The 57,671-nt window shown below is 29.0% G+C and carries 57 protein-coding genes and 1 other RNA gene (1 of these 58 running past the window's edge); 3 read left to right on the top strand and 55 right to left on the bottom strand.

The features are described from left to right. From rnpB to ARA56_RS13250, 7 genes are all read right to left on the bottom strand, one after another. An RNA gene (gene rnpB, locus ARA56_RS13305) (RNase P RNA component class A) lies at positions 1-295 on the bottom strand; it reaches 71 nt to the left of the window's first position. A 46-nt stretch (positions 296-341) separates the two neighbouring features. Beyond that, complete coding sequence (locus ARA56_RS13275) at positions 342-566, bottom strand: hypothetical protein (RefSeq protein WP_055267467.1); 225 nt, start codon at positions 564-566, stop codon at positions 342-344. Positions 567-658: 92 nt separating this feature from the next. Then, positions 659-1,444, bottom strand: a complete 786-nt coding sequence (locus tag ARA56_RS13270; RefSeq protein WP_055267465.1) for a Nif3-like dinuclear metal center hexameric protein — start codon at positions 1,442-1,444, stop codon at positions 659-661. 8 nt (positions 1,445-1,452) lie between these two features. Further along, positions 1,453-2,145 (bottom strand): tRNA (adenine(22)-N(1))-methyltransferase, encoded by a 693-nt coding sequence (locus tag ARA56_RS13265; RefSeq protein WP_055267463.1) that lies wholly within the window; start codon positions 2,143-2,145, stop codon positions 1,453-1,455. Between the two features lie 184 nt (positions 2,146-2,329). After that, positions 2,330-3,394 (bottom strand): RNA polymerase sigma factor RpoD, encoded by a 1,065-nt coding sequence (rpoD, locus tag ARA56_RS13260; RefSeq protein ID WP_423230668.1) that lies wholly within the window; start codon positions 3,392-3,394, stop codon positions 2,330-2,332. Between the two features lie 72 nt (positions 3,395-3,466). Further along, positions 3,467-5,248: a DNA primase gene (dnaG, locus tag ARA56_RS13255; RefSeq protein ID WP_055267460.1), complete on the bottom strand. Its 1,782-nt coding sequence runs from the start codon at positions 5,246-5,248 to the stop codon at positions 3,467-3,469. Positions 5,249-5,464: 216 nt separating this feature from the next. Further along, a complete protein-coding gene (locus ARA56_RS13250; RefSeq protein WP_055267458.1) occupies positions 5,465-6,493 on the bottom strand; it encodes a deoxyguanosinetriphosphate triphosphohydrolase in 1,029 nt (342 codons plus the stop codon). Between the two features lie 158 nt (positions 6,494-6,651). On the opposite strand from ARA56_RS13250, the gene ARA56_RS13245 reads away from it, so the two are divergent. Continuing rightward, a complete protein-coding gene (locus tag ARA56_RS13245) occupies positions 6,652-7,716 on the top strand; it encodes a CotS family spore coat protein (protein ID WP_055267456.1) in 1,065 nt (354 codons plus the stop codon). Positions 7,717-7,753: 37 nt separating this feature from the next. Here ARA56_RS13245 and ppdK read toward each other — a convergent pair whose 3' ends face one another. The 24 genes from ppdK to hemW all read right to left on the bottom strand — a co-directional run bounded on the left by ppdK (position 7,754) and on the right by hemW (position 33,633). Further along, positions 7,754-10,384, bottom strand: a complete 2,631-nt coding sequence (gene ppdK, locus ARA56_RS13240) for a pyruvate, phosphate dikinase (protein WP_055267454.1) — start codon at positions 10,382-10,384, stop codon at positions 7,754-7,756. A gap of 140 nt (positions 10,385-10,524) precedes the next feature. Beyond that, positions 10,525-11,163, bottom strand: coding sequence for a transcriptional regulator CcpN (ccpN, locus tag ARA56_RS13235; protein WP_055267452.1), 639 nt, complete (start codon positions 11,161-11,163; stop codon positions 10,525-10,527). A gap of 180 nt (positions 11,164-11,343) precedes the next feature. Next, positions 11,344-11,976 carry a DUF4342 domain-containing protein gene (locus tag ARA56_RS13230; RefSeq protein WP_055267450.1) on the bottom strand — a complete coding sequence of 211 codons (633 nt, stop codon included), beginning with the start codon at positions 11,974-11,976 and terminating at the stop codon, positions 11,344-11,346. Positions 11,977-11,984: 8 nt separating this feature from the next. Beyond that, positions 11,985-12,734, bottom strand: coding sequence for a DNA repair protein RecO (gene recO / locus ARA56_RS13225; RefSeq protein WP_055267448.1), 750 nt, complete (start codon positions 12,732-12,734; stop codon positions 11,985-11,987). A 6-nt stretch (positions 12,735-12,740) separates the two neighbouring features. Further along, positions 12,741-13,631 carry a GTPase Era gene (era, locus tag ARA56_RS13220; RefSeq protein WP_055267446.1) on the bottom strand — a complete coding sequence of 297 codons (891 nt, stop codon included), beginning with the start codon at positions 13,629-13,631 and terminating at the stop codon, positions 12,741-12,743. Between the two features lie 10 nt (positions 13,632-13,641). Further along, positions 13,642-14,043 (bottom strand): cytidine deaminase, encoded by a 402-nt coding sequence (locus ARA56_RS13215; RefSeq protein WP_055267444.1) that lies wholly within the window; start codon positions 14,041-14,043, stop codon positions 13,642-13,644. Positions 14,044-14,186: 143 nt separating this feature from the next. After that, complete coding sequence (locus ARA56_RS13210; protein WP_055267442.1) at positions 14,187-14,888, bottom strand: diacylglycerol kinase; 702 nt, start codon at positions 14,886-14,888, stop codon at positions 14,187-14,189. Between the two features lie 17 nt (positions 14,889-14,905). Next, positions 14,906-15,406 carry an rRNA maturation RNase YbeY gene (gene ybeY, locus ARA56_RS13205; RefSeq protein WP_055267440.1) on the bottom strand — a complete coding sequence of 167 codons (501 nt, stop codon included), beginning with the start codon at positions 15,404-15,406 and terminating at the stop codon, positions 14,906-14,908. Between the two features lie 68 nt (positions 15,407-15,474). Then, positions 15,475-17,544 (bottom strand): HD family phosphohydrolase, encoded by a 2,070-nt coding sequence (locus tag ARA56_RS13200; protein WP_055267438.1) that lies wholly within the window; start codon positions 17,542-17,544, stop codon positions 15,475-15,477. 27 nt (positions 17,545-17,571) lie between these two features. Further along, positions 17,572-18,711: a sporulation protein YqfD gene (gene yqfD / locus ARA56_RS13195; protein ID WP_055267436.1), complete on the bottom strand. Its 1,140-nt coding sequence runs from the start codon at positions 18,709-18,711 to the stop codon at positions 17,572-17,574. A gap of 5 nt (positions 18,712-18,716) precedes the next feature. After that, positions 18,717-18,995, bottom strand: coding sequence for a sporulation protein YqfC (gene yqfC, locus ARA56_RS13190; protein ID WP_055267434.1), 279 nt, complete (start codon positions 18,993-18,995; stop codon positions 18,717-18,719). A gap of 503 nt (positions 18,996-19,498) precedes the next feature. After that, positions 19,499-19,675 (bottom strand): 30S ribosomal protein S21, encoded by a 177-nt coding sequence (rpsU, locus tag ARA56_RS13185; RefSeq protein ID WP_055267432.1) that lies wholly within the window; start codon positions 19,673-19,675, stop codon positions 19,499-19,501. A 114-nt stretch (positions 19,676-19,789) separates the two neighbouring features. Continuing rightward, positions 19,790-20,134 (bottom strand): histidine triad nucleotide-binding protein, encoded by a 345-nt coding sequence (locus ARA56_RS13180; protein WP_055267430.1) that lies wholly within the window; start codon positions 20,132-20,134, stop codon positions 19,790-19,792. 166 nt (positions 20,135-20,300) lie between these two features. Next, a complete protein-coding gene (gene mtaB, locus ARA56_RS13175; protein ID WP_055267428.1) occupies positions 20,301-21,605 on the bottom strand; it encodes a tRNA (N(6)-L-threonylcarbamoyladenosine(37)-C(2))-methylthiotransferase MtaB in 1,305 nt (434 codons plus the stop codon). Beyond that, positions 21,605-22,369, bottom strand: a complete 765-nt coding sequence (locus tag ARA56_RS13170) for an RsmE family RNA methyltransferase (protein ID WP_055267427.1) — start codon at positions 22,367-22,369, stop codon at positions 21,605-21,607. Before ARA56_RS13170 ends, mtaB begins: the two co-directional genes overlap by 1 nt. A gap of 18 nt (positions 22,370-22,387) precedes the next feature. Beyond that, a complete protein-coding gene (prmA, locus tag ARA56_RS13165) occupies positions 22,388-23,329 on the bottom strand; it encodes a 50S ribosomal protein L11 methyltransferase (protein ID WP_055267425.1) in 942 nt (313 codons plus the stop codon). A gap of 134 nt (positions 23,330-23,463) precedes the next feature. Then, positions 23,464-24,657, bottom strand: coding sequence for an O-antigen ligase family protein (locus ARA56_RS13160; RefSeq protein WP_055267423.1), 1,194 nt, complete (start codon positions 24,655-24,657; stop codon positions 23,464-23,466). Positions 24,658-24,877: 220 nt separating this feature from the next. Beyond that, positions 24,878-25,534: a tRNA (guanosine(46)-N7)-methyltransferase TrmB gene (gene trmB / locus ARA56_RS13155; protein ID WP_055267421.1), complete on the bottom strand. Its 657-nt coding sequence runs from the start codon at positions 25,532-25,534 to the stop codon at positions 24,878-24,880. 135 nt (positions 25,535-25,669) lie between these two features. Then, positions 25,670-27,220: a nitrite/sulfite reductase gene (locus ARA56_RS13150; protein WP_055267419.1), complete on the bottom strand. Its 1,551-nt coding sequence runs from the start codon at positions 27,218-27,220 to the stop codon at positions 25,670-25,672. A 196-nt stretch (positions 27,221-27,416) separates the two neighbouring features. Further along, positions 27,417-28,547, bottom strand: a complete 1,131-nt coding sequence (dnaJ, locus tag ARA56_RS13145; protein ID WP_055267417.1) for a molecular chaperone DnaJ — start codon at positions 28,545-28,547, stop codon at positions 27,417-27,419. A gap of 207 nt (positions 28,548-28,754) precedes the next feature. Continuing rightward, positions 28,755-30,608 carry a molecular chaperone DnaK gene (gene dnaK, locus ARA56_RS13140; RefSeq protein ID WP_055267415.1) on the bottom strand — a complete coding sequence of 618 codons (1,854 nt, stop codon included), beginning with the start codon at positions 30,606-30,608 and terminating at the stop codon, positions 28,755-28,757. Between the two features lie 62 nt (positions 30,609-30,670). Next, entirely contained in the window at positions 30,671-31,264 is a 594-nt protein-coding gene (grpE, locus tag ARA56_RS13135; RefSeq protein ID WP_055267413.1) for a nucleotide exchange factor GrpE, read from the bottom strand. Positions 31,265-31,283: 19 nt separating this feature from the next. Beyond that, entirely contained in the window at positions 31,284-32,315 is a 1,032-nt protein-coding gene (hrcA, locus tag ARA56_RS13130) for a heat-inducible transcriptional repressor HrcA (protein WP_055267411.1), read from the bottom strand. 187 nt (positions 32,316-32,502) lie between these two features. Then, a complete protein-coding gene (hemW, locus tag ARA56_RS13125; protein WP_055267409.1) occupies positions 32,503-33,633 on the bottom strand; it encodes a radical SAM family heme chaperone HemW in 1,131 nt (376 codons plus the stop codon). Between the two features lie 108 nt (positions 33,634-33,741). Here hemW and ARA56_RS13120 point away from each other — a divergent pair, with 108 nt between their 5' ends. Continuing rightward, positions 33,742-34,653: a patatin-like phospholipase family protein gene (locus ARA56_RS13120; RefSeq protein ID WP_055267407.1), complete on the top strand. Its 912-nt coding sequence runs from the start codon at positions 33,742-33,744 to the stop codon at positions 34,651-34,653. A gap of 41 nt (positions 34,654-34,694) precedes the next feature. Here the strand turns inward: ARA56_RS13120 and lepA are convergent, their stop codons facing one another. The 5 genes from lepA to gpr form a co-directional block, all read right to left on the bottom strand. Then, positions 34,695-36,500 (bottom strand): translation elongation factor 4, encoded by a 1,806-nt coding sequence (gene lepA, locus ARA56_RS13115; protein ID WP_055267405.1) that lies wholly within the window; start codon positions 36,498-36,500, stop codon positions 34,695-34,697. A gap of 143 nt (positions 36,501-36,643) precedes the next feature. Beyond that, positions 36,644-37,078 carry a hypothetical protein gene (locus ARA56_RS13110; protein WP_055267403.1) on the bottom strand — a complete coding sequence of 145 codons (435 nt, stop codon included), beginning with the start codon at positions 37,076-37,078 and terminating at the stop codon, positions 36,644-36,646. Positions 37,079-37,146: 68 nt separating this feature from the next. Next, complete coding sequence (locus ARA56_RS13105; protein WP_055267401.1) at positions 37,147-38,268, bottom strand: stage II sporulation protein P; 1,122 nt, start codon at positions 38,266-38,268, stop codon at positions 37,147-37,149. A gap of 213 nt (positions 38,269-38,481) precedes the next feature. After that, entirely contained in the window at positions 38,482-39,450 is a 969-nt protein-coding gene (gene spoIIP / locus ARA56_RS13100) for a stage II sporulation protein P (RefSeq protein ID WP_148315777.1), read from the bottom strand. Positions 39,451-39,652: 202 nt separating this feature from the next. Continuing rightward, a complete protein-coding gene (gene gpr / locus ARA56_RS13095) occupies positions 39,653-40,627 on the bottom strand; it encodes a GPR endopeptidase (RefSeq protein WP_055267397.1) in 975 nt (324 codons plus the stop codon). A gap of 175 nt (positions 40,628-40,802) precedes the next feature. Between gpr and rpsT the strand changes: the two genes are divergently transcribed. Further along, positions 40,803-41,066, top strand: coding sequence for a 30S ribosomal protein S20 (gene rpsT / locus ARA56_RS13090; RefSeq protein ID WP_032117965.1), 264 nt, complete (start codon positions 40,803-40,805; stop codon positions 41,064-41,066). Between the two features lie 31 nt (positions 41,067-41,097). On the opposite strand, the gene holA is transcribed toward rpsT, so the two are convergent. From holA to ARA56_RS13000, 19 genes are all read right to left on the bottom strand, one after another. Next, positions 41,098-42,129 (bottom strand): DNA polymerase III subunit delta, encoded by a 1,032-nt coding sequence (gene holA, locus ARA56_RS13085; RefSeq protein ID WP_055267395.1) that lies wholly within the window; start codon positions 42,127-42,129, stop codon positions 41,098-41,100. Positions 42,130-42,148: 19 nt separating this feature from the next. Then, positions 42,149-43,843 carry a ComEC/Rec2 family competence protein gene (locus ARA56_RS13080; protein ID WP_055267393.1) on the bottom strand — a complete coding sequence of 565 codons (1,695 nt, stop codon included), beginning with the start codon at positions 43,841-43,843 and terminating at the stop codon, positions 42,149-42,151. Between the two features lie 90 nt (positions 43,844-43,933). Further along, positions 43,934-44,254 carry a hypothetical protein gene (locus tag ARA56_RS13075; RefSeq protein WP_055267391.1) on the bottom strand — a complete coding sequence of 107 codons (321 nt, stop codon included), beginning with the start codon at positions 44,252-44,254 and terminating at the stop codon, positions 43,934-43,936. Positions 44,255-44,284: 30 nt separating this feature from the next. Beyond that, positions 44,285-44,677 (bottom strand): YbaN family protein, encoded by a 393-nt coding sequence (locus ARA56_RS13070; protein WP_055267389.1) that lies wholly within the window; start codon positions 44,675-44,677, stop codon positions 44,285-44,287. Positions 44,678-44,690: 13 nt separating this feature from the next. Continuing rightward, the gene (locus ARA56_RS13065) at positions 44,691-44,990 is read right to left on the bottom strand and encodes a nitrous oxide-stimulated promoter family protein (RefSeq protein ID WP_055267387.1); all 300 of its coding nucleotides are present in this window, start codon (positions 44,988-44,990) and stop codon (positions 44,691-44,693) included. 94 nt (positions 44,991-45,084) lie between these two features. After that, positions 45,085-46,755, bottom strand: coding sequence for a thiol reductant ABC exporter subunit CydC (gene cydC / locus ARA56_RS13060; RefSeq protein ID WP_055267385.1), 1,671 nt, complete (start codon positions 46,753-46,755; stop codon positions 45,085-45,087). Position 46,756: 1 nt separating this feature from the next. Beyond that, positions 46,757-48,556, bottom strand: a complete 1,800-nt coding sequence (locus ARA56_RS13055) for an ABC transporter ATP-binding protein/permease (RefSeq protein ID WP_055267383.1) — start codon at positions 48,554-48,556, stop codon at positions 46,757-46,759. Positions 48,557-48,781: 225 nt separating this feature from the next. Continuing rightward, positions 48,782-49,066 (bottom strand): DUF2325 domain-containing protein, encoded by a 285-nt coding sequence (locus ARA56_RS13050; protein WP_055267381.1) that lies wholly within the window; start codon positions 49,064-49,066, stop codon positions 48,782-48,784. Positions 49,067-49,109: 43 nt separating this feature from the next. Further along, positions 49,110-49,748, bottom strand: coding sequence for a DUF3793 family protein (locus tag ARA56_RS13045; protein ID WP_055267379.1), 639 nt, complete (start codon positions 49,746-49,748; stop codon positions 49,110-49,112). Positions 49,749-49,985: 237 nt separating this feature from the next. Then, on the bottom strand, positions 49,986-50,144 hold the full coding sequence (locus ARA56_RS16330) for a DUF1540 domain-containing protein (RefSeq protein ID WP_070205701.1): 159 nt from the start codon (positions 50,142-50,144) through the stop codon (positions 49,986-49,988). A 319-nt stretch (positions 50,145-50,463) separates the two neighbouring features. Beyond that, positions 50,464-50,838, bottom strand: a complete 375-nt coding sequence (locus ARA56_RS13040; RefSeq protein ID WP_055267377.1) for a NifB/NifX family molybdenum-iron cluster-binding protein — start codon at positions 50,836-50,838, stop codon at positions 50,464-50,466. Between the two features lie 4 nt (positions 50,839-50,842). Further along, positions 50,843-51,226: an ArsR/SmtB family transcription factor gene (locus ARA56_RS13035; RefSeq protein ID WP_055267375.1), complete on the bottom strand. Its 384-nt coding sequence runs from the start codon at positions 51,224-51,226 to the stop codon at positions 50,843-50,845. Between the two features lie 118 nt (positions 51,227-51,344). Further along, positions 51,345-51,701 (bottom strand): stage V sporulation protein AE, encoded by a 357-nt coding sequence (gene spoVAE, locus ARA56_RS13030; RefSeq protein ID WP_055267373.1) that lies wholly within the window; start codon positions 51,699-51,701, stop codon positions 51,345-51,347. Positions 51,702-51,745: 44 nt separating this feature from the next. After that, the gene (gene spoVAD / locus ARA56_RS13025; protein ID WP_055267372.1) at positions 51,746-52,765 is read right to left on the bottom strand and encodes a stage V sporulation protein AD; all 1,020 of its coding nucleotides are present in this window, start codon (positions 52,763-52,765) and stop codon (positions 51,746-51,748) included. 9 nt (positions 52,766-52,774) lie between these two features. Then, positions 52,775-53,239: a stage V sporulation protein AC gene (gene spoVAC / locus ARA56_RS13020; protein ID WP_055267478.1), complete on the bottom strand. Its 465-nt coding sequence runs from the start codon at positions 53,237-53,239 to the stop codon at positions 52,775-52,777. Between the two features lie 205 nt (positions 53,240-53,444). Beyond that, positions 53,445-54,203, bottom strand: a complete 759-nt coding sequence (gene sigF, locus ARA56_RS13015; RefSeq protein ID WP_055267370.1) for an RNA polymerase sporulation sigma factor SigF — start codon at positions 54,201-54,203, stop codon at positions 53,445-53,447. Positions 54,204-54,221: 18 nt separating this feature from the next. Next, complete coding sequence (gene spoIIAB, locus ARA56_RS13010) at positions 54,222-54,644, bottom strand: anti-sigma F factor (RefSeq protein ID WP_055267368.1); 423 nt, start codon at positions 54,642-54,644, stop codon at positions 54,222-54,224. Positions 54,645-54,657: 13 nt separating this feature from the next. Then, a complete protein-coding gene (gene spoIIAA, locus ARA56_RS13005; RefSeq protein WP_055267366.1) occupies positions 54,658-54,993 on the bottom strand; it encodes an anti-sigma F factor antagonist in 336 nt (111 codons plus the stop codon). A gap of 167 nt (positions 54,994-55,160) precedes the next feature. Then, positions 55,161-57,458, bottom strand: coding sequence for an AAA family ATPase (locus ARA56_RS13000; RefSeq protein ID WP_055267364.1), 2,298 nt, complete (start codon positions 57,456-57,458; stop codon positions 55,161-55,163). Between the last annotated feature and the right edge of the window lie 213 nt (positions 57,459-57,671).

The following is a 57,671-nucleotide window of genomic DNA, read 5'->3' as shown; positions in this document are numbered from 1 at the left end:
CTCAAGCGACACACCACGTAGCGGGACGGGCCACCCATATGCTACATCTCGGTCTTGCTCCAGGTGGGGTTTACATAGCCATGATGTCACCACCATGCTGGTGAGCTCTTACCTCGCCTTTCCATCCTTACCAGTCACCTAAGTGAACTCAGACTAAAAGTCTTCTGGCGGTATATCTCTGTTGCACTATCCTTCAAGTCACCTTGACTGGCCGTTAACCAGCACCATCGCCCTATGGAGCTCCGACTTTCCTCTCCTAGCTTCTAGAGCTAGCAGCGATTGCATGTACCACTCGCAAGAAATATAATATCACACATATTCAATTATGACAAATAGTTTTTTTAAACAAAATATAAAATTATGAACAACATGATTAGAATTATCCAACTATAGATACCTATTCCTGAAAATAATAGTGTTATTCCAATAAGCACAAATATACATATCCTTGCCGCTGGATTTGGACATTTAGACTGCTTTGGCTTAGCTGACGGTGTCTTAATAGCACATATTATATCATTAACAGTTTCCCTTAATACTTTTCCCCAATCAGTTTTCTTAGACATAATACCAACCTTACTAATTACTATAGTTTATAATATGTCTTTACCTATTTGCCTTATTACTATAATTTTAAATTTTACGTAATTAATATAATTTATAAAAATGTATACGGATCTTCTTCAACTTTTGATAAAATAAATTCTACGTCAGTAAATTTATCAATAATGTTTTTCATCACATTAAAGAATACAATTTGTTCTGAAGCAAAATGCCCAGCATCAATTATATTTATTCCCATTTCTTTATAGTCTGAAGCAAAGTGATATGTTGTATCTCCTGTTATAATACAATCTGCTCCTTTGCTAACAGCTTTACCTATAAAATCTTGCCCACTTCCATTTATAATAGCAATCTTATTTACTTCTTCTTTACCTTTAACCACTCTTAGATTATTAATATTTAGTGCTTTTTTAACATTATCTACAATTTCATCTAATTTAGTAGGCTTATCTAAAGTTACTATTCTTCCAAGACCTGCTTTCTCATCTCTTTTATTAACCTCTAAAATCTCTGATGAGTCATAGCCTAATAATTTGGGTATACTATCATTTAAACCACTTTTAGCTGAATCTAAATTAGTATGACTTGAATATAAACTAATATCATTTTTTATAAGCTCTATTATCTTTCTACCTTGAATGGTATCAGTTGTTATATTATTTGGACGTCTAAATATAAGTGGATGATGAGTTATAATTAAATCTACATTATTTTCTTTAGCTTCCTCTACTACTTTTAATGTACAATCTAAAGCTAATAAAACCTTTTTAACTTCTTTCTCTCTATCCCCTACCATAAGACCTACATTATCAAAATCTTCTTTTAAAAAAGTAGGAGCTAAAGTTTCCATAACCTCTATAATTTCTTTCACCTTTTTCATATTATCACCTATAAATAATTTTTCATTCTATTTAGTATCTCTATTTTTTCACTAACTTCTGATTTTCTCTTTAGTGCTGATTCGCTATCATCTTTTATAAAGCCTAAAATCTTATTGTATTCTTCTATTTTATAATCAACATAATCTTTCATTAATGGATGTTTCTGTCTTAATAAAATTGGACTTATTTCATAGTATATGCTATCTAATTCTGTTGCATGACCTTCAGCTTTTTTTACCATAAATAGTTCATAGTAAATACCTTCATCAAAGCATAAATCCTCTTTAATTATTTCAAAATCATTTTTATAAAGATATTCTCTTAAAACTTCTGGATTTTGCGCTGGAATAAGTACTAAGTAATTACATGAAGCTGCTTTATTTAAATCTTTCTCTATTATATCTCTTATAAGATTACCGCCCATACCAGCAATTACAACTTCTTCTACTTCATTAACTTCTAATGGTTCAAAACCATTTCCTAATCTAAAATCTATTTTATCGTCTATTCCTTCTAAAATTGCATTTAGTTTTCCTTTAGCTAATGGATCTTTATTTATATCACAAGCTATAGCTTTCTCACATATCCCATTTCTTAAAGCAAGTAATGGTACATATCCATGGTCTGTTCCTATATCTGCTAATGTCGTTACCTTTTCTAGATTTGATACTATAAATTCTATTCTTTTGCTCTTATCCATTATTATTACCTCTGCGCTCTATTTTTTGTAAATATTAGCTTTTAAGCCTTAACTTAGTAAGAAGTTAAAACATTAGTGACTATCTAATATTTTAACTTCTTTAAATATAAATTATGTTATTTTTTAATTTTTATTTCTTATAAATTTAACCAATAAAATAGCACCGACTTTAGGTGCTATTTTACTAGTCTAAATAATCCTTAAGCTTTTTGCTTCTTGAAGGATGTCTAAGTTTTCTTAAAGCTTTAGCTTCAATTTGTCTTATTCTTTCTCTAGTAACATTGAACTCTTTACCAACTTCTTCAAGAGTTCTTGCTCTACCATCATCTAATCCAAATCTAAGTCTTAATACCTTTTCTTCTCTTGGTGTTAATGTATCTAGAACATTTATTAATTGTTCTTTTAACATTGTAAATGCTGCAGCTTCTGCCGGTGCTGGAGCATCATCATCTGGTATAAAGTCACCTAAATGTGAATCTTCTTCTTCACCTATTGGAGTTTCTAATGAAACAGGCTCTTGAGCTATCTTTTGTATTTCTCTTACCTTATCTACTGGTAAATCCATAACCTTTGATATTTCTTCTGGGTAAGGATCTCTTCCAAGCTCTTGAAGTAATTGTCTTTGTACTCTTATAAGCTTATTTATTGTTTCAACCATATGAACAGGAATTCTTATTGTTCTAGCTTGGTCTGCTATAGCTCTTGTAATTGCTTGCCTAATCCACCAAGTAGCATATGTTGAAAACTTAAAGCCTTTACGGAAATCAAATTTTTCTACTGCCTTAATAAGTCCAAGGTTTCCTTCTTGAATTAAATCTAAGAAAAGCATACCTCTTCCTACATATCTTTTAGCAATACTTACAACTAGTCTAAGGTTTGCCTCTGCTAATTTCTTTTTAGCATATTGGTCACCTTCTTCTATTCTTTTTGCTAGCTCCATTTCTTCTTCTGATGAAAGAAGTGGAACCTTACCAATCTCCTTTAAGTACATTCTTACAGGGTCATCAATAGCAATACCTTCAGGTATAGTAAGATCTAAATCTTCTTCTACTACTTCTACCTCTGCTGCTTGACCCTGAACTTCTATTCCCATAGATTCAAGAACCTCATAAATTTTTTCAATTTGTTCAGGTTCTAAATCAATATGGTCTATTTCATCCAAAATCTCTTTATATGTTAATACTCCTGCTTTTTTTCCTTTATCAAGTAGATTCTTTACTATAGACATCCTTTCATTTCTATCTTGGATATCTTTCTTCTTATTTGAAGCTGCTTTAGTCTTCTCTTCCACTACTTAATTACCTCCTTCCAGTACATTAGCCTAATTCAATTTTCCTCTTTTAAGTGTTTTACTAATTTTAGCCAACTCTATAGCTAAAGATATAGATTCTTCAATCTTTCCTTGATTTTCAAGGATTTTTTGTTGTTTCTTCAACTCTTCTATCCTTTGTTTCAATTTATAATTAGTAATTTCATTGATATAATCTTCTATTAATCTTTTTGTATCTTCCACATAAAACAGATTAATATCTTTAATTTTAATAAACTCTTTTATACTTTCAGCATTATTAAGTTGAGATTCAACAAAAGATATAACATTATCTTTATTTTCCCCTTTTGCTCTTTTAATAATAGTGAAAATTAATTTATGTTCTGGCAATACTAGGTCATTTTCATCTAATTTTTCTTCTATAAAGTCTAAATAATCATTATTTTCTAGAATAAGTTTTAATAAGGCTCTTTCAGCCTTTAAAAATGCAGGCTCTATATATAATTTTGTTCCATTTTCTCCCTTATTATTCACATTATTTACATCATTATTGTCATTAATCCTTTTACTTAACATATCATATAAAATTTGCTCTTTAATTCCTGTATTTTCTGAAGCTTTCTTTATATAAACATCTTTTTCTAAAGGATCTAAGTCTGATAAAATATTCATAACTTTTTTAGCATATAGAATACTCGATTGACTATTTTTAAAATCTATTCCTTCTTCAGCCTTTTTTAGTCTATAGTCTATTAACGGTTCTGCAGAATTTATTAGTTTTAAAAATGCCTCTTTACCATTACTTCTCACAAATTCATCAGGATCTTTTCCTTGAGGTATTGATAATACTCTCACATCAAATCCAGCTGTTCTTAAAATTTCAAGCCCACGCATTGTTGCCATTTGACCTGCCATATCTGCGTCATAAGATATAACTACCTTATCAGCATATCTCTTGAGAAGCCTTGCCTGATTAATAGTAAGCGCCGTACCTAAAGATGCTACCACATTAGTTATACCATATTGGTGTAAAGTAATTAAATCCATATACCCTTCAACAATGATAAAATATCTCTCTTTCATATTATGCTTTAAAGCAAAGTTTAAGCCATATAAATTAGTCCCTTTTTGAAAAACCAATGTTTCAGGTGAATTTAAATACTTAGGCTTTGAATCATCTAATACTCTTCCACCAAATCCTATAACTTTTCCTCTATAATCAAACACTGGGAACATAACTCTATTTCTGAATCTATCATACTTTCTATTTTTTTCAGGATTTACAGAAAGCAACCCAGCTTCAATCATTAATTGTTCAGATATGTTTTTTCGTTTTAAATGATTCATAAGACTATTCCAGCTATTGTTTGCATATCCCAATCCAAAACTTCTAATAGTCTCTAATTTTATGCCCCTATTTAAGAAATATTCCTTTGCAGTATCATTACTCATCAAATTTGAAAAAAAGAATTTTCCCGCTTCTAAATTTACCCTATACAATAACTCTTTTTTTTGTAAGCTTTTATCTTTCTTTTCATTTTGAAGTTCTAATGTTATATTTGCTCTACTAGCTAAATATTTAACTGCATCTAAGAATGACATATTTCTATTTTTCATAACAAAACTTATCACATTCCCAGCTTCTCCACATCCAAAGCATTTATATATCTGCTTATCTTGAGAGACAGAAAATGAAGGTGACTTTTCATTATGAAATGGACATAGTCCCATAAAGTTTCTTCCAGACCTTTTAAGTCTTACAGTTTCCGAAATCACCTCTACAATATCATTCTCATTTTTAATTCTTTCTAGAATCTCTTCTGAAATCTGCAAGGAGACTCCCTCCTTACTTAATAAATTTTATTAATTACTTTGTATAAAATTCGACATTTTAAATCAAAATCCTTCTTTTCAATTTAAAAATTTAATATTAAATATATATTATTAATATTTTGTCGTCATTTTTATTATAATTCTATTTAAATTTTAAAAATCCTTTTTATTTTACAAATTTTATTCTGCCCAAAAATCATAAATTATACAACATTTTTAAAAGATAACAAACTTTGGTACAAATAATTCATTGAAAATACCTATACAGTAATCATCACTCATTCCTGCAATATAATCTGCTACTGCTCTTTTTAAGCCCTCTTCACTAGCAATTTTTCTATATAACTCCGGTAACTTTTCCTCATGCTTACAATAATATTCTAACAATTGATGCAAAATAAATTTTGCTTTATCTCTTTCTCCTTTAAGAACATCTCCTAAATATATATTAGCAAACATAAACCTTCTAAGTTCTACCATAGCTTCTTTAACTTCATTACTTTGGCCTACTTCATAAATATTATTTTCTAAATTTTTTATAGTTTCTTTTATCATATCCGATACTAAAACTTCTATTCTCTCAGAATGTGTTTTTCCTAAAACTTTTATTACATCTTTAGGCAAGTCCCCTTCATTTAATAGTTTTGCTCTTATCGAGTCATCTATATCATGGTTTAAATAAGCAATCTTATCACTATATTGAACGATTCTTCCTTCTAAAGTTTTAGCTTTATTTACACCCTCACTTAAACCACTATGATTTAATATTCCATCTATAACCTCATGTGTTAAATTAAGTCCACGTCCATCTCTCTCTAACTTTTTTACTACTCTTACGCTTTGCTCGTTATGTCTAAATCCACCTTCTAAAAATTCATCTAAAACTTCCTCTCCATTATGTGCGAAGGCAACATGCCCTAAATCATGCCCTAATGCTATAGCCTCGATTAAATTTTCATTAAGTCCTATACCAACACCAATAGTTCTTCCAATTTGAGCTACTTCAAGAGTATGAGTTAATCTTGTTCTATAATGATCACCAAATGTTTTAATATAAACCTGTGTTTTATGTTTTAATCTTCTAAATGATTTTGAATGTATAATTCTATCTCTATCTACCATAAAACAAGTTCTTATTGGATCTTTTTCTTCAAAAACTTCTCTTCCCAAACTTTCCGTGCTCAATATCGCTTGTTTAGCCAATGTCAAGTTTTCAAACTTTTCTATTTTCTCTCTTACATTCATTTAACTCACCTCAAGTATACTTATTCTATATTTTTCTCAAAAATCCTTTCTTTACTCTCTACATTTAAATAATATATGAAATCTACTATCACCTTATGTATATTTGCTAAATAAAACTAATATTATATATTAGTAAACAAAGATAAGGAGATATTTATATGGCTTCTGAGAAACTTTTATTTAATAATGATGGCTTGTCTTTAACTAATATAAAAAAATATATATTACCTCTTTTCTCATTAGAAAATGCTACTGTATCTATGATAAAGTTTAAAGATACTGATAAACAAAGAGCAGTTTTTAAGGTAGAAACCCAAAGTAATTCCTATTGTTTAAAAAAAGTGTATTATAACGAAGAAAATTTACTTTTTGTTTATTCTGCCATGGAGTGGTTATATAGAAATAATTTAAACGTCCCTAGGTTAATTCCTTCAAAAAATAATTCTAGGTTTGTACTCTTTAACAGCATGATTTTTATATTAACACCTTGGATTGACGGTGATAAATGTGACTTTGATAATCCTACTCACATAAATCTTTCTTGTCAGACACTTGGTAAAATACATAAAGTCTCAAAGAACTTTTTTCCTATAGAAGGGAGTACAGAAAGAAAAGGGCTTGAAGATTTCCACTTATCTACAAGCAAACACTTTAATCAACTTTTAGAGAATGCTAATTATGCAAGTACTATAAAGGATAGATTCTCTAATATTTATTTAGATAATCTTGATTATAACCTAGATTTAGCCAAACTGTCTTTGGAAATTTCATCCACAATAGACTCTTCAGAATTATCTACATCACTATGCCACGGTGACTATGTAAATAAAAATATAATTATAGATAATCAAAATAAGGTTTTTATCATAGATTTTGATAAGTGCAAATACGACTATAGTGCCTATGATTTATCTTATTTTTTAAGACGATTGCTAAAAAGACCTACAACTAATTGGGAAACAAAGATAACTATTGACGTTTTAGATAGTTATCTAAAAGAAAATTATCTTACACCTTCAGATTTTAAATATATATTAGCGTATTTAGCATTCCCTCAAAAATACTGGAAGATATCAAGAGACTATTATAAGAATATAAAGAAATGTAATAAAAAATCATTTGTTACACTTTTAGCGAAAGGCCTTGACAGAACTTCAAATCAACTAGAATATGTGAAAAATATGATTGTAGTTTTAGAAAAATATTATAACGTTAAATTTTAAAAAGGAAGTGTTTCCACTTCCTTTTTTTATATTTTAACTATCTTGGATTTTTAACTTGAGCTTGTGCTGCAGCAAGTCTAGCAACTGGCACTCTGAATGGTGAACAAGATACGTAGTTTAATCCTACATTGTGGCAGAATTCTATTGAAGATGGATCTCCACCGTGTTCTCCACAAATACCAAGTTTAATATTGGGTCTTGTTGATTTTCCTTTTTCTACTGCTATTTTAACTAATTGACCAACACCATTTTGGTCTAATTTAGCAAATGGATCTTGCTCATATACTTTTCTTTCATAATAGTCATTTAAGAACTTAGCAGCATCATCTCTTGAGAATCCAAATGTCATTTGAGTTAAGTCATTTGTACCAAATGAGAAGAATTCTGCTTCTTTAGCAATTTCATCTGCTGTTACAGCTGCTCTTGGGATTTCTATCATAGTACCTACTAGGTATTCAAGCTTAACTCCCTTTTCTTCCATAACAGTTTCAGCTGTTCTAACAACTATATCCTTAACGAATTTTAATTCTTTAACATCTCCAACAAGTGGGATCATTATTTCTGGAACAATATTATATCCTTTATTATTCTTAACTTCAATAGCAGCCTCTATTACAGCTCTAGTTTGCATTTCAGCTATTTCAGGATAAGATACAGCTAATCTACAACCTCTATGCCCCATCATTGGGTTAAACTCATGTAAGCTTTCAACTGTAGCTTTTAAATCTTCAAAAGTTAATCCCATAGTCTTAGAAAGTTCTGCGATTTCCTCATCTGTATGAGGTAAGAATTCATGTAGTGGTGGATCTAAGAATCTAATTGTTGCTGGCATTCCTTCTAATGCTTCATAGATTCCTATAAAGTCTTCTCTTTGCATTGGAAGTAATTTTTCAAGAGCAACTCTTCTTTCTTCTTCATTCTTAGCTACTATCATTTCTCTCATAGCCATTATTCTATCTTCAGCAAAGAACATATGCTCTGTTCTACAAAGACCTATACCTTCAGCTCCAAACTCAACTGCTTGCTTAGTATCTCTTGGAGTATCAGCATTAGTTCTTACTTTTAATGTTCTTATTTCATCTGCCCATCCCATGAATGTAGCAAAGTGTCCAGAAATTTCAGGAGTAACTGTATCAATAGCTTCTCCGTAAACATTTCCTGTTGAACCATCTATTGAAATGTAATCTTCAGCAGTATAAACTTTTCCGTTTACTTCTAAAGTTCTTGCTTCTTCATTAACCTTTAAAGTTCCACAACCAGCTACACAGCAAGTTCCCATACCTCTAGCAACAACTGCTGCATGAGAAGTCATTCCTCCTCTTACTGTTAAGATACCTTCAGCTGCTATCATACCTTCAATATCTTCTGGAGAAGTTTCAAGTCTTACTAAAACTACTTTTTCTCCTGCTGCAGCTCTTTCTTTAGCTTCTTCAGCAGTAAATGATATCTTACCACAAGCAGCTCCTGGAGATGCTGGAAGTCCTTTAGCTATAGGTGTAGATTTCTTTATTTCAGTAGTATCAAATGTTGGATGTAATAAAGAGTCTAATTGCTTAGGTTCTACCTTTAATATAGCTTGTTCCTTAGTTAACATACCTTCTTCAACTAAATCAACAGCTATCTTTAATGCAGCTTGAGCAGTTCTCTTACCATTTCTAGTTTGAAGGAAGTATAATTTACCTTCTTCTATAGTGAACTCCATATCTTGCATATCTCTGTAGTGGTTTTCTAATGTATGAACTATATCCATAAATTGTTTGTATATAGCTGGGTTTTGCTCTTCTAATTTAGCTATTGGAAGTGGTGTTCTTATCCCTGCAACAACATCTTCACCTTGTGCATTCATTAAGTATTCACCATATATTTCTTTTTCACCAGTAGCAGCATTTCTTGAGAATGCAACTCCTGTTCCTGAAGTTTCTCCCTTATTACCAAATACCATTTGTTGAACATTTACCGCAGTTCCCCATTCTCCTGGAATGTCATTTAATCTTCTATAAACTATAGCTCTTGGGTTATCCCATGATCTAAACACTGCAGTAACAGCTTCTATTAATTGTTTTTTAGGATCTTGGATGAACTCTTCACCTTTTTCCTTTTTGTATAATTCTTTATATTTAACAACTAATTCTTTTAAATCATCTGCTGTTAAGTCAGTGTCAAAATGAACCCCTCTATCTTCTTTCATTTCATCAATAAGATTTTCAAATAATCTCTTTTCAACTCCCATAACAACATCTGAGAACATTTGAATAAATCTTCTATATGAATCATATGCAAATCTTGGATTGTTAGTAAGTTTCGCCATAACTTCAACTGAAGTATCATTTAATCCAAGGTTTAATATTGTATCCATCATACCTGGCATAGAAACTCTAGCCCCTGATCTTACTGAAACTAACAATGGATTTTCTAAGCTACCAAACTCTTTCCCAGTAGTTTCTTCAAGCTTTTTAATATTTTCTTGTATTTCTTCTATTATTGCATCTGATATTTTCTTACCATCTTCATAATACTTGTTACAAGCTTCTGTTGTTACTATAAATCCTTGTGGCACTGGGATCCCTAGTTTGGTCATTTCTGCTAAATTTGCTCCTTTACCTCCAAGAAGGTTCTTCATTGTTTCATCGCCTTCACTGAAAAGGTAAACATACTTCTTTTTATCCATCTCAATACTCCTCCGTTCAATACAATTATAAATATATATACTATCGAAGCTCGGCTCCGTAGCTAACCCATTTTATAAATTTTATTGTTCTATACCATTTTTTATACCCGTTAATTTTTTATACCCGTTTTTTTATTACCCTAATTATTTTCTCCAAGTTTTACAAATAACTTTGTAATATTAGTCTTTGATATTTTACCCACAATTTTGTACTCGTCTTTTTCTTTTGAACTATCTTCAATTTTTTCTACTATTGGTATGCTATCAATTTCATGTTCTATTATTTTCTTTGCTAATGAATATGCACTATCTTCTTGAAAACCATATATTATATTTGGCATTCTAGTCATAATAACTCCTACTGGAACCTTATGTATATCTGTTCCACCTATTGCAATTTTTAAGAAATCTTTTCTTGAAACAGCGCCTACTAAAACATCATTGTTTTCAACGAAAATTGTACCTATATCATTTAAAAATAAAAACACAATTGCATCATATACCGTTGTTGCTTCATTTACCGTAGCTGGTTTAGACATTATAGTTTCAGCTTTAATATTTGATAAATTATCTAATATATCACTATTTAACTTACGTCCTACATATACGTAACCAACCTTAGGTCTAGCATCTAATATCCCAATCATAGTTAAGATGGCTAAATCTGCCCTTAATGCTGCTCTAGTTACACCTAATTTACTTGCTAAAGCTTCACTTGTGACAGGCTGTCCTTCTTTAACTAATCTAATTATCTCTTCTTGTCTTGATGTTAATTTCACTTTACCCCTCTTTTCGACTTTTTAGGGAATATTCAGACAATTTAGATTTATTTGATATTTACAGTATAATTATAACATTTTATCAAATTTTGACTATACTTAATTTTCTGAAAAATCAGTCAAATTAGCTGATTATCCCCTATTTCTTCTATTTACTGGAACTATACCCCTGTTTATCTATTAATTACTTCCTTTTTCTTCCTCTTCAAAATTTACAGTATACACAAATGTGTTATTATCGTTCTCTTTAGAAACTATATTCTTATCATATTTTTTTAATGCATCAATGTTAACTTCTGATACTTTTTCTTTAACTACATCCGCAATATCTGAAGCCTTATCTTTTGCATCATTAACTGCCTTAGATATATACTTATTCACCACTTCTACAGTTCCATCTGCTTTAGTTATTTCTATCGTTACTTTTGTTACTACAGCTGCAACAACTACAAAAGCCAAAATTGGTGGAATTATAACAGCAATAACAGCAGCTGCTATACCAGCATTAACAGGGACATCTACAATTGTATCTCCATCTTTTGATACTTTTATTCTTGATATATTCCCCTTATTTATTAAATCTTTAAGCCAAGCTTTAAGTTCAGCTATTGTTTCTGTATTGTTATTAACAGTACCACCAGTACTATTTTCAGCTCCAATACCATTTTCATATTTTTCTTTAGCCTTTTCTTCTAAAAGAATTATAGCATCTAAAACATCACCGTTTGTAAGTTCTAAAGCGCTCTTAGCCTCTGCATAAGATACTCCAGTTCTTTCTTTAACTTTATCAACTTGTTCTAATGTTATTTCCATATTTCTCACTACTCCTTAATATAATTTAACATCTCTAAACTCTTAGGACGTTTTGAATAATTTGAATAAATTATATACGTTGTAACTTTCTCAATCTGTTTTTTAACTTCATCCGTTAGATTTAATCTATAAACCTTATCCATTGGTGTATTGTTTAAAAATCTCAAAGCACTATATGCAGCTCTAGATATATAAATTCCACCTACTTTATTACATTCATCACATACTCCCCCAAAATTATTTAATGAGATATACGTAGATGAATTTATAGGTTTTTTACATATGCTACAGTTATCAAATACCAATCCATATCCTGTTGCTTTTAAAACTCTTAATTCAAAAGATCTTATTAAAAGTTCATAATCTAAAGCATCAGTATTTAATAAATATAGACATGTTATAAAATCTTTAAAAAGATTAAAATTTTGTTCTCCATCTTCTACACAAATGTCTATAAGCTCACATACGTAAGAAGAATATGTAAGCTTATCTAAATTATCTAATAATCCTTGAAAAGAATTTATAATTTTACCTTCTTGAAGATTATAGAGGTTTTTTCCCTGAAAAAGTGAATAATCAGCAAAGCAAAGAGGCAAAGTCATAGATAAGAATTTGCTTTTACTTTTCTTTGACCCTCTTGCTATAGCTGTAACTTTTCCGGCAGCTTCTGTATATATCCAAATAAGCTTATCATTTTCTCTATAATCCTGTGATTTCAAAACAACACCTTTAGTATTTAAAAGTGCCAATAAATCCACCCCTAATTATTTCATTTTCTTATATCCTAATTCCTTAAGTAAAAGATTATTATCTCTCCACTCTTTTCTTACTTTAACCCATATTTTTAAGTTAACTTTAGCGCGTAAGAATCTCTCTATCTCATATCTTGAAGTTTCCCCAATTTTCTTTAAGCTAGTTCCGTTTTTCCCTATAATTATTCCTTTATGAGAATCTTTTTCACATATAAGATCTACTTCTATATGATATGTTCCATTTTCTTTTTGTTTCATCTGAATAACATCAACAGCTATTCCATGAGGCACTTCATCTCTAAGATTTCTTAAAGCCTTCTCTCTTACTATTTCAGATACTATAAATCTTTCTTGAACATCTGTTATCATGTCCTCTGGATAGTATTGAGGTCCTTCAGGCATATAATCTTTCATTAAGTTAACTAAAGTATCTACATTTTTACCCTTTAATGCTGAAATCGGAATTATTTCTTTAAAGTTATACTCTGCTGAATACATTTGTAGAGTCTTAGCCACCTTTTCATGACTATTTTCATCAACCTTATTAACAACTAAAAATACTGGTGCCTTTTGTTCTTTTAAAGCTTCTAAAATGAACTTATCTCCTCTTCCGATCTCTTCATCTGGATTTATTAAAAATAATACTAAATCTACTTCTTTAATAGATTCCTTTGCTGAATTAACCATAAATTCACCAAGCTTATGCTTTGGCTTATGTATTCCTGGTGTATCAACGAAAACTATTTGATAGTCCTCACCTGTTAATATAGTTTGAATATTATTTCTTGTAGTTTGGGGTTTATTTGATACTATTGATAATTTTTCCCCCATTATTTGATTTAGTAGTGTTGATTTCCCTACGTTTGGTCTACCAACTATTGTTACGAATCCTGATTTATACATTAATTTCCTCCTAACCATTTAAATCTTTCTTTGAAAAGATTCCTGGTAATATTTCATCAAATGTTTTTACTAAATAATCATTTTCATTTTTTATTATTATAACAGGTATAGATGTATCTACTACAAACTCAGCAATTACCTGTCTACATATACCACATGGATATGTATAAGCGTTTGTATCTCCAACTACAGCTATAGCCTTTATTTCTCTATTTCCTTCATACACACCTTTAAAAATTGCAGTTCTTTCTGCGCAATTAGTTCCACCAAAAGATGCATTCTCTATATTACATCCTGTATATATATTTCCATCTTCAAATAAAACTGCTGCTCCAACTTTAAAATTTGAATATGGGCAATATGCTTTTTCTCTTGCTTCTAATGCTTTTTTAACTATTTCTTTGTAATCCATATTTTCAGCCTCCATTCTTAAATAGTATATCACATTTAAATTTATTGTCTTCAAATATCATAAATTTTTTTAAATATTTTTTATTTCCATAACTGAATTAATGAACAAACTATTATGTCTAAATCAAAGATTTAGAGACTCACTTATAGTTTAAATATAGTGAATATAAAAAGCGTTAATAAAACACCCAAAAGTGCTCCTACAATAACCTCAAAAACTGTATGCACTTCTGAGTCAACTCTACTTTGAGCTGTTATAAAAGCCATTAAGTAAGCTAATATTATACATATTGGTTCTTCTGTAATTAATGAAATAGCAGTTGATAAAGAAAATGCTAAAGCACTATGCCCACTTGGCATTCCTCCCTTTAAAGGAGTTCCTTCTCCATATATAGCTTTTATTATAACAGTTGCTAAACTAACTATTACAAGAGCAATAAATATCATATATGGTTCTGAATTTTTCATTTTATGAATAACTCCATAAGATATTTCTTCGAATTTATCCCAAAATATAATATATCCAACTAAGACTGCATTTATAGCAGTTATCAACACTGCCCCTGCTGCAGTGTTTTTCGCAACTTTTGCTAATGGATGATAATAATTAGTATTTAAATCTATAGCTGCTTCAATAGCTGTATTTATCATCTCAGCCACAAATACACTTGTTATAGTTAAAGCTAAAATTAAAAATTCCACTTTTGATAAATCAACAAAAAAACATGCTAATAAAACTATAACCGCTCCAATAGTGTGTATCTTCATATTTCTTTGAGTTCTTATAGCATAAATTATACCATTTATAGCATGATTAAAACTCTCCAACAACTTTCTCACTCCCATAATTCTCACCCTTTTAATTATCTCTTTATATCTAACCCATTTAATATTTCCTCTTCTCTAGTTCTCATTATCTTCTTTTCATCTTCTTCCATATGATCATAACCAAGTAGATGTAATATAGAGTGTACAACTAAATAGCATACTTCTCTTTTAAATGAGTGATTATATTCTATACTTTGTTCCATAGCTCTCTCTAACGACAATACCATATCACCTAAAACTAACTCATCTCCATCCATATACATAACATCAAACTTCTTATCTTTATATACGTCCTTAAAAAATTTGCCTTTTGGATAATCTAGCATAGGAAAAGATAATACATCTGTAGCTTTATCTATATTTCTAGTTTCTTTGTTAATTTCTCTAATCTCTTCGTTGTTCACAAATAATAATGAGATTTGACACTTTTGTTTTACCTCCTCTTTTTCTAAAGCATAAATACAAACCTCTTCTAGTTCCCTTATAAATTCTTCTGTAACCTCTATTTGATTTTGTCTATTATCTGTATATAACATATTTTTCTCCTTTAATTCAAAATTTATTTTAATAAAATGGGAAGGTAAAAACCTCCCCGAATATATTATTATTTTTCTTTTGGATATTCTACCCTTTGATGATAAACACCAATTAAAACTTTCAAGAAACATTTCTTTATATTTTCTATATCTCTTAAAGTTAAATCAGAATCTATTAATTGATCTGATTGTAATTTATCTTTAAAGATATTATTGACCATTTCCTCAATTTTCTCTTTAGTAGGCATAGGAATCGATCTAACAGCAGCCTCAACACTATCAGCTAACATTATTATTGCTGCTTCTTTAGTTGATGGAATTGGTCCACTATATCTAAAGTCTTCTTCTTTTATTTCATCAGGATTATCAGAGGAATTCTTTAAAGTATAATAAAAATACTTAACTAGCGTTGTACCATGATGCTGTATAATTATATCTTGAATAACTTCTGGTAATTTATACTCTTTTGCTAATTCCAATCCGTCTTTAGCATGAGAAATGATAATTTGAGTACTCAAAGTTGGCTTTATTCTATTATGCGGATTTTCTCTTCCCATAAGATTTTCTCCAAAGAATATAGGCCTCTTAAGCTTACCAATATCATGATAATACGATCCAATTCTCGCTAAGATAGGATTTGCATCAACAGCCTCTGCTGCTACTTCAGCTAAATTTGCAACCATTAAGCTATGATTATAAGTCCCTGGAGCTTCCATTAACAACCTTTTTAATAATGGACTATTTGGATTTGATAACTCAAGCAATTTCATATTAGTGACTATCTTAAAAGCACTCTCTAGAAAAGGTGTAAAGCCTATGGCAAATATACCCGATAATAATGCACCTAAAATAGAAAAAGTAACTTCAGACACAATCATCTTAAAATTATTTGATACTAATAACCCTGTAGCTAATGTAACTATTGCAGAAGCTATAACCATATATAAAGTCGCTTGCAAAACTTCATTTCTACCATTTACCTTTTTTATCGATGTGCAAGCAACTATTATATTAACTATCCCTAAAATAATCACTTGTGGATTAAAACCTGTAATAATTGCTATGAAAACTAAGTTCAATGTATTTAATACAACTGATAGCTTATAATCTAATAATAAAGTCATAATTAAAGCAGTACATCCTATTGGAATTACAAAAGGTGAAACAAAATTTAATGACCTCGCCATAATTATAGATACTATATTTAAAATAACAATCATAAATACTACTTTAGTATTTAATAAAAGGCTTAATCTTTCCTTCTTCATATATAGATATTGAAGTTCTAATGTTAATAATACGAGTACAGCTAAAACTATATAAATGAATAAGTATCCTTTATCTACTCCATCGCCTAAAATACCAAGCTCTGTTAATATTTCAATTTGAGATTGAGTTATTGGCTCTCCCTCTTTTACAACTATTTGATTTTTTTTGATATACTCTTTTGGTGCTAATTTTAGAGCTTCAGTAATTTTTTCATCAGTTTTATCTTTATCGAATACCCAGTTAGGTTTTATTTGAGAATACGCCATGTCTTTTAATATATTCTTCAAGTTTTCATCTAACTCTGATACATCTATTATATCATTAGCAATATTTTTAGCATCATCAATAGTTTTTGCCTCTATATCTTCATCATTTTCATCTTTAATATTATTTTCATAAACCTTTTCTAAAGCACTCAATAATATCCATTGCATCTCTGTAGCTTTTTCATTAGTTATCGATAATAATGTCTTATAATTATTATCAGTTAACGTAAAACTATCTAATTTTTTCAAAGTTTCTATCTTTTCTTTTTCAGATGCTTCACTACTTTTTAAATTTATTAATTTAGTAAAAAATGTTGTTACATTTTTACTCGCTTCAATTTTTACTTCACCTTTTAATGAATATACCTTCTCAACACCTTCTATTATCTCATTTTCTTTAGCTTTAGTCGCCTCTTGATTAATTATGTCTCTCGGTGCTTTTATATCTACTTCCGCTATATCTCCAGCCTTCAAATCATATTTATTTGGAGCAACAGCTGTAAGCATTATAAAATAAGTTATTATAAAAACCATAGTAAACAAAAAACTTCTACGCCATTTTTCCTTAGAATCTCCAAAACCTTTTTCATCCAACTTTTTCATGTGCTCACCTTCTCATCCCATTATATGTTAATATTGTACAGGAATATCGTTCACTATATTTTTTTCTACTACAAAAACTACTTTTATAGTTAAATTCCCATCACTATCTAGTTGCTTCTTTACAATCTTATCTACTACTTTAGAATCTCTAGTAAGGTCTTTTTTCAATGATTCTTCTAAACTTTCTATAGCTATTTTTTCGGCTTCTTCTTCAGTAATATCTACTTTTTTTTCTATTCTCTCATAATATACCACTTCATTAAATATTTTTCCACTCTTTTCTATTCTATCATACTCTTTAAAGTCTTTTATAGCCTTCTTTAAATATATTTTTTTTCCAAATATACTAATGTAATATTCTGTTTCTCTTTCTCCACTTCTTTCAAGCTTTGTGCCAGTTAATTTTAACTGCATTGTTTTTTCATAAAAAGTATTAGCTATAACAATCCCCCTAGGTGCAATAATATATTCTTGCCCTTCTTTACCATCTATGCCTTCTATTAATACATCTCCCTTTTTAACCATTTGTTCCTGTTTAACTGCTGATCTTCCAGCATAGGTATATACCTTAACTACTTCTCCATCCTCAGTAGCAACTAGATTTCCATATTGCCCATTCCATTCTGTAGGAGGATTTATTTTTTCTTCTATGGTTACATTCAAAGTAGATCCCTCTACTCTTACTCTAAGCCAAAGTATCTCACTATTGGCATTTTCCAACTTCTTTTCTATATCTTCAACAACTATATCACTTTTGGCCATTCCTGGCTTTATCCCTATTTCTTTTAGTTGCTGTCTTATTTCAAATGGTGATATGTTTTCTTGTACATTTATATCTATTGCCCAAACATAATTAGATAATAAAAATATTACCACTAAAAATAACATCAACCCAACCACTAAAGAAATTTTACCCCTCATATTTCTAAGCCAAAATATGAATCCCCTTCTTTTTACTATACTAATTTTGCCACCAAGAGTTTGTATAACTTCACAAACTTCTTCATAATTAATATAATCTATATCTAATCTTATAGTAGAAATATTTTTCTTATTTATTTTATATATGTTTATATTTCTATTCCAAAATATGTTCAAAATCCTATCCGGATTTAGAAGTTTTATCTCTACCGTTATTCTCCCTGCTCTAATATTATTCATCCCCATACTAATCACTCCTCATAAGATATTGAAGCAAACTTTCCACTAATAGTTATTGTTGATGTTGCTATATATAATATTTCAAAACCTTCTCCTTTTATAGATATTGGCCCTAACTTACTATTTACCCTTATCTCATCTTCATTAAAAGTTAATATACCTTTATGATTTTCTATAGTAACTTCTTCTTTACCTATAACTATTATCTTGGGTACATCTAATACAACATCTTTTGGAAGATCTAACTTTTCAATTAGTATAGTTCTTTTTTTATTTAACTTTTCCCCCATTTTATTTCCTCCTAATTAAAGTCTCTCAATGTACTTTATGATAAAGTAAGGAATAAAATCACAAAATAATAAAAAAAGAACTCAATTTACATTGAGTTCTTTTTCATTATCTTAATAGTTATAATTTCTAACTTATAAGTCTTCAAATCTACTTTGCATTAAAATAATTGGCATAACTGATAAAATAAGTTAACCTATATTTTTAATGTGATTATCCCTTTATCTGTAGCTGTGTTTATACAATTTATAAATTCTATTTATTTAATTGCTGAGGAAGGTAACTTATAAAGATTTAAATATTATAAATCTTTTATAATTCAGTTATCAAATTAAATTCAATAAATACCTTTTATTTTTGCTAAAACCTAGAAATCTATAAAAAACAACCTGGTATTACTATTTTCATTTCATTAATAACATAGCAGATTTTTCACAACTATATTCTTGATATAGTTATTTAATTCATATAGTTATTATCTAATTAATAACATTACAAATGAATACTACTTAAACTTTCTCTTTCTTGCAGCTTCAGATTTTTTCTTTCTCTTTACGCTTGGCTTTTCGTAGTGTTCTCTCTTTCTTACTTCTGAAAGAACTCCAGCTCTAGCGCACTTTCTCTTAAATCTTTTTAAAGCACTTTCTAGTGTTTCATTTTCTCCAACTTTAATTTCTGACATCTATTATCCCTCCCTCCGCTAGCTCAAATTAATTTTTAACTCAGCTACGGGCTTAATAACACACGCTATATTATATAATATTTAGACTTAAACTGTCAATAATAAATAACTTTTCTAGCCTGGTGGCCATTGCAATCCTCTTCCAGCAAGAATATGGAAATGCATATGTCCTACTGTTTGACCTCCATCTTCACCACAGTTATTTACTATTCTATAGCCACTCTTATCAATTCCAAGCTCTCTTGTTATTTTATTAATTACAAGGAAAATATGTGCAACAATTTCACAATTTTTTTCATTTATTTCATTTGCACTTACTATATGCTCCTTCGGAATTACTAAAAAATGAACTGGTGCTTCTGGACTTATATCATAAAAAGCTAAAACCTTATCATCTTCATATATTTTCTTAGATGAAATTTCACCTTTTATTATTTTACAAAAAATACAATCCTCCATAAATTCACCTCCTTTTATTAGTTATAAATAACAAATGATAAGTTATACATAAAAAATATGAAATTTATTAAAATCTATTAAAGAAATCTTCTAAATAATAATTAACGTATTTTTATTTTAACCTAACTTTGTAAGCTTTCTTGTAAACCTATCACTTGTCACTATCTTAAACCATTTCTGCTATTGCATAATCTTTTTCTGCTTTTTCTAGCTTAACATCTACTATTCTACCAGTAATATTAGCTGCCATGCAATGAACTTCAACTTTTATATAATTTCTTGTATACCCTTCATATACATCTTCTTTTCCTTTTACTTGCTGTTCAAATAAAACATCCATTTCTCTATCTATAAACTTCTCAGTAAAAGCTTTTTCATTTATGTCATTTAACTCTATAAGTTTTTTACTTCTCTCATCTTTAACTTTCCCATCAATTTGGTTTGGCATATCAGCAGCCTTAGTTCCTTTTCTTGGGCTATACTTAAAGATATGAGTTTTTGTAAGCTTTATTCTCTTTAAGAATTCGTAAGTTTCATTGAACTCTTCTTCTGTCTCTCCTGGGAAACCAACTATTACATCTGTTGAAATTGACACATCTGGAAGTGTTTCTCTTAAAAGATTTACTGAATCCTCATATTCTTTTGCAGTATATCTTCTATTCATTCTTTTCAATGTAGCATCACAACCACTTTGAAGAGAAAGATGGAAGTGAGAGCAAAGCTTCTTAAAGCTTTTTATTTTTTCTATAACTTCTGGAGTGAAGAATGCAGGTTCTATCGAGCCTATTCTAATTCTTTCTATCCCATCAATTTTTTCAATTTCTTCAATTATTGAAATTAAATTTACATTACCTTCTAAATCTAATCCGTAAGATGCTGTATGTATTCCAGAAAGTATAACTTCTTTGAATCCATTTTTAGCAAGCTCCCTTACTTCAGAAAGTACCTTGTTTGGATCTTTTGAACATACTGAACCTCTTGCATATGGGATGGTGCAATATGTACAAAATCTATTACATCCATCTTGTATCTTTAAAAATGCTCTAGTTTTATCTTGATAATCTTCTATTTTTAAATCTTCGAAAACTTTGTTTTGAAGGACCCCTTGCACGTGTACCTGAGATTTCCCTTCATCTTTAGCTTTGTTTACATAGTAAACTACATCACCTTTATTTCTAGTTCCTAAAACTACATCCACTCCTGGGATTTCAGAAACTTCTTTTGGTGACATTTGTGAATAACATCCAACTGCTGCTATTATTGCTTCTGGATTAGTTCTTCTTGCTCTACTTATTATCTGTCTTGATTTTTTATCTCCCATGTTGGTTACAGTACAAGTATTTATTACATAAACATCAGAAAACTGATCAAAGTCTACCACTTCATAACCTTCTCTTATAAACTTTTCTGCCATTGCTTCTGATTCATATTGATTAACTCTGCAACCTAATGTAGCAAACGCAACTTTCATTAAATTACTCCTCCTAAATCACTAAGCTCATATTGAATTAAAGATGCTGCTACAAATCCAGCTGTCTCTGTTCTTAAAATTCTCTTACCTAAAGTTATTATATGAGCACCTTTATCTTTTAGTTTAACAATTTCTTCCTCTTCAAATCCGCCTTCAGGACCAACTAATATTCCTACAGTTTTTATATCTCTTAAATTTATATTATCTTTTCTTAAATTGTTTATTAGAGTCTTTATACCAAACCCTTCTGCATTTTCATAAGGTACTAACATTAAATCTAATGTATCTATCTCTTCTAAAACATCATTAAAATCCATTGGTTCTAAAACCTTAGGAACAATACTTCTTTTGCTTTGCTTCGCTGCTTCAAGAGATATTCTATTTAATCTATCTAACTTCTTAAATTCACCTTTTAGTTTTACATCAACTCTTGAAGTTATTACTGGCTTAAACTCGTAAACTCCAAGTTCAGTACCCTTTTGAACTATAAGATCCATCTTTTGACTTTTAGGAAGTCCTTGATAAAGAGTTATCTTTATATCACTTTCATTACTTCCTTCTATAGTTTTAATTATATTTAATGTTACTTCTTGCTTATTAACACTATTTATTGTAGCTAAATATTCTGTGCCTTCACAATTATTTAAAACTACTTCCTCACCTGATGTTAATCTTAACACCTTCATTATATGCTTAACATCATCACCTATTATTTTTCCTACATTTTCATTTATTAATTCTTTTGCCGTAAAAAATTTATGCATACTTTTCACCTTTAAAGACTATTTTAATTTTGCAACTATACAGTTCCATTCTCCATCTCTATTTTTCTCTATTACTTCAAAACCTGAAGCTTCTAGCTTATCAACTACCATATCTACTCTATCATGAATAATTCCAGACGTTATAAAATATCCATTTTGCTTTAACACTCTCTTAACATCATCTGTAAGAATACAAATTATTTCAGCTAATATATTAGCAACTACTACATCGGCTTTTCCTTCTATAACTTCAACTAAGTTTCCGTGTAATATTTCTATATTATCTAAGTTATTATATTGAACATTTTCCAAAGAAGATTCTACAGCAACAGGATCTAAATCAACCCCTACAGCTTTTTTAGCTCCTAACTTAGCCGCTGCTATAGCAAGTATTCCTGATCCACACCCTACATCAAAAACAACACTTTCTTCTTTAACATACTTTTCTAATGATTGTATGCACATTCTAGTAGTTTCATGAGTTCCTGTTCCAAAAGCCATTCCTGGGTCTAAATTGACAACTAACTCACCATCTTTTTCTTCGTATTCTTCCCATATTGGCTTAACAACTATTTTCTCACCAACTTTAGAAGGCTTATAATATTTCTTCCAATTATTTGCCCAATCTTCTTCATGAACCTTTTCTGATTCTAACTTTCCTTCTCCAAGGTTTATTCCCATTTCTTTTAATTCTGAAAGTCTTTCATCTATGTATTTAAGAACTTCTTCTATATTATCTTCTTCTGAAAAATACGCTTTAACAACAGCAGCATTTCCTTTATGTTCTAAAATATTTATATCAGCAAAATCCCAAGTTAATGGTCCTTGCTCTCTTCCTAATATATCGTTTGGATCCTCTATTGCAACACCTTTGCAGTCTAAGCTATAAAAAATACCTGATACTGGCTCTAAAGCCTCACTTGTAGTTATAACTCTTACTTCAATCCATGTTCCTTCCATGTATATCATCCTCTCTTATTTTTTCCTATGACTAATTCTATATTCTACACTTATGTAAAGATAAAGTCTATATCTAATTTCTATTAAAAGCCATATTAAAAAGAGCCGTATAAACAGCCCTTTTTACATTTTAATTAAATTACAATTGTTTTTGCTTCCAGCTTAATAACATTTCCTTTATATTTTCTCTTTCTTTTATTTTCTACTTTTAATTTTCCATGTGATAAATTGAATACAATCGCACATGTGGACATAAATAATATTCCTAACTGCGGTGCATATAACGAACAATCAACTAACCCTTGAACTATCACAATCACATTTAGCGCCACTAATAATGGTACTAATGGTTCTTTTGTTTTATAAAGCTTAAATAAATCTTTAAACATCTTTAGCTTTATATATAAATACATACATAATCCAATTAATCCCGTAGATACCCAAAATGTTAAGTAAATATTATGTGAGTGTATACTATTTCCATTGTTATAGAAAAATTCTTTCCCATGTTCTAATGTAGCTAACGTCCCCCATCCCATTAAGGGCTTTTGAGCTATCATCTTTAAAGATCCAGTCCATATATCATATCTCGAAGAAAAAGAAATTCTAAGCTCATTAAAAACAGCTTTACTATCACCTTTACTTTCTAATATTAAAAACATTGATATAATAGTAAAAATGCTTAATCCTAAAATTATCATCTTTCTCTTATCTTTTAAACTCTTTAAAACATAGTAACAAATAAACGCCGCTACAAAAGCTACAAGAGCACCTGATGATTCTGTCAGTAAAAGTGCTATCAATATTATAGCAATGCATAGAGTATAAATATTTTTTTGTTTTTTTCCACTTGTTATTGCTCTTAAATATAAAGCTATAAATATAGCACTTGCAAACCAAGCCCCAGCCATATTAGGATTACCATAAGCACTAATAACCCTATCATTGAATGGATTTGAAAACTCTCCAGTTTTTCTAAAAATATAAAAATATACTCCCTTTTCTATTATTCCATTAATTGCCGTTAAAGCAGTTAGATAGATAGAATATTTAAAAGTCTTATGAATTCTTCTTATACTTATAAAATATCTCTGTCCCAAAAATCCTATAGCAAAGTACATAAGCAACATACTTGATCCTAAAAATGATAATACACTTTCATTTATAATCGCCACTATAAGAGACCAAATAAACAGCACTAATAGACCTATATTTAAATAGTTTTTTTCTATTTTACCTTTATTCTTAAACATTAAATACGTTGCATAGATTCCTGGAATAATAGAAGTAATAGGAGAAAATACAATCATCGTTACAAAAAATATCATAATCTTATCACCATTATTCCTTATTTCTTTTCAAAGCACTCGTACAAGTATACAGTTATTATAATTTAAATTCAATGAAATTTTCTTTAAAATTTCATTACATTATTGTCACTTTTATCTAGTAAACATATACATTGGATACCTACCATAATTGTTTGTTAAAAAAAATATAAAGTAAAAAGACTGTATTATCCAGTCTTTTTATTTTTAGAAATTTAGCCTATTTATATTCTGCAATTAAAAATTTTGTTTTTATACCTTGTTTCGTGAACATTTCTTCATGTTCTGTAACAACATTTCCCTCAAATCCACTATTGTGTAGATCATATGTTATATATTTTATATCTAAATTACACTCTTTAAAGTACTCTAATGATTCTTCAAATAACTCATCGTCATCTGTTTTAAACCATATTTCACCTTCTTTTTTTAAGAAAGTCTTATACTTGTTTAACTGTCTAGTGTGAGTTAATCTTCTCTTCTTGTGCCTATCTTTTGGCCAAGGATTACAGAAGTTTATATATATTCTATCTACTGTATCATCTTCACTTAGCATATCATCAATAAGAGCTATCTCCTGAGACATTAAAGCAACATTATTTAATTTATGATTCTTTTCTTCATATGCCTTTTCTATGTTTCTTTTAGCTAATACTAATACCTCGTCCTTTATATCTACGGCAATATAGTTTATATCTGGATTTTCAGATCCATGGACAGCCATAAACGTTCCTTTTCCACAACCTAATTCTAAATAAATAGGATTATTATTCTTAAAGAATTCTTTCCATTTTCCTTTATACTCACTAGGTTTCTGTATAAAGAAGTGACAAGCTTCTAACTCTGGTCTAGCCCATGGTTTTCTTCTCATTCTCATATAACTTCACTCCAAATCTTTTGTTTAAATCATAGATTAATTATACATCTATTTATATTTATTTCAATATTAAAAGGCTGCTATAATTCAAAGCAACCTTTTAATTTTAATTTTATATAATATTTAGTTATTATTTTAACACTTAAATTCTTCAAATATTTTTTTGAAGCTTTCTTCATTTTTTTCTAAATAAGTTGAAAAATTCATATTTTTATCTTCTAATTCCAGTGAAAGTTTATATATAAATTCTGGGATATCTTTCTTTAAAATATCTCCATAAATTTTTCCTAATCTACATTCTTTAGCTAAGAAGCTTCCATTAACATGTAATTCATAAGCTTCTTGAACTACATCATTTACTCTCTTCTTCTTTCCTGTTAGTCCTATTTCAGCAATTTCATGGACACCACAAGAATTTCCACATCCAGATATATAAACTCTTGGTAGTAAATCTAATCTATTTACTTTTTCTTTTATATAATCTAACATTTCATTTAAAGTTTCTTGGCTATTTCCTATTCCTAATTGGCAAGTCGGAACCCCTATACAAGAAACACTATATTCAAATGAAGTTTTTCCACCAATAGATTTAGTAACATCTAAAAGTCTCTTTACTTCATTTCCGTTAAGATTTCTAACATATACTCCTTCTGTCATTGATAATCTTAACTCTACTGCATCAAACTCTGAAATTATATCCTTTATAGCCTTTAACTCATCAATCTTTATTTGGCCACCAAATGGATGAATATATAAGCTATATAATCCTTCTTGCTTTTGAGGATATATTCTTTCATCTTCTATATCTATAGCTATTCCCTCTTTATTGCATACTACAGGAGTAACATCTATATCTAATTCTCCTCTTTCTTTAGCTTCTTCTACATATCTTCTATATTCATTAATGAAGTTTTCTTCGCCTAACTTCTCTACCATATATCTTACACGAGCTTTTGCTTTATTTTCATAGTTTCCTTCTGCCTTAAATAAATTAACCATACCTTCTACATAGTATAAAACTTCATCTGGATTTATTAACTCTGGATATATTAAAGCTAATCTCGGATTTCTTCCAAGTCCACCACCTAAATATACCCTAAATTGATTTTTGCCATTTTCATTAACAGCTAAGAACCCAAGATCTTGAATTGTACAGTGTGCAGTATCTCTCTCGCTATTTGAAAATGATACCTTAAGCTTTCTTGGTAATTTATATGTTGTTATTCTTTCCATAAAATAATTTCCTACAGCTAATGCATATGGTGTAGGATCAAAAGCTTCTTCTTTATCTACTCCTGATAACGGTGATAAAGCAACATTTCTTGGGAAGTTACCACCTGCTCCACGAGTATATATATCTTCCTTTAATGCATCTTCCATTAAATCACATACTGAATCTATAGATATTCCATGATATTGTATTGCTTGACGAGTAGTAAAATGTAATTTATCTAATCCATACTTTACTGCCCAGTCATATATTAAATTTAATTGCGGTACAGTAATTATTCCTGATGGAATTCTTAACCTAATCATAAATTCCTTTCCACCTTTATGAGCATAAACTCCCATTCCACCTGAAGCATGCTTAAAATCCATCATAGAGACTTCCCCATCATAAAACTTATGACCTAACTCTCTAAAGTCCTCTATTTCAGATAATAACTTTTCTTTTAATTCTTTCATTGTACACCTCACATCTTTTAATCATATGTTTTAATATACTATTAAAATTATATAAGATTTAATATTATGTTTTATATTTTCAACACTAGTTTAAAATATATTAACTTTTAATACTTTATTAGTATATACCTTTTTGTCACAATAAATCTACCCAAAATTTAATCCAATTAAAAAAGCTGCAAATTCGCAGCTTTTTTTATCTAAATAAATCTTTAAAACCTTTTTTGTGCTTTACTTCACCATCTATACTTTCACCACAAGCTTCCATAAATGCTTTTAAAGCATCCTTTTGCTTTTCGTTTAAGTTCTTAGGAATATCAACTATTACTCTTACGTACTGATCTCCTCTACCTGATGAATTAACTCTCGGAACACCTTTACCCTTTAATCTAAATAAAGTTCCTGATTGTGTTCCTTCAGGAATTGTATATTTTACATCTCCATCTACTGTTGGTACAATTATTTCAACACCTAATGCTGCTTTACTCATAGAGATATGAGTATCTATATATATGTCATTTCCTCTTCTTTCAAACTGCTTTGATGCTGATACATTTATTCTTACATATAAATCACCTGCAGGACCACCATTGTTACCATGTTCACCTTGTCCTCTTAATGGAATTATATTTCCTGTATCAACCCCAGCTGGAACTTTAACCTTTATAACTCTTCTCTTTCTTACTTTACCTTTTCCTGAACATGTTGGACATGGATTATCAACTATTGTTCCTTTTCCACCACATCTATCACAAGTTGAAGTACTTACGAAGTTACCAAGCGGTGTTTGTCTTTGAACTCTTACTTGACCACTTCCTCCACATTGATCACAAGTTTTTGGTGTACTTCCAGCCTTAGCACCTGTTCCATGACACTCTTCACAATTTTCATTTTTAGTAATTGTAATCTCTTTTTCAGTTCCAAATATAGCTTCTTCAAAAGTTAAATTTAAAGTATATTCTATATCTGCACCCTTAGTTGGTCCATTTCTTCTTCTTGATGAACCACCACCGCCTCCGAAAAAGCTTTCAAATATATCTCCAAAGCCTCCCATATCTGAGAAGTCAAAGCCACCAAATCCACCTGATCCAAATCCACTTCCATCAAAGTCAGCAGTTCCAAATTGATCATATCTAGCCTTTTTCTCTGGATCAGAAAGTACTTGATATGCTTCATTTATTTCTTTAAACTTTTCTTCTGCTTCCTTATTTCCTTGATTCTTATCAGGATGGTATTTAATAGCTAGCTTTCTAAAGGCTCTTTTTATTTCATCATCACTTGCTCCCTTTTCAAGTCCAAGAGAAGCATAGTAGTCTTTACTTGCCATCTATCATGTCACCACCTATTTTTTTCATTATATTACTTAAGCAATATTAACATTTATAAACAAAATAGTAAACTACTTTATTTAATTAAGGATTAAGAGTTAAAAGTTTATAAAAAAAATTCTAACTAAAGTTTTCTCATTAACTCTTAACTTATCAATCTTAACTTTAAAGAAGGGAAGACGGCTTTGTCTTCCCTCTATAATTTATTATTTATCGTCTTTAACTTCGAAGTCTGCATCTACTACATTGTCATCATGATGAGCTGAACCTTGGTTTGCTCCACCCATATTGTTTGGATCAAATCCTTCTGCTCCACCTTGAGCTCCTGCAGCTTGGTACATCTTTGAAGATATAGCGTAGAATTCTTGAGTTAATTCTTCTGTAGCTTTCTTGATAGCTTCTAAATCTTCTCCATCTTTAACAGCTTTTAATGCATCTAACTTAGCAGTTATCTTAGCTTTATCATCAGCAGCAATCTTATCTCCTAATTCTTCTAATTGTTTTTCTGTTTGATAAGCTAATTGGTCAGCATTATTCTTAACTTCTATAGATTCTTTTCTCTTCTTATCTTCTTCAGCAAATTTTTCAGCTTCTTTTACTGCTCTTTCTACTTCTTCATCAGAAAGGTTAGTTGAAGCAGTGATTGTGATGTTAGCTTCTTTTCCAGTTCCTTTATCCATAGCTGAAACCTTAACTATACCGTTAGCATCTATATCAAATGTAACTTCGATTTGTGGAATTCCTCTTGGAGCTGGAGCTATTCCTGATAGAGTAAATCTACCTAAAGTCTTGTTATCAGCAGCCATTTGTCTTTCACCTTGAACTACATGAATTTCAACTGATGTTTGACCATCTGCAGCTGTTGAGAATACTTGACTCTTCTTAGTTGGAATAGTTGTATTTCTTTCTATTAATGCTGTTGCAACTCCACCTAATGTTTCAATTCCAAGTGTTAATGGTGTAACGTCTAATAATAATACGTCTTTAACTTCTCCTGTTAATACACCTGCTTGGATAGCTGCACCTACAGCAACGCATTCATCTGGGTTAACTCCCTTTGAAGGTTCTTTTCCAGTGAAGTTTTTAACTGCTTCTTGAACAGCTGGTATTCTTGTTGATCCACCAACTAATATTACTTTATCTATTTGGCTCATTGAAAGTCCCGCATCAGCTAAAGCTTTCTTCATTGGCTCAATAGATCTTTGAACTAAGTCATGAGTTAATTCATTGAATTTTGCTCTAGTTAAGTTTAAGTCTATGTGCTTTGGACCAGTTGCATCAGCAGTGATGAATGGTAAGTTGATGTTTGTTTGCATTGAAGATGATAATTCAATCTTAGCTTTTTCTGCAGCTTCTTTTAATCTTTGAAGTGCCATCTTATCATTTCTTAAATCTATACCATTTTCAGCTTTGAAAGTTTCTGCGATGTAGTTCATTATCTTTTCATCGAAGTCATCTCCACCAAGCTTAGTATCACCATTTGTTGCTAATACTTCGAATACTCCATCACCTAATTCAAGGATAGATACGTCGAATGTACCTCCACCAAGGTCATATACAAATATTTTTTCGCTGTGGTCAGTCTTATCTAGACCATAAGCTAATGAAGCAGCTGTTGGTTCGTTTATTATTCTTAAAACTTCTAATCCTGCTATTCTACCAGCATCTTTAGTCGCTTGTCTTTGAGCATCATTAAAGTATGCAGGAACAGTTATAACTGCTTGAGTTACTTTTTCACCTAAATAAGCTTCAGCATCTGCTTTGATTTTTTGAAGAATCATTGCTGATATTTCTTGTGGTGAATAAGTTTTGTCATCAATCTTAGTTTTGTGGTCAGTTCCCATTTCTCTCTTTATAGAGATTATTGTATGATCAGGATTTGTAATCGCTTGTCTTTTAGCAACTTGCCCTACTAATCTTTCTCCGTTTGCTTGGAAAGATACTACTGATGGAGTAGTTCTTGCACCTTCAGAGTTAGCAATAACTACTGGTTCTCCACCTTCCATAACGGCTACACATGAATTTGTTGTACCTAAATCAATACCTATAATTTTTCCCATAATAATTTCCTCCTCGAAATCTATCTATAATTTAGAATCTTATTTACTTTTATAAAATTAAATTAGTTTGCTACTTTTACCATAGTATATCTAATTATCTTGTCATTTCTTTTATATCCTTTTAAGAATACTTCTGCTACTGAATTCTTTTCAAAATTTTCATCTTGAACATGCATTACTGCTTGATGAAAGTTTGGATCAAATCCTGAAGTAGTATCTATTTCTTCAACACCTAATTTTTCTAAAGATGATTGGAATCCTTTTATAGTCATTTCTATACCTTTTTTAAGGTCTTCAACGCTACCATCTACAGCAATAGCTCTTTCAAGATTATCTAAAACAGGTACTAATTCCTTTAATACATCAACACAAGCATCTGTATAAATACCTTCTTTTTCTTTACTTGTTCTTTTTCTAAAGTTATCATACTCAGCCGATAGTCTCATTAATCTATCTTTTAATGTATTAAGTTCATTATCAAGTTTCTTTTTTTCATCTTTTAACTTTCTTACCATAGATAGTGTATCCTCTTCATTATTTTCTTCCACTACTTCTTCTGTAGTGTCTTCTACTTCTTCAACTATCTCTTCATTAGTTTCTTTTTCTTTAACCTCTTCAAGAACTTCATCTTGTTCTAACTCTCTTTTCTCTTCCATTACTACACCTCAACAATCATTAATCAAGACTTTGATTTTTAAGACTTTTATTTAATTCCTTCATCACTTGAGCCATTATAGAAAGCACCTTAGAATAATTAATTCTTCTAGGACCTATCAGTCCTATACTTCCTATTGCTCTACCTCCTAATGTATACTCTGCTGTTATTACAGAACATTCTTTAGCTTCAGGAATATAGTTTTCATCACCAATTCTTACAGTTATATCACCATCTGGCTCTAACAACTCTATTACACAATCCTTGTTACTTATAAGTTGAATCATCTCTTTAGCTTTTTCAATATCATTATATTCAGGGTAATTAAATAAATTTGTAGTTCCTTCTACCACTAATTCTTCTTTATCGCTGCTATTTAAACTTTCATATAAAGCTGGAAGTATAGCATTAAATAAATCATCAAATCCTGCTAGTTCTTTTTTAACTTCATTTATAACTTCTAAATTAATTGCTTCAATCGTCAAATTCTTCAATTTACTATTTAAAACATCATTAATTCTAGCTAATTTATCACTAGGTGGCATATTACTAATTTTAATTCTATGATTTTTAATTACTCCACTATCTGTAACAATAACTGAAATTAAATTTGATTCATCTATTTTTATAAGCTGAATAGATTTAATATAGCTTCTCTTCATTGAAGGTGTTTGCACTATACATGTTAAATTTGTAAGTTCAGAAAGTAATACACAGGCTTCTTTTAATATTTTATCTACTTCGTACATAGCAGAATTAATTATATATTCTTTAATCTTTAATTCTTCCTCTTTACTTAACTGAGCCTTCTCCATTAACCTATCTACATATAGTCTGTATCCCTTACTTGAAGGTATTCTCCCTGAAGATGTATGGGGTTGCTCTAAGTAACCCATTTCTTCTAGATCCGCCATCTCATTTCTAATAGTTGCAGATCCTACTCCTAAGTTATATTTCTTAGCTATCGTTCTTGATCCAACAGGTTCACCTGTCATAATATAGTCATTAATGATGGCTTGTAATATTTTTATTTTTCTTTCATCAATAGCCATAACACCACTCCTATTGTTAGCACTCATTAAGTTCGAGTGCTAATGACTACATTAACAATATATTATTCTTTAGCTTTTTTGTCAATTTCATATTACGTTAAATTTTCAGAATATTTTTTATAACTTTTTATTTTTTCAAGTTTATCTCTTATTTCCTTTATTTTTCTTTCATTTACTACCATTTCATTTATTTGTCTAATATAAATTCTGCCATTACATTATTAGAAAAGTCCATCCCTATTGATGTTAGGTATATTCTACCGTTTTCTTTCTTTAAGAAACCATTCTTTATATTTTTCTCTAAGACTTTTTCATATATACTCTCTACTGACATATTAAATCTTTCCTCGAATTCCTTAATACTTATTCCTTTATTCATTCTTAATCCCATAAATATAAATTCTTCTATTTCATCTTCTTCAGAATTAATATACTTCTCTTCATATACTTCTATGCCAGAGTTAATTTTACTTATATATTCTTCAATATTATCAATATTTTTAATTCTTGTACCATCTATATAAGAACTTGCTGCAGTACCTAAACCTATATAGTCTTTTAACTGCCAGTATACCTTATTATGCTCACACTCTTTTCCATCTAAACTATAATTGGATATTTCATATTGGTGATACCCATGATCTTTTAATACACCTTTTGTTAATTTATCCATTTCTCTTTCCATTTCTTCAGTAGGAAGCTTCAACAATCCTTTTTCATATAAATTATAGAAAACAGTTCCCTCTTCAATTATTAAACTATATGCAGATATGTGCTCTGGCTTTATACTGCATATAGTTTCTAATGTATCTTTCCAATCTTCAACTGTTTGATTAGGCAGTCCATACATTATATCTACATTAATATTTTTAAATCCTAACTCTCTTGCTAATTTAAAATTATCTAAAAACTCCTCATAGCTATGAATACGACCAACTTCCTTCAATAACGAATCTTTTGTAGATTGTAATCCAAAACTAATCCTATTAACTCCACCATTTTTCATAGCTATCAATTTTTCTTTAAATAAAACTCCTGGATTACATTCCATACTAAATTCGATATCTTTATGAAGATTAAGCTTATTTATTGCTAATAATAGCTTTTCTATTTGATTTACTTCTAAATATGATGGTGTTCCGCCTCCAATAAAAATAGTTTTAATTATATAACCTCTAGCTCTTTTTTCTATTTCCTCAATAAGTGCATCCACATAATCTTCCTTAAATCTTTCTTTTCCTGAATATGATGGAAAATCACAATAAAAACATTTCTGCTTACAAAATGGAATATGTATATATAAACTAATCTCTTTCATCTATCTCAACTCTTTCATCTTTTCTATTTATCTTTTTATATGATAAATTATCATATAAAACATTTTTGAATAAAATAATATATATTAATCTTAAGGAGTAAATTTCCATTGAAGAATTTTAAAATTCTATCTTTTGACGGTGGTGGTATAAAAGGTGCTCTTTCAACTAGAATAATTCTTAGATTAACTCAAAAATATCCTACTTTATTAGAAGATATAGATTTATTTGCTGGCACCTCAACCGGTTCAATAATTGCACTATATTTAGCATATTCAAAAAATTCTTATGCAATTGATAATCTTTACAATGAAGAAAATATAAAAAAAATATTTTCAAAAAAAAGACCGAATTTTTTTATACCCAAATTTAGCAGTAAAAATTTATTAAAAGAACTGAAAGCTAACTTTCCAGAAGACTTAAAATTAAAAGATTTACATCCTTATGTTTTTATTCCTACCTTTAGCACTAACGGCTTCACATCAAACTCTTGGGAACCAGTTTTTTTAAATAATTTAACTGATAATACTACTGCTGAATTCTCTGTTATTGATGCTGCACTTGCTAGTTCTGCTGCTCCTACATATTTCCCATCTCATAAAGGCTTTATAGATGGGGGAGTTGTTGTAAATAATCCTACTCCAATAGCTTCATTCTTTGCACTTAGTAAACTGGATTCTATAAGTAGTTCTAGTCAACTAAGAATACTTTCTATAGGTACTGGTAACTATCCAAATAAAATTGCCTCTAATACAGCTAAATGGGGTATGCTTCAATGGGCATTTGATCCATTTATAAGCATTAAATCTCCTATATTAACTATTCTTTTAGAAGGCTCTAGTCTAGTTGAAGATATTTATTGCAAAGAATTATTTATGCAAAATTATTTTAGATTAAATCCAATAATTCCTGATCATATTGAAATGGATGATTACAAAAAAGTTTCTCTCTTAAAAAATATTGCTGATTCTCTTGATTTAACAGAGCTTTATAATTATATAGATAATATTTTTTATAAATAAATAAGGAGCTGTTCACTTTGTCAACAGCTCCTTTATATATATTAGTCTACTTTTAATACAGCCATAAATGCTTCTTGTGGAACTTCAACAGAACCTACCTGTCTCATTCTCTTCTTACCTTCTTTTTGCTTTTCAAGAAGCTTCTTCTTTCTTGATATATCTCCACCATAACATTTAGCAAGTACGTCTTTTCTCATCGCTTTAACAGTTTCTCTTGCTATAACTTTAGAACCTACAGCAGCTTGAATTGGTACTTCAAACATTTGTCTTGGAATTATTTCCTTTAACTTTTCTGCTATACCTCTACCTTTATGATAAGCTCTTTCTTTTGGAACAATCATAGATAATGCATCTACTACATCTCCATTTAGTAATATATCAAGCTTAACAAGTTCAGTTCTTGCATAACCTTTTAATTCATAATCAAATGATGCATATCCTCTTGTTCTTGATTTTAATGTGTCAAAGAAATCATAAACTATTTCATTTAATGGAATATCATAAGCTATAGAAACTCTTGTTTCTTCTAGATATTGCATATCAATAAATGTTCCTCTTCTTTCTTGACATAAATCCATTATAGCTCCAACGTAATCAGTTGGTGATATTATGTTAGCCTTAACTACTGGCTCTTCCATAAAATCTATCTCTGTTGGTTCTGGTAAATTAGTTGGATTCGTAAGTTCTATCATCTCTCCATTAGTCTTTGTAACTTTATAAATAACTGATGGAGCAGTAGTAATAATATCTAAATTAAATTCTCTTTCAATTCTTTCTTGAATTATTTCCATATGAAGTAATCCTAAGAATCCGCATCTAAATCCAAATCCTAAAGCTATTGATGTTTCTGGTTCGAAATCTAAAGCAGCATCATTTATTTGTAGTTTTTCTAATGCTTCTTTTAATTCATCATATTTAGCACCATCTACTGGATATATACCTGAGTAAACCATTGGTACTGCTTTCTTATACCCTGGAAGTGCATGTTCAGTTGGTCTATCTGCTTCTGTTATAGTGTCACCAACTCTTGCGTCTGCAACATTTTTAATTGAAGCTGTTATATAACCAACATCTCCAGCCATTAACTCACCTATTGGTAATAGTCTTGGAGTAAATACTCCCACTTCTGTTACATCATAAACCTTATTTGTGTTCATAAGCTTAATCTTTGTACCAGGCTTAACTTTACCATCAATTACTCTTACATAGCATACTACACCTTTGTAGCTATCATAGTATGAATCAAATATTAAACATTTTAATGGTGCTTCTTCATCACCTGATGGCGCTGGAACTTTTTCTACTATCGTTTCTAAAACATCTTCTACATTTAAACCTGTTTTTGCAGATATCATAGGTGCATCATGAGCTTCTATTCCTATAACATCTTCAATTTCTTGCTTAACTTCATCAGGTCTTGCTGATGCTAAGTCAACTTTATTTATAACAGGAGCTATTTCAAGATCGTTATCTAATGCTAAATAACAGTTAGCTAAAGTTTGTGCTTGTATTCCTTGAGTTGCATCTACAACTAATACAGCTCCTTCACATGCAGCTAAGCTTCTTGAAACCTCATATGTAAAGTCTACGTGACCTGGAGTATCAATAAGGTTTAATATGTATTCTTCACCATTCGGACGTCTATAAACCAGTCTTGCTGCTTGAGATTTAATAGTTATTCCTCTTTCTTTTTCAATCTCCATATTATCAAGAACTTGTTCTTCCATTTCTCTTTGGGTAAGGGTTCCTGTTATCTCTAATAGTCTATCTGCTAATGTTGATTTACCATGATCTATATGAGCTACTATTGAGAAATTTCTTATCTTTGATTGTCTATTACTTTGCATATATCTTAACTACTTTAAACAATAAAGCAGCTTTTTCACCCCCATTTAATTAAATCAAGCTAAATTATAACATATATCACCGAGGAGGTGTCAAGAATATTGGGTTATAACTATAACTTATTACTGTGTAATTATTAAAAATATTATTCACCTTCTAAAGAATTAATAAAATCTTCAACTACGTTTTCCAATTCACCCTTATTTTCTATTTCCTTAACATTTTCTTTGCTCTCTGTTTTTTCATTAAACTTTTCTTCTATTTTCTTATAACTATTTTTAAAAAAATCTATAACAGGATTAAAAATTTTCAAAAACGGATTATTTTTGGTTAAATTAATTTCTTTTTTATTTATTTTTACTGTTGCAGAATTATCTCCCTCTTCTCCTAAATAAATTTTCATCGGCGATTTATCCATAATAAATTCTGAAAAATCCTCACCAAATTCTTCATTTATTTTATTAAAATTATCTTGGAAATTCCCCACAGGAGATAGAATTTCTGTATTTATTATATTTATTTTTATTACACTTACTATTATTAATATTGCAATTATACAAAATATAAAATACTTTTTCATAAAAAAAGCACCCCCTAACTTACTAGCTATAAGGATGCTCACTTTTTTATAATTTTATTCAATTATTTTTACTCTTTAAAGTACTCTGCTATTACTCTTGCCATATACTTAGCTGAAAGTTTTGCCTCAACTGATGTATTTACATTTGCTCCTACTTCCCAAACGACAATGTTATCACTCAAACTCATATTAAATCCATTTATACCTCCAATTTCATAATGGAATATGTCTTTATTTCTCATAAGTCCTGGAAATAAATTGTTTGTTATTCCTGCTAAACTACTAGCTAAAGCTGTATTAGCTTCCAATCTACTACTATTTACACTTGTTACAAACATTATTCTAGCTAAATCTTGTCCATTTATATTAGCTGTCACAAGATTCTTATCTTCCACAGAATCTCTGTGTAAATCTATTATCAAATCAAAATCTCCATATTCATTTAGATAATTTTGAAGGGTCTCCTGTGACCTATCATAACATACAGTATAATTATTATCATGAATAGTCTTATCATGTATTACTGTTATTCCATAGCCTTCTTCTAACTCTTTAGCTAAAACATCTCCGACACCTATTACATTAATATCTTCATTATCGGTATTCCATCTAGCATCTGATCCTATTTCTGCATAACCTTCATGGCTATGAGTATGATATATTAGAACTTTAATATTTAAAGGTTCTAATATGGCCTTTAAATTTGGATCAAAAGCCTCACTTACTGCATTTAATTGCGCTAAATCTTCCTCCGTAACCTTAGCTATACTATTTTCACTTACTTCATATCGTGATAAAAACGGTATACTTGATTTACTTGTTACTTCCGGATTTCCTATATTCTTAAATAAACTTATCTCATTTCCTATAATGCTAGAAGTACTTATTTTAGTTAATCCTAATGTTTCTGCAATAACCTTCTTTAATGTTAGTTTGCTTTCATAATGAACACTTTCATCATAAACTGTTGTCTCGACTACAGGCATAGAAAAATTTAATAATTGAACATATGGCAAAGCCCCTCTTTCACTATAGCTATTTATAACATTAAAAGCTCTAAAGGCTAAAAATATAACAATCAAAATCATAACTATATATCCAATACTAAATTTTGTTTTTCCTCTTGCCCTAAGATTATTTATAGGTCCTCCTCTGTTAAACTTAAAGTTATTTGAATAATATCTTTCCATGTAAATATCCCTCCATACTTTTAAGTAAAAATCTAAATCTTAAATTTAGTTATTTGAACTTACATATATAAACTCATGTGAGTAGCATGTTTCTTTTATTATGTATATGAGGGTTTTACATAATTATTAATACAAACCAAAAATATTTCATACATCAAATTCTTAACTTTAATTATAAAAAAATTAGTAAAAGCTTTTAAAAAGACATTTTGCTTATTTATCTTTTAAATACTCTGCTATAATTCTTGCTATATATTTAGTGCTTCTTTTTGCATCTTCTATACTATTTTCATTTGTTCCTAACTCTATAAGTATCATGTTATCACTTAACCCTAAATTATTTCCATATATCCCACTAGGTCTATCTAAAATTGGCATTCCACTCAATAGTGTAGGAAATACTCCTTCTGCTATACTTGTAAATTGTTGTGCTAATTCCATATTAGCTATATACCTTGGACTATTTTGTGCTGTTACAAACATAATTCTCGCTAAGTCTTCACCATTCAAATTAACAGTAGTCATACTTTCAGTAGCAGAGTTTCTATGAAGATCTATTATAAGATCAAAATCTCCATATTCCTGCAAATACATTTCAACTGTTTTATATGATTGCTCGTAACATTTAGTATAATCAATATCATGTATTGTCTTATCATTTATCACCGATATTCCATATCCCTCTTCAAGCTCTTTTGTTAAAACATCACCAACCCCCATTATATTTAAGCTATTATCAAAGGAATTCCAATTCCCTTTAGCCCCAATCTCTGAATATCCTTCTTGACTATGAGTGTAATGGAGCAAAATTTTCTTATTTAATCCTTCTAATTCTAATTCTAATTTTAATTTTGGATCATAAGCTGCACTAACCTTATTAAATACACCAGACTCTTCTTCATTAACCATCACCATGCTATTTTCACTCAATTCATAAGGTGAAAAAAAAGGTAAAATAGGTTTAGTTGCAGTTTCTGTTATATTAAAAGTACTATCTATCTTAATATTTTTAAAGAAACTTATTTCATTACTTATAATCCCATAGGTACTTATATTCTTTACTCCTAAAGTTTCTATAACTACCTCTTTCAAATCTAATTTATTTTCTATATATACACCTTCATCATAAGCCTGAACTTCTACTATTGGCATAGAAAAATTTAATAGTTGTACATACGGCAAACTTCCTCGTTCACTATTACTATTTATAACTAAAAAAAATCTAAAAGAAAAAATAGAATCACTATAAAAAATATTATATATTTGACCCTAAAACCTTTTCTTTTTGCAATTTTATTTCTTATATCTATATACCCTTTCAAATAAAAATCCCCCCTTACACTTTATGTATATGGGAGGATTGACATAATCATTCACCACTAGACTAATTTAGAAATTTATTTATATCTTCTAATTCCATATCTGGTTGAATTGCTATGTTTATTCCATTTGCTACAACTTTAGCTAAATTTTCTACAACTAAATCTACATCTTTAGGTGTAACCATAAGTTCTCCAACAAAAGGAGTCAATACTTCTCTTATTAATGCATTCTTTTCTGCACGATCTACTGAATGTAGCATATTATAGAACTCCTTACCTGTTTCTGCTTTACTAATTAGTTCATCTAATAATAAATCCATAGTATCATTAACTATAGTAGCTGCATGGACAACTGTAGGAACTCCTACTGCTATTACTTTACATCCTAAACTTTCTTCATTTATTTGCATTCTATGATTTCCTACACCAGCTCCTGGAGAAATTCCTGTATCTCCAATTTGTATAGTTCTATTAACTCTTTCAAGCTTTCTAGCTCCTAATGCATCTACACAGATTACTAAACTTGGTTTTATCCTATCTACTAAAGATTTAACTATCTCCCCTGTTTCCACTCCTGTTATTCCTAAAACACCTGGAGCCAATGCACATACAGGTCTTACAGAATCATCTATAGCATCTGGCATTAATTCTTTAATATGTCTTGTTACCATTGTTTTTTCAACAACTTTTGGACCTAATGCGTCTGGTGTAACATTCCAATTTCCTAATCCAACTACTAATACTAACTTATCTTTATCTATATCTACTAATTTCTTCAAAGTTTTACCAAAAACTTTTGATACTTCATCCATGCTTTCACCGTCATATAGTGCAAAATCTGGAATATCAAGGGTTATATAGTGGCCTTTTGGCTTTCCAAGTTCACGTCCAGCCTCATCACTTTCTATAGTTACAGTGGTAATTTTAACCTCTCCTTCATATTCTTCGTCAACTTTCACGCCATCCAATTCTCTCTTATTTTCTTCTGTATATGCTTGCTTAGCCTCGATTGCGAGGTCTGTTCTTATATTAATCATATCTTTCCTCCTTAGCTTTTCTTATATCATCAAAATTATTTTCCCAAATAACTTTTAATTTCATACTTGAACTTACAAAGTTTCGGTGTTATAATAACTTATGTTAAAAATGAACTCGTACGCAGATTCCCCAAAAACTGCAGAGGCCCTATAAAATTTTAAGGGGGTGAATTGAATGGCAAACATAAAATCAGCAAAGAAAAGAATTAAAGTTACTGAAAAGAAGACTTTAGAAAACAGAATGGTTAAATCAGCTTTAAAAACTGCTATAAAGAAGTTTGAAGCTGCTGTAGCTGCTAACAACGCTGAAGAAGCTAAAGCTTTATTCGTTAAAGCTGCTAAGTCTTTAGACATGGCTGCTCAAAAAGGAACTGTTCACAAGAACATGGCTGCTAGAAAGAAATCAAGATTAGCTGCAAAATTAAACGCTATGGCGTAATAAATAAAAGCCGGTGAATAATCACCGGCTATTATTTTACCATAAATGTTTTAAAAAGCATAAGTTCCATTTCAGTTTGCTTATCTGATGCTGATGATTTTAATTTATTTTCTGTATCAACACATATCTTTATAAGCTCATTTAATTGTTTTAAATTAAATTTTTGACATTGATTCATTATTTTTTCACACACAAATTGTGGTAATCTGTATTTACTCATAAAAAAGTCTACTCTTTTACCCTTAGATAAATACACCTTAAATTCATACAATCTCTTAAAATGATTTTGTATAGATGTTATTATAAGCATGTGCTGATCTGCCTTAAATAATAATTCATCTAATAAATCTAACGCTTTTTCGACTTTTCTTTGTGATATGTATTCAACTAAATCAAATATATCATCTTCACTTTTAGAATTTAATAATTTATCTATATCTTCTTTTGTTATTTCTCTCCCCCATGCATATGCATCTAATTTTTCTATTTCTCTTTTAATAATGTCAAAATTATTAGCTACTTTATCTGCAAAATATTTAACTTGAATTTTACCAATAGCTCTTCCTTTATCTTTAAACATATCTTCAATTTTCTTATAATATTTGTCTTTTTTTAATTTATCACAATGAACTACCTTCATATATTTATCTAAACTTGATAACTTTTTATTTTTTTTAGGATTTTCTCTTTTATCATTAAATAAATAATACATTATAAGGATAGTATCTGGAGTCATATTTTTTACATAATTCGAAACTTCAGTATAAATTTTAGTACCTTCTTTATCTGTTTTTTCTCTTAAAAAATTGGCTCTATAAACAATAACAACCTTTTTATCTCCAAAAAAAGACATAGTCTCACAAGCATTTTCTATTTCCTGGCAAGTTGTTTGCAATCCATCAAGCTTTATTAAATTTAAGTCTAATGAATCCTTACTTATAGTTCTTTTTACTATCGAATCAATACTCTCCTTGATTAACTCTTCATCTAATCCACAAAATATATATGAGTTAGCTATTTTATTTTTTTTAATTTCATCTTCAAACTGTTCTAAATTTATCAAGATTATTTTTCTCTCCTTATCACCTTGAAATTACTTTATCATCAAATATAATTACTTCTTGCAAGTCACCTGTGCTGAAATCTATTATATCATATTCAGTATCTATTTTCTCTTTATTCACCACTAACATATATTCTTTTTTAACAGTTTCTAATTTATAATTTTTTCCTTCCTTTTTTATTATTATTTTATCTTTTATGTTTATCTCATTAAAATCTTTATAAATATTATCCGACATAGTTATTTTTTTAAGCTTTACTTTATCTACTAATGCTTTTGTCTGAATTAATATATTCTCACCTCTAAAGCTAACTAATAATGCTCCTTCTTTATAATATCTTATATTAGGAATAGGATTATAATTTAATATAAAAATATATATTAATGATATTATCGGTAGCAATATAAACTTTTTATAACCTTTCCTATAAAAATAATAAGAAATTATAAGAATAGAATAAAAAAATGCTATTGTAAAATTTAAATATAATATATCAATTTTATAATCCCAGAAAAAGTCCATTATATTATCTATAAATTTAATACACCAATAACATAGATATAATAAATAATTAAATACTGGAGTAATTTTATAAAATATCAATAGTAAATTTCCTATAAGCACTAAGATATTAATAATAGGTATTATGAAGATATTTCCTATCAAAAAATTTAGAGAAAATTCATTAAAACTATATATTAAAATAGGAAATGTCAATATTTGTGCTGATATAGATACCGATACTACTTCTCTAATCTTCTTAGGTAACTTATATAATTTTTTATTTAGTTTTTTATTAAATAATATTATTCCTAAAGTAGCTAAAAAGGATAAAACAAATCCTAAACTAAACAAATCGTATGGTCTTACTATTAATAAGATTATTCCAGCTAAAGATATCGCTGCTATTGGGTTATAATTTCTCTTAACTACTAAAGCAAAGTTCATTATCAGTATCATAATATAAGCTCTCACAGTAGACGGAGATGCCCCTGTAAATAATACATATGCTAAAGCTATAACTAAACTTAATTTACTACCAAATAGCTTCTTTAGTATTCCATATACAATAGCCATATGAAGCCCTGAGACGGCTATAGCATGTGAAATACCAAATACCTTCATATCATCTCTATCTTCATTGTCAAGGGCCTCAGAGTATCCAAAAGCTACTGATGTAATAAAGCCTGCTTTCCTTCTCCCTAACTTAGATTTTATTGCTTCATATAATCTTTCTCTTCTATAGTATAAATAACTTATAAAATCCTTTTTTAAAACATTATAATTTTCAACCTTGTACTCACCTATTATTCCTTTAGATAAATCTAGATTTTTATTAAATTTTCCTATTGCTAATATTTTATCTCCAACAACTAATTCATCACTTTCTATGTCTAAGTATACATTTCTCCCACCAATTTTACCTCTAACATAGTATGATTTTATAGTATCTATTCTTATCTCTTCAATATTATCTGGAATATAGTTGTAAAATTGATGATTATTAAATAATCCTACTGCAAAAAATAAAGAAATAATAGCAGTAATAAAAATACCTTTATAAAACAGTAACAACAGAAAAAAGCCACTGACAATCGCAATTGCCAGCAGCTTATCACTACTATATGTTTTATAGAAAAAAGATGATAGGATAAAAACTAAAAAAATGTAAGGTAGGGGATTATTTAAATCTATATCTATCTCTGATTTCATAATGGCAACACCTCATTTAATAAGTTTTGCCATATTAGCCTTATCTAAATCATTTTTAACCTATATCCCTATAAGTTAAATACATTATTTTTAAAGAAATTTTATGCTTACAAATAAATATACGAAAAATGATAGTGTAGCTATAATATGAAGCTTTCTATATAACTTAGGATTATTTTTAAAGAAATATCCTGTAAGTCCTATTAATATCATTATAATAGAAAAGCCTATATATTTTATAAAATCCGGTTGCCCAAATTTCTGGATTAACGCTATTATCATTGCTAATATTGATACGCTCCCTATAGCTATATGAGCTTTAATGTATTTATTCTTTCTAATTTTTAAAATCTTTGGTATATAATATAATATTAATGCCAGCATAAAAAATGATGACGATATTCTTTCCATAATACTTTCTCCTTTGTATAAATATATATCCTAATTAACTTTTTCCACTTGTGGTTTTATAGTCTTAATTCTAAACGTAAAGTAATAAAGTTTAAAAAGTATAAGACATACTAAAAATATTCTTAAATGTAGATTATCTATTAATATCATTGGGAAAGCTAGCATAAAATCAGCAAAAGCTAATAAGCACACTTTCTGTTTCAAAGTCATTGCTCTTTCGTTAACAAAACTTTCTAAATGCTTCTTATATACTTTTGTATTTGTAAACCATATATTAAATTTTTCAGATCCTCTAGCAAAACAGAATGATGCTAAAAGCAAAAATGGTGTTGTTGGCAATATCGGTAATGCTACCCCTATGGCCCCTAGTGCAAAAGCAATTAATCCTACAGTTATATAAATATACTTCTTTATCTTATTCATCTTAATATCCTCCCTACTTATTTAATGCATGTTTCATTAATTCTACTGGGTTATAAATTATAAGTCTCGGTCCTGAAAATTTCATAACTTTTTTGACTTTTTCCTTCATATCCTTTTTATAGCAATGTATAGGACATCTCGAACAAGTAGATTTATTTTCACCGAATTTGCAATAACTTAATCTTTTATGAGCATATTCTAATAGCTCCTGACACTCATCACACAGTTGCCCATCTTTCATTCCATGTTTTTTTCTGCAATATATATCTATCATTAATTTAATAGTTTTCTTTTCCCTATCAATTCTCCCCATTATTAATTTCTCCTATCACAAATATTATTGATAATCATTATCACCTAACAATTAAAATTAAAGAGGACTTTTAAATCCTCTTTATTTCATATAATTAATTCAACACAAGCTTGCTATTTTCTAGCTTATAAGTTTTATTACATACTGCTGTAGTTGATTTTCTATGAGATATAAGAACTATTGTTTTATCCTCACAGTTTTCTTTTATAGATTTTAAAATTTCACCTTCGTTTAAAGTATCTAAATTACTTGTAGGCTCATCTAATATTAATACGTCTCCATCGCTTAAGAACGCTCTTGCAAGACCTATTCTCTGCTTTTCTCCTGATGAAAGATTTCCTCCAAGCTCTCCAACTTTTGTATCATATCCCTTTGGCAGACTTTCAATAAATTCATGTATTGAAGCCATTTTAGCTGCCTTTACAACCTCTTCCTTTGATGCTTTGATATTTCCTATTTTAATATTATCTAAAATTGATTCATTAAATAGATATGTTTCCTGACTTACTAAAGTCTGGCTACTTCTTATAGAGTCTGTTGCAACCTCTTTAATATCCTTATTATCAAGCTTAATCTTACCTTCATTAACGTCCCAGAATCTCATCATAAGCTTAACAAATGTACTTTTTCCAATTCCACTCTCACCTATAAGTGCAATCTTATCACCTTTTTCAATATGAACAGATGTATTATCGAATATTTTTTCTTTTCTATTTGGATAAGAGAATGTTACATCTTCATAAGATATTGAATCACCATTTACTGCATGCCCTTCTAAAACTTCTTCTACATGAGGTTCTTCATCTATAAGATCAAATAATCTTTCTGCACATGCAAAAGTCTGAAGTAATGTATTAGATAAATTACTTAAAGCAACTACTGGTCCGAATGATGATGCTATTACTACTATTCCTACTAACATCCATGTAAATGAAAGTTTTCCTACTGAATATTGTTGGAATCCTACACCTACAAAAGTTAATATAGCAACCATTATAGTTAAATCAGTTATAGCTCTTATTATTCCTTCATGTTCTTTTATCTTATCAAGACTTTCGTTTATTCTATGAGATTTTGAATTAATCTCTTTTAATCTTTCTTCACCATTTCCAAATAATAAAACTTCCTTTAACCCTCTTAAAGAATCAAGTATATAGTTATTACATTCACCAAACATGTTTCTATAAGCTACTCCAGCTTCTTTTCCAAGACTTGATGAAGCATATGGTATAACGAATCCTACTATTAAGAAGAATACTACTGATAATAATCCAAACCATGGGTTTATCATATATAGAATTACTGCAATTATACTGTTTGTTATTACTGCAATTGATATTGGAGCTATAGTATGAGCATAGAATACTTCTAAAAGCTCTATATCCGATGTAATAAGTGATATAAGATTACCTTTTTCTTGACCTTCTAGTTTTGCAGGAGCAAGTTTTCTAAGCTTACCAAATATCTTATCTCTTAATATATATAGTATTTTAAATGCTATGTAGTGACCAGATAACTGTTCAGCATATCTTAAAAATCCTCTAAATACTGCACTTAAAACCATAACTACCATAGCACCTGTAAAGCTTATGAATGTTATATCTCCTATAAGTGTGCCTATAGCTATTGCACCAAAGCTTGCTATTGCTATTGCTGCTAAAAATCCTATAACACCCATGCTTATAGTTATTAGCATAATTGGAGCTAACGGTTTTAATTCAACTATTAGCCTTTTCATTATCTGGAAGCCTGATCTTCTTTTCATATTAGCAAACCTCCCTTATCATTTCTAATTCATTTTGTTTATTAACCATATCATAATAATGTTTCTTATCATTCATTAACTCTTCATGAGTTCCATTTTCAACTAATATACCTTTATTCATAACATATATTTGTTTTGCATCTACAACATTAGCTAATCTATGAGATATTACTAAAATAGTTTTATCTTTAGAAAGTTCATAAATAGCTTCCCAAATACTTTCTTCACTTTCAACGTCTATATTAGATGTTGCTTCGTCAAATATTATCATATCTTTATTTGCAAGTATTACTCTAGCTAATGCTAATCTTTGTTTTTGACCACCTGATAAAGCACTACCTGCTTGTCCAATATCTGTTAATAAACCATCTTTTAAGCCAGCTACAAAATCAAATAATCTAGCTGTTTTTAATGCTTTATCAATTTCTTCTTGAGTTGCATCTTTCTTAGCCATTAAAAGGTTATCTAAAATAGTTCCATTAAATATATAACTATTAGTTGATACTAAAGCTATATTTTCATAAATATTATCTAATGATATATTTTCAATATTATTTTTGTTTAATAAAATTTCTCCACTTGTTACTTTGTAATTATTTAATATAAGTGATGCTATTGTACTCTTACCAGAACCACTTTCCCCTACTATAGCAACTAATCCACCTGGAGTAATCTCCATATTTATATTATTTAATACTTTTCTTTCACCATCATAGCTGAAATCAACGTTCTTTAATTCTACTGAAATTTCTTCAAATTTAGTGTTTTCTTTAACAGTTATATTTTTTTCTCTTTCTTCTGCATCTAAAATTCCAAACATTCTATCACTAGCTGCCATACCATTCATTGCAATATGGAAATATGACCCTAAAAGTCTTAATGGAATAAAGAATTCTGAAGAAAGTAATATTATTATAAGTAAGCTTCCTACAGGAATTTCACCATTATTAAATTGATGTAAAGCTACTATAGTTCCTGCTGCTGCTCCACCAAAAGCTACTAAATCCATAATAGTTATTGAATTAAGCTGCATACTTAAAACTTTCATTGTTATCTTTCTAAACTTTTCAGACTCTGTATTCATTTTTTCATGTCTTTCTTCATCGATATTAAATACTTTTAAAGTAGTTAATCCTTGAAGATTTTCTAAGAAAGTTCCACCTAAGTCAGAGTAAGATTTCCAATAATCTTTTAATATTCTCTTTGCAATCTTTTGGATAGCTATTATTGATACTGGTATAAGCGGTACACATAAAATAAATACTAATGCAGCTTTAAATGATATAAAGCTCATAAAAATAAATAGTGTTACTGGTACTAATAATGCATAGAATAATTGAGATAAATATTTACCGAAGTATATTTCTAACTGTTCTACACCTTCAACTGCAACTTGTACTACAGCTGATGTACTTTCTACTGAAGTATAACCTGTTCCAAGTTTTAATAATTTCTTATATATAAGTTCTCTTAATGTTACTCTTGCATTTGCTGATGCTGCATTAGAAAACTTAGCATATAAAATATTGCTTAAATATCTTATAGCTAACAACATAACAATTATTGCTACTGCTCCTAATAATGAAATTGGTCCAACTACCTTAAATTCTGCCATAGCAGCAAAAATATTACTATTGATTAAATTTAATCTTTCTCCTAAATATATCTTATTAATAAATTGCCCTATTAAAATTATAATTACTATATTACATAGCACTGCGATCCAATTTGCTAATATAGTAAGTGCTATATACTTTTTTGAATCTTTACAAAGGTTAATTAACCTTTTATTTATCATCATAATATCGTCCTCCATTGATATTTCGTTTTAATTGATAACTCTTATCACCTTATTTAATATACACTAATTGATAATTATTATCAAGTTGTTTTTTAACAATATTTCAAACTTTTTCTTTAAAATAAAAAAGTACTTATAATCATTTTAATTATAAGTACTTTTATAAGTCTATCTTTATAAAATTGACTCTTTTCTTGTTAATTGTTATAAGCATATCAATACCTTCTAATTAGATGCTATTTGTTTAATTACTGTTTCTAATGAATTCACTGTACTCTTATGATTTCTAATCACTGTTATATTTTTCTTGTCTGCTTCTTTTTTAGCTGCTAATACTAATTTATGCGATACTACATCTGTTAACAATATTACCGCATCTGGTTTTCCTATTTTATTTCTAAACCCAGTTTCCATCTGTGTAAAAACTTTAGCCTTACAATTATATTTTTTACACATATCAATATACTGCTTGCTCATTCTATCATGTCCACCAACAATTACTATACTCATACATACTCACCCTTCTTTTATATTGGTTAATTATAGTTAATTTTTATACTGCTACACCATCCAACTCACTTATAATATTTTTTAAATTGCAAAATACCTTGTGAGCAGAATCCCCTTTTAAAATATACTTCACAGTTTTTTCTTTTATCATGTCGTAAGTATTAAAAACTTCTTTGGCAGTACTATAATCGTTATACACTCTCCAATACCCACAAGCTAAACACTTCTTAGTACTACAATTCATAAAGTCTTTTACATCTTCAAGAGGATACCCTAAAAAAACTCCTAATTCATGAGGGCAGTTAAATTCATTATATCTTCTTTTTAATTTTTCTAAATAAATATCTAAATCATTTTCATCACTATATCCAATCTTATTTAAAAAATGCTTATTTTCTTGTTTAAATATATAATTAGATAATTGTTTTTTATCGTATACTAAAATAATTAATGCATTTTCACATTCTCTCAAGCTAATATAGTTTATGTCTATAGACTTCAAAAATTTTTCTCCATACTTGCACCATTTTTCATAAATACTATCAATACCTTTTTTTAGCGTTATTGTTGCCGACGGTTTTGCTTCTGATATCACTAGAGATGCATTAAAAATCAAAAACTTTTCAATACATTCTCTTTCTTCCATATTGTTTAAACTTTTGTAAAAACCTATTGTACTCATTCTTAACTCCTATACTCCAACCTCTATTTAACATTGATATTCATTCTCAATTACTTAATATTTTATATTATGCTTTTTTCCTTGTCAATATGAATGTATATATTTTCAAAAATATACCCTTGTAATTTTGTAGTTCTATTATTACATTTTATTTTTAATATTTATTTCATACTCTTTATCTTAGAAAAGAGAGAAAATCTATCATTAGATTATCTCTCTTACAGTTATTTTATTTTGCTATTTTAATACAAATGATTTACAATCTGTACATTCAGGAACTGTAGGATTTGCTTCATGAGTTCCAACTTGTATAGCATTTAATGTACAATAATCTGCTGAGTTAGCATGATGCTTGCATTGTTGTACGCTACATTTGATACTTTCATTTTTATTCATTTTTACACCTCCCTTGTCATCAACACTAATATTATTCTTCTATTAACCTTTAATTATTCATTAATTTATTACTAAGCTTTTTAAATCTCTCCCTTTTGAAACTTCTTATTTATGACTATATTTATTTTCGTTTTTTATTTCTAATATTTCTATACTAAGATATGATTTCCCCACTCTGTTAATATACTCTTAATATTTGTAAATCAAATGCTTTTTAATTTTATCTATCTATTTCTGTATTTGATTTTAATTAAAGAATTCATAAAAAAACAGGATTTAATTTAAAAATTAAATCCTACTTTTTTTCCTATATTCTATATTATTTATGACTTCCACAATCGTGATGAACACAAATATTCGAATTATCAAATTCTTTTAGTTCATTTTTATTAATTAATTCTATATTTTTTTCTACTGTTCCATCAGTAGCTTTAAATACTTTTATTCCCATAGACTTTAGTTTGCTAATAGCTCCTTGCCCTATTCCTGAAACTACAATAGCATCAACTACTTCTCCGCATAAAGCTTTAATAGGTTGGCATTTACCGTGCTCATGATCTAAGTTACCGTTGTTTATAGTTTTTACTTCCTTTGTCTCAGAATCAACTACTATAAACATTTTAGCACTTCCAAAGTGATTATATGGGATACTGTTCATTCCTTCATTAGTGTTAATTGGAAAACAAACTTTCATATTTTTAATCCTCCTTTAAAATATTCTTACAGCAATTTTTCATTGACTTACAACTATTCTTGCAAACAGAAATATCGAAGCTATTTTCTTCTTCATTTAACCCGTCACTTATTAAATTGAAATCATCATTAATTAACCCTTTTATAAAATTAATAGATTTTTCTAATGATTCTCTATTTAGTTCATACATAAGATGATATCCTCTTTTATATCCAACTATTAAAGAAGATTCCTTAAGTACTTTTATATGTTGTGACACAGCTGCTTCTGATATATTTAAATGCTTAGCTATTCCTTTAGCACAGATGTTTTTATGAGAAACTAATATTAAGATTTTTAATCTTGTTTCATCCGCTATAGCTTTAAAAATTTTTATTCTTTCTTCCATAGGTACCTCTTTATTTAATTAAGCAATTACTTAATTAAAGTATATTCCTATATTTTCCCAATTTCAAGTGTAAATAAAAAAATAACTTCTAAAAAAATTTTAGAAGTTATTTTTTAGATTATTGTTTAGTTTTAGGATTAAAAATTACAGCCATTAAATATCCAAAAAAGATTGCTGCTGTAATGCCACCAGCAGCTCCAGTTATTCCACCAGTAAAGGCTCCTAATAATCCATCTTTTTCAACACCTTCAATAGCTGCTTTAGCTAACGAATTTCCAAAGCTAGGTAATGGAATTGTAGCACCTGCTCCTCCTATTTCTATTAGCTTATCATATAACCCAAAGCCACCTAAAATTGCTCCTATTGTTACAAAAGCAACTAATATTCTTGCTGGAGTCAACTTAGTTGTATCCATTAATATTTGTGCAATTACACAAATTAAACCACCTACTACAAACGCACTTATATAATCCACTTATAATTTAGTAAACTACCTTTAGTCTACTAAAATTCACCTCCTTAATCAATTTCAATAGCAACTGCATGAGCTATTCCTGGAATAGATTCACCTTGAAGAGATGTTGTTGGACTCATTAAAGCTCCTGTAGATACCAGTAGCATCTTTTTTATCTCTCTTCTCATTAATTTCTTATAAAAATATCCACATGTAACTACTGCAGAGCAACCACATCCACTTCCACCTGAATCAGTTTTTTGTCTTTCATCATCAAAAATCATGTCTCCACAATCTACATAAACATCTTTAATATCATATCCATATTCAAGTAATAGTTTTTCTGTAATCTCTTTACCTACTTTACCTAAATCTCCTGTAGCTATAACATCATAATCACTTGGTTTTCTTCCTGTATCCTTAAAATGATTATAGATAGTATCAACTGCAGCTGGTGCCATTGCTGCTCCCATATTATTTGAATCTTTTTCACCGTAGTCTTTAACAACACCAGTAGTAACATATGTAACCTTTGGAAAATCTCCATAATTTGAAAGTACCATAGCACCTGATCCAGTAACAGTCCATTGTGCTGTTGGATTTCTTTGTGATCCATATTCTAATGGAAATCTAAATTGTCTTTCTGCTGAACTAAAATGTGATGATGTAGATGCTACTACATATCTTGCAAAACCACCATCTACAAATAAAGATGCCATACTTAATGATTCTGCCATAGTTGAACATGCACCATATAAACCAAAGAAAGGTATATTTAATTCTCTTGCTGCATATCCTGACGAAACTATTTGATTTAAAAGATCCCCTGCAAAAAGATAATCTATATCTTCTTCTTTTAAATTTGCTCCTGAAATAGCTCCTTTTATAGCTGTATACATCATTTTTGATTCTGCTTTTTCGAAACTATCTTTTCCTAAAGTATCGTCATTAATAATCTCATGAAAATACTCTTTTAATGGACCGTCACCTTCTTTAGGTCCTACTATTGAGAATGTTGAAATTATCTTCGGAGGATTTTGTAGTTTTATAGTTTGTTTTCCTATTTTTTTTGCTGCTGAAGTCATAATTACCTCCTATATCATTCCAAATAATTTTAATACATAATATACTAAACCTACTAGGACTGAAGTACCTATTCCATATACAAGAACTGGGCCTGCTATAGTAAACATTTTTGCTGCTACTCCAAATACAAATCCTTCTTTTTTGAATTCTATTGCTGGAGCAACCATTGCATTAGCAAAACCAGTAATAGGAACTACAGTTCCAGCACCTCCAAAAGTGGCTATCTTATCATATACACCTAATCCTGTTAACAATGCTCCTAGAAAAACCATTATTACAGGAAGCCACTTTTTAGCCTCTTCTTCTGGGATTCCATATTTAATTAGCATATTCAAAATAAATTGGCCAATTGTACATATAATTCCACCTACTATGAATGCTAATATGATATTTTTAAAATATTTTGGCTTAGGTTTTGCTTGCTTACTAAGATCTTGAAATTCATTTAATATCTTTTCTTCTTTCTTAGAAATGTCAGCCATAATAATCTCTCCTTCCTAACATATATGTATTATTCCTCTAAACTCAAAAAAAATGCCTAAAAAAGCTAATTCTCTAGTATATTTATCTATTAAATTTTTTTATTATTAATAAATAAAAAAACACCATATACACTTTAATGTGTTTTAGGTGTTTTACTTACTTCTTTTATTTATTCTATTTTTCATTTTCTTTAGTTTACACATCCTCTAATTTGCTTTTCATTTGCATTAGTACTTTCTTTTCTATTCTCGATACTTGAACTTGACTTATACCTAATAATTTTGCAACTTGAACTTGCGTTTTATCTTTAAAATATCTTAGCATAATTATTTGCCTTGATTTATCATCTAGACCTCTTAATGCCTCTTTTAACGCAATCTTATTTATCATACCACTATCTTCTTCACCATTTTCACTTAATTTATCTATTAATAAAACTGGTGACCCATCATCTTGATGTATTGTATCATAAAGATATGATAATCCACTTGCTGATTCCATAGCAAAGACTATATCTTCTTTATCAATACCTGCATACTCTGATAATTCATCAACAGATGGTTCTCTTCCTAGCTTTTTAGTAAGAATTTCTCTATCAAAATGTATCTTTCTTGCTAAACTCTTTACATTCCTACTTACTTTTATCATTCCATCATCTCTTATGAATCTCTTAATCTCACCGATTATCATAGGAACAGCGTAAGTAGAAAACTTTACATTATATTTATTATCGAAGTTTTTAATAGCTTTAACTAAACCTATAGATCCAATTTGAAAAATATCCTCATAGTCATAGCCCCTATTTAGAAACTTCTTACTAATTGATGATACTAGTGGCAAATTCATCTCTATTAATATATTCATTGCATCTTTATCACCATCTTTAGCTAACAGTATTAATTGAGAATTATCATTGTAATTAAAGTCTTCTTTTCTTACATTACCATTTTTCATAATACTCCCCTAACATAATTAATTAAATTTTTTCTTCATGATAACTCTTGTACCTTTTCCAAATTCACTTTCTACATTTAAACTATCCATAAATGTTTCCATAACAGTAAAGCCCATTCCTGATCTTTCTAGGTCTGGTCTTGATGTATAAAGAGGCTCTCTTGCTTGTTCTACATCTTTTATTCCTCTACCATTATCTATTATAGTTATAGTTACTTCATTACTACTAATTGATGCTTCTATCCTAATTATTCCCTCTTTTTTATTTTCGTAACCATGAATTATAGAATTTGTTACAGCTTCTGAAACTGCAGTCTTAATATCAGCTAACTCATCTATAGTCGGGTCTAATTGAGAAACAAATGCAGCTACTGCTACTCTTGCAAACCCTTCATTTTCTGACCTACTTACAAATTCTATACATACTTTGTTATCTAACATAAAAACCCCTCCATTAAATGCATTTAATAGCTTCTTCTAAATTTTCGTAACTATTAATGATTTTATATAATCCTGATAGCTTAAATACCTTATCAACTCTGTTATTTACTTCAACAATACATACATTTCCATTACGCCCTTGAAGTTTCTTAGACCTTCCTATAACTACACCTATTCCTGAACTATCCATAAAAGTAACATCTTTAAAATTCATAACTAATGATTTAATATTATCTCTGTCTATTCTATCATCTATCTTAACTCTTACTTCTTCAGCACTATGATGATCTAATTCACCAATTAAATAAACAATTAAAGTGTTATCTTGTTTATCAAAATTTAGATACATATTAATCAACTCTAAATATATTATTTAGAGTTACACCCCCTTTTTCTTCCTTCTTTTTCCATAATTTTAACATAATGTATGTTAAGTAGTCAACTTTTATTACATCTTATAATTTAAAATTTAATTATAAAAAGGTATCATTCACCCAATGATACCTTTTTATAACTTCAACATTTTTTAGATTTATATTTATTTATTTCATTATTTACTTCTTCATAGAATTTATCTATAGTTTCTCCTTCACTTAATAACAATACTTCTATAGCATCATTTAATGTTTCCATTTCATATAAATGAAATTTATTTTCCAGTATAGCTTTTTCAACATTCGGAGTTAAAGTAATTTCATCTTTGTTAGCTGCTGGTAGTAAAACCCCTTTTCCTTCTATAGTATCTATTATCTCGCAAACTCTATAAAATCCTTCTATTTTCTCATTTATTCCACCAATAGCCTGAACTTCTCCAAACTGATTTACTGAACCAGTTACTGCTATATTTTGTTTTATTGGTTTTCTACTAAGAGCAGATAATATTGATATTATTTCAGCAATAGATGCACTATCTCCTTCAACCAATCCATAAGTCTGTTCAAAGCTTAAATGAAAATCTACAGGAATTTCTTCATATGGATTTAAAATATTAGTTAATAACCCTTTTAATATATTTATAGATTTTTCATGAATCTTTCCGCTTAGATTACTTTCCTTTTGAATATCTACAATTCTTCCTGTACCTTTATATGCAACACAAGTTATTCTCATAGGTTTTCCAAAAGTATAATATCCAGTATCTAGCACAGCTAGTCCATTAATAGCTCCTATTCTTTCTCCTTTAACTGAAATTAATATCTTTTTTTCATTGTATAATTTCATCATTTCTTTTAATATAGCTTCTTCTTCATAAGCAACTTCTATTATTTCTTTCTCTGTTATTTTATCACTCTTAGTTTCAACTGCATAATGGTTAGCTAATAATAATAACCTTTCTATAGTATACTTTTCTACAAATAATTTATTTTTACAACTAGCTTTTCTAGATAAATATTTAAAAATCTCTCTTAATCCATTACTAGTTACTTTTAATAACTCTTCTTTTCTTATCTTATTATTTATTTCACTTGTTACAGTCTTTATAACATCATCAGTTATTTCAACAATAGGAGAAAACTCTGCTCTTAAAGGGAATAATTTTCTAAAGTCTTCATCTGAATTATATAAAATATCGTATGAATCATAATCACCAATTATAATTACTTTAACTTTTATAGGTATAGGTGCCGGCTTAAGTCCACTGACATTAATAAATTCCATATAACTTTTATTGTTATCAAAAGATAATGTATTAGATAATAGTATCTTCTTTAAATAGTAATAACTTGAAGGATTTGTAGCTAAAGAGCTTAACCTTAAAATTAAACATCCTTCATTAGCTTTTAATAATGATCCTGCTGTTATTAATGATATGTCTGTAGTATAAACTCCATTATGATTTTCATACTCTATTGTTCCAATCAAATTATTTAAGTTAGGATCTTCTTCAAAAATAACTGGTGGACAAGGACTCTTACTATTATCTACTATAACTTTAACATCATATTTATTTAGAACTTCATATATTTCATTTTCATCGTCTTCAAGACTCATGGTATAGCACTCTACAATATTTTCTTCTATAGATGTAAATAATTTTTCTAAATACTCGTAAGAATCATCATCTGTTATAAATTCTATTAAGGCTTCATCCTTATATTCTTCCATATTATTAATTAAAAACTTAGTGTATATTTTTTTAAGCTTTTTCATAGACTTCATCTCTAAATTTTTTAGTTCTTCTAGAACAACCTCTGCTCTCTTTTTTAGCTTGCCTGCATTTTCAACTATTATTTCTTTCTTATCATCATCTAGGCTATCATATTCTTTTTCTGTCATTGCCTCTTCCCCATTCAAAGGAATAAATGCAAACCCCTTAGAACTAGCCTTTACTTCAAACCCCTCTTTCTTTGCTGATTCTATAAGCTCATTTATACACTCATTTCTTCTTCCTTGAATCTCTTCTACTAAAAAGTCCTTCTCTTCTTCTGTTGACTCCCTATAAAAATCATCTATTGTTTCTAAGTATGCATTTTTAATTCCTTCCACCGTTTCCTTTAATTTGTTTCCCTTTCCATTTGAAACAAATATAGCTTCTGGCTTTTTCTCATCCCCTATAGTTACGTAGCAAATATCTTTTGGTGAATTTAGATCTTTATATTCATTTTCAATATAACTAATTAATTCTTTTAACTTATCTTTTGAAAATGAATCTATTAAATATAAATTATATCCCTCTTTATCTATGCTTAGTGCTCTACTAATCCTCTTATATGCTTCATTAAATTCTGGAATCCCCTGTATCTCCTTAAATTCATCGTTTTCTGGTATTGATAAGTCAAACAATATTTCGTTTGGATTTAGTTCTTTTCTCATAAACCTCCTATCCAAAGTATAACTTGATTAAAATCAGTAGTTTTTACCTTTATACAGTTATATATTATATTAATATTCTCATATCTAAATTTTAGGTAATGTTTTTTCTTAAAACTAAAATTTATTTTTAGGCTCTGTTAGATTAAATTGTTGATTTGATACATAATAAAGGTTGTCCAATAAGACAACCTTTATTTACTTATTATATTATAA

The sequence above is a fragment of the Clostridium disporicum genome (assembly GCF_001405015.1).
Classification (GTDB): Bacteria; Bacillota; Clostridia; order Clostridiales; family Clostridiaceae; genus Clostridium; species Clostridium disporicum_B.
The sequence above is the reverse complement of the archived record's forward strand: the minus strand, read 5'-3'. Positions and strand labels throughout refer to the sequence as shown.

Bases quoted from the DNA above. Each gene is read 5' to 3' on its own strand.
- ARA56_RS13000 (WP_055267364.1), bottom strand. From the start codon at position 57,458: ATGAGAAAAGAACTAAATCCAAACGAAATATTGTTTGACTTATCAATA.
- ARA56_RS13070 (WP_055267389.1), bottom strand. From the start codon at position 44,677: ATGAATAAGATAAAGAAGTATATTTATATAACTGTAGGATTAATTGCT.
- ARA56_RS13080 (WP_055267393.1), bottom strand. From the start codon at position 43,843: ATGAAATCAGAGATAGATATAGATTTAAATAATCCCCTACCTTACATT.
- grpE (WP_055267413.1), bottom strand. From the start codon at position 31,264: ATGGAAGAGAAAAGAGAGTTAGAACAAGATGAAGTTCTTGAAGAGGTT.
- ARA56_RS13110 (WP_055267403.1), bottom strand. From the start codon at position 37,078: ATGAAAAAGTATTTTATATTTTGTATAATTGCAATATTAATAATAGTA.
- ARA56_RS16330 (WP_070205701.1), bottom strand. From the start codon at position 50,144: ATGAATAAAAATGAAAGTATCAAATGTAGCGTACAACAATGCAAGCAT.
- ARA56_RS13245 (WP_055267456.1), top strand. From the start codon at position 6,652: ATGGCTTCTGAGAAACTTTTATTTAATAATGATGGCTTGTCTTTAACT.
- rpsU (WP_055267432.1), bottom strand. From the start codon at position 19,675: ATGTCAGAAATTAAAGTTGGAGAAAATGAAACACTAGAAAGTGCTTTA.
- ARA56_RS13035 (WP_055267375.1), bottom strand. From the start codon at position 51,226: ATGGAAGAAAGAATAAAAATTTTTAAAGCTATAGCGGATGAAACAAGA.
- ARA56_RS13270 (WP_055267465.1), bottom strand. From the start codon at position 1,444: ATGAAAAAGGTGAAAGAAATTATAGAGGTTATGGAAACTTTAGCTCCT.
- ARA56_RS13045 (WP_055267379.1), bottom strand. From the start codon at position 49,748: ATGAGTACAATAGGTTTTTACAAAAGTTTAAACAATATGGAAGAAAGA.
- era (WP_055267446.1), bottom strand. From the start codon at position 13,631: ATGTATAAATCAGGATTCGTAACAATAGTTGGTAGACCAAACGTAGGG.
- ARA56_RS13215 (WP_055267444.1), bottom strand. From the start codon at position 14,043: ATGGATTACAAAGAAATAGTTAAAAAAGCATTAGAAGCAAGAGAAAAA.
- sigF (WP_055267370.1), bottom strand. From the start codon at position 54,203: ATGAAAAATGGTAATGTAAGAAAAGAAGACTTTAATTACAATGATAAT.
- ARA56_RS13105 (WP_055267401.1), bottom strand. From the start codon at position 38,268: ATGGAAAGATATTATTCAAATAACTTTAAGTTTAACAGAGGAGGACCT.
- trmB (WP_055267421.1), bottom strand. From the start codon at position 25,534: ATGAGAATGAGAAGAAAACCATGGGCTAGACCAGAGTTAGAAGCTTGT.
- ppdK (WP_055267454.1), bottom strand. From the start codon at position 10,384: ATGGATAAAAAGAAGTATGTTTACCTTTTCAGTGAAGGCGATGAAACA.
- ARA56_RS13160 (WP_055267423.1), bottom strand. From the start codon at position 24,657: ATGATATTTTTTGTAACGATGATTGTATTTTCTCCTATTACTTCTATT.
- yqfC (WP_055267434.1), bottom strand. From the start codon at position 18,995: ATGGGGGAAAAGTTAAATAAAAAAAGAACTATACTAATTGAAAAGTTA.
- ARA56_RS13180 (WP_055267430.1), bottom strand. From the start codon at position 20,134: ATGGAGGATTGTATTTTTTGTAAAATAATAAAAGGTGAAATTTCATCT.
- dnaK (WP_055267415.1), bottom strand. From the start codon at position 30,608: ATGGGAAAAATTATAGGTATTGATTTAGGTACAACAAATTCATGTGTA.
- yqfD (WP_055267436.1), bottom strand. From the start codon at position 18,711: ATGGGGATGAATAATATTAGAGCAGGGAGAATAACGGTAGAGATAAAA.
- ARA56_RS13275 (WP_055267467.1), bottom strand. From the start codon at position 566: ATGTCTAAGAAAACTGATTGGGGAAAAGTATTAAGGGAAACTGTTAAT.
- dnaJ (WP_055267417.1), bottom strand. From the start codon at position 28,547: ATGGCAAGTAAAGACTACTATGCTTCTCTTGGACTTGAAAAGGGAGCA.
- mtaB (WP_055267428.1), bottom strand. From the start codon at position 21,605: ATGAAAGTTGCGTTTGCTACATTAGGTTGCAGAGTTAATCAATATGAA.
- ARA56_RS13150 (WP_055267419.1), bottom strand. From the start codon at position 27,220: ATGAAAGAATTAAAAGAAAAGTTATTATCTGAAATAGAGGACTTTAGA.
- cydC (WP_055267385.1), bottom strand. From the start codon at position 46,755: ATGAAAAGAAGATCAGGCTTCCAGATAATGAAAAGGCTAATAGTTGAA.
- ARA56_RS13055 (WP_055267383.1), bottom strand. From the start codon at position 48,556: ATGATGATAAATAAAAGGTTAATTAACCTTTGTAAAGATTCAAAAAAG.
- hrcA (WP_055267411.1), bottom strand. From the start codon at position 32,315: ATGGCTATTGATGAAAGAAAAATAAAAATATTACAAGCCATCATTAAT.
- ARA56_RS13250 (WP_055267458.1), bottom strand. From the start codon at position 6,493: ATGAATGTAAGAGAGAAAATAGAAAAGTTTGAAAACTTGACATTGGCT.
- ARA56_RS13200 (WP_055267438.1), bottom strand. From the start codon at position 17,544: ATGAAAAAGTTGGATGAAAAAGGTTTTGGAGATTCTAAGGAAAAATGG.
- rpsT (WP_032117965.1), top strand. From the start codon at position 40,803: ATGGCAAACATAAAATCAGCAAAGAAAAGAATTAAAGTTACTGAAAAG.
- ARA56_RS13265 (WP_055267463.1), bottom strand. From the start codon at position 2,145: ATGGATAAGAGCAAAAGAATAGAATTTATAGTATCAAATCTAGAAAAG.
- ybeY (WP_055267440.1), bottom strand. From the start codon at position 15,406: ATGTTATATACAGATAATAGACAAAATCAAATAGAGGTTACAGAAGAA.
- ARA56_RS13050 (WP_055267381.1), bottom strand. From the start codon at position 49,066: ATGAGTATAGTAATTGTTGGTGGACATGATAGAATGAGCAAGCAGTAT.
- ARA56_RS13170 (WP_055267427.1), bottom strand. From the start codon at position 22,369: ATGCATAAATTTTTTACGGCAAAAGAATTAATAAATGAAAATGTAGGA.
- ARA56_RS13230 (WP_055267450.1), bottom strand. From the start codon at position 11,976: ATGGAAATAACATTAGAACAAGTTGATAAAGTTAAAGAAAGAACTGGA.
- ARA56_RS13210 (WP_055267442.1), bottom strand. From the start codon at position 14,888: ATGGGAGTGAGAAAGTTGTTGGAGAGTTTTAATCATGCTATAAATGGT.
- hemW (WP_055267409.1), bottom strand. From the start codon at position 33,633: ATGAAAGAGATTAGTTTATATATACATATTCCATTTTGTAAGCAGAAA.
- lepA (WP_055267405.1), bottom strand. From the start codon at position 36,500: ATGCAAAGTAATAGACAATCAAAGATAAGAAATTTCTCAATAGTAGCT.
- prmA (WP_055267425.1), bottom strand. From the start codon at position 23,329: ATGGAAGGAACATGGATTGAAGTAAGAGTTATAACTACAAGTGAGGCT.
- spoIIAB (WP_055267368.1), bottom strand. From the start codon at position 54,644: ATGTTAGATAACAAAGTATGTATAGAATTTGTAAGTAGGTCAGAAAAT.
- ARA56_RS13075 (WP_055267391.1), bottom strand. From the start codon at position 44,254: ATGGAAAGAATATCGTCATCATTTTTTATGCTGGCATTAATATTATAT.
- gpr (WP_055267397.1), bottom strand. From the start codon at position 40,627: ATGATTAATATAAGAACAGACCTCGCAATCGAGGCTAAGCAAGCATAT.
- ARA56_RS13065 (WP_055267387.1), bottom strand. From the start codon at position 44,990: ATGGGGAGAATTGATAGGGAAAAGAAAACTATTAAATTAATGATAGAT.
- spoIIAA (WP_055267366.1), bottom strand. From the start codon at position 54,993: ATGTATCTAAATTTTGATAAACAAGATAACACTTTAATTGTTTATTTA.
- ARA56_RS13040 (WP_055267377.1), bottom strand. From the start codon at position 50,838: ATGAAAGTTTGTTTTCCAATTAACACTAATGAAGGAATGAACAGTATC.
- spoVAD (WP_055267372.1), bottom strand. From the start codon at position 52,765: ATGACTTCAGCAGCAAAAAAAATAGGAAAACAAACTATAAAACTACAA.